General features: G+C 70.7%; 39 protein-coding genes and 1 pseudogene (1 of these 40 running past the window's edge). 13 read left to right on the top strand and 27 right to left on the bottom strand.

Annotated elements, in window-relative coordinates:
* Positions 1-1,440: alpha/beta fold hydrolase (locus ACIP8W_RS26365; protein ID WP_401956642.1), on the top strand; the 1,440-nt coding region annotated here is incomplete at its 5' end.
* A 70-nt stretch (positions 1,441-1,510) separates the two neighbouring features.
* On the opposite strand, the gene ACIP8W_RS26360 is transcribed toward ACIP8W_RS26365, so the two are convergent.
* Together ACIP8W_RS26360 and ACIP8W_RS26355 are read right to left on the bottom strand one after the other, a co-directional pair.
* The gene (locus ACIP8W_RS26360; protein WP_402204889.1) at positions 1,511-4,720 is read right to left on the bottom strand and encodes a glycosyl hydrolase family 95 catalytic domain-containing protein; all 3,210 of its coding nucleotides are present in this window, start codon (positions 4,718-4,720) and stop codon (positions 1,511-1,513) included.
* A 445-nt stretch (positions 4,721-5,165) separates the two neighbouring features.
* A complete protein-coding gene (locus ACIP8W_RS26355) occupies positions 5,166-6,197 on the bottom strand; it encodes a PucR family transcriptional regulator (protein ID WP_401956637.1) in 1,032 nt (343 codons plus the stop codon).
* Positions 6,198-6,251: 54 nt separating this feature from the next.
* Between ACIP8W_RS26355 and ACIP8W_RS26350 the strand changes: the two genes are divergently transcribed.
* The 3 genes from ACIP8W_RS26350 (at position 6,252) to ACIP8W_RS26340 (ending at position 11,012) form a co-directional block, all read left to right on the top strand.
* Positions 6,252-6,992, top strand: a complete 741-nt coding sequence (locus ACIP8W_RS26350; protein ID WP_401956634.1) for a FadR/GntR family transcriptional regulator — start codon at positions 6,252-6,254, stop codon at positions 6,990-6,992.
* Positions 6,993-7,105: 113 nt separating this feature from the next.
* A complete protein-coding gene (pruA, locus tag ACIP8W_RS26345; RefSeq protein WP_401956631.1) occupies positions 7,106-8,737 on the top strand; it encodes an L-glutamate gamma-semialdehyde dehydrogenase in 1,632 nt (543 codons plus the stop codon).
* A 385-nt stretch (positions 8,738-9,122) separates the two neighbouring features.
* Complete coding sequence (locus ACIP8W_RS26340; RefSeq protein WP_401956628.1) at positions 9,123-11,012, top strand: APC family permease; 1,890 nt, start codon at positions 9,123-9,125, stop codon at positions 11,010-11,012.
* 84 nt (positions 11,013-11,096) lie between these two features.
* On the opposite strand, the gene ACIP8W_RS26335 is transcribed toward ACIP8W_RS26340, so the two are convergent.
* The gene (locus ACIP8W_RS26335; RefSeq protein WP_401956625.1) at positions 11,097-12,026 is read right to left on the bottom strand and encodes an EamA family transporter; all 930 of its coding nucleotides are present in this window, start codon (positions 12,024-12,026) and stop codon (positions 11,097-11,099) included.
* A 70-nt stretch (positions 12,027-12,096) separates the two neighbouring features.
* Between ACIP8W_RS26335 and ACIP8W_RS26330 the strand changes: the two genes are divergently transcribed.
* Positions 12,097-12,954: a LysR family transcriptional regulator gene (locus ACIP8W_RS26330; protein ID WP_401956623.1), complete on the top strand. Its 858-nt coding sequence runs from the start codon at positions 12,097-12,099 to the stop codon at positions 12,952-12,954.
* Between the two features lie 16 nt (positions 12,955-12,970).
* Here ACIP8W_RS26330 and ACIP8W_RS26325 read toward each other — a convergent pair whose 3' ends face one another.
* The 9 genes from ACIP8W_RS26325 to ACIP8W_RS26285 form a co-directional block, all read right to left on the bottom strand.
* Entirely contained in the window at positions 12,971-14,128 is a 1,158-nt protein-coding gene (locus tag ACIP8W_RS26325; RefSeq protein ID WP_401956621.1) for a pyridoxal phosphate-dependent aminotransferase, read from the bottom strand.
* Positions 14,125-15,165 carry an isocitrate/isopropylmalate family dehydrogenase gene (locus tag ACIP8W_RS26320; protein WP_401956618.1) on the bottom strand — a complete coding sequence of 347 codons (1,041 nt, stop codon included), beginning with the start codon at positions 15,163-15,165 and terminating at the stop codon, positions 14,125-14,127. Before ACIP8W_RS26320 ends, ACIP8W_RS26325 begins: the two co-directional genes overlap by 4 nt.
* Complete coding sequence (locus ACIP8W_RS26315) at positions 15,162-16,001, bottom strand: DUF6282 family protein (protein ID WP_401956615.1); 840 nt, start codon at positions 15,999-16,001, stop codon at positions 15,162-15,164. Before ACIP8W_RS26315 ends, ACIP8W_RS26320 begins: the two co-directional genes overlap by 4 nt.
* Positions 15,998-17,461: a class I adenylate-forming enzyme family protein gene (locus tag ACIP8W_RS26310; RefSeq protein WP_401956612.1), complete on the bottom strand. Its 1,464-nt coding sequence runs from the start codon at positions 17,459-17,461 to the stop codon at positions 15,998-16,000. The genes ACIP8W_RS26315 and ACIP8W_RS26310 overlap by 4 nt, the downstream gene beginning before the upstream one ends.
* Positions 17,458-18,606 carry an acyl-CoA dehydrogenase family protein gene (locus tag ACIP8W_RS26305; protein ID WP_402154473.1) on the bottom strand — a complete coding sequence of 383 codons (1,149 nt, stop codon included), beginning with the start codon at positions 18,604-18,606 and terminating at the stop codon, positions 17,458-17,460. Before ACIP8W_RS26305 ends, ACIP8W_RS26310 begins: the two co-directional genes overlap by 4 nt.
* A gap of 9 nt (positions 18,607-18,615) precedes the next feature.
* Positions 18,616-19,401, bottom strand: a complete 786-nt coding sequence (locus tag ACIP8W_RS26300) for an enoyl-CoA hydratase-related protein (protein ID WP_402204885.1) — start codon at positions 19,399-19,401, stop codon at positions 18,616-18,618.
* Positions 19,401-20,549 carry an NAD(P)/FAD-dependent oxidoreductase gene (locus ACIP8W_RS26295; protein WP_401956604.1) on the bottom strand — a complete coding sequence of 383 codons (1,149 nt, stop codon included), beginning with the start codon at positions 20,547-20,549 and terminating at the stop codon, positions 19,401-19,403. The genes ACIP8W_RS26300 and ACIP8W_RS26295 overlap by 1 nt, the downstream gene beginning before the upstream one ends.
* A 241-nt stretch (positions 20,550-20,790) precedes the next feature.
* On the bottom strand, positions 20,791-21,252 hold the full coding sequence (locus tag ACIP8W_RS26290; protein WP_401956602.1) for a VOC family protein: 462 nt from the start codon (positions 21,250-21,252) through the stop codon (positions 20,791-20,793).
* Positions 21,249-22,013 carry an NAD(P)H-dependent oxidoreductase gene (locus tag ACIP8W_RS26285; protein ID WP_401956600.1) on the bottom strand — a complete coding sequence of 255 codons (765 nt, stop codon included), beginning with the start codon at positions 22,011-22,013 and terminating at the stop codon, positions 21,249-21,251. Before ACIP8W_RS26285 ends, ACIP8W_RS26290 begins: the two co-directional genes overlap by 4 nt.
* A gap of 592 nt (positions 22,014-22,605) precedes the next feature.
* On the opposite strand from ACIP8W_RS26285, the gene ACIP8W_RS26280 reads away from it, so the two are divergent.
* Together ACIP8W_RS26280 and ACIP8W_RS26275 are read left to right on the top strand one after the other, a co-directional pair.
* Positions 22,606-24,363, top strand: coding sequence for an ABC transporter permease (locus tag ACIP8W_RS26280; RefSeq protein ID WP_402204883.1), 1,758 nt, complete (start codon positions 22,606-22,608; stop codon positions 24,361-24,363).
* Positions 24,364-24,396: 33 nt separating this feature from the next.
* Positions 24,397-25,785, top strand: coding sequence for a nitrate/sulfonate/bicarbonate ABC transporter ATP-binding protein (locus ACIP8W_RS26275; protein WP_402204881.1), 1,389 nt, complete (start codon positions 24,397-24,399; stop codon positions 25,783-25,785).
* Positions 25,786-25,831: 46 nt separating this feature from the next.
* Here the strand turns inward: ACIP8W_RS26275 and ACIP8W_RS26270 are convergent, their stop codons facing one another.
* The 3 genes from ACIP8W_RS26270 to ACIP8W_RS26260 form a co-directional block, all read right to left on the bottom strand.
* Entirely contained in the window at positions 25,832-26,248 is a 417-nt protein-coding gene (locus tag ACIP8W_RS26270) for an ArsR/SmtB family transcription factor (protein WP_402204879.1), read from the bottom strand.
* Between the two features lie 173 nt (positions 26,249-26,421).
* Entirely contained in the window at positions 26,422-26,871 is a 450-nt protein-coding gene (locus ACIP8W_RS26265; RefSeq protein ID WP_401956591.1) for a spore-associated protein, read from the bottom strand.
* 194 nt (positions 26,872-27,065) lie between these two features.
* Entirely contained in the window at positions 27,066-28,403 is a 1,338-nt protein-coding gene (locus ACIP8W_RS26260) for a PHB depolymerase family esterase (protein ID WP_402204877.1), read from the bottom strand.
* 288 nt (positions 28,404-28,691) lie between these two features.
* On the opposite strand from ACIP8W_RS26260, the gene ACIP8W_RS26255 reads away from it, so the two are divergent.
* The 5 genes from ACIP8W_RS26255 to rbsD all read left to right on the top strand — a co-directional run bounded on the left by ACIP8W_RS26255 (position 28,692) and on the right by rbsD (position 34,764).
* Entirely contained in the window at positions 28,692-29,765 is a 1,074-nt protein-coding gene (locus tag ACIP8W_RS26255) for a LacI family DNA-binding transcriptional regulator (RefSeq protein WP_402204875.1), read from the top strand.
* Positions 29,762-31,348, top strand: a complete 1,587-nt coding sequence (locus tag ACIP8W_RS26250; RefSeq protein WP_402204873.1) for a sugar ABC transporter ATP-binding protein — start codon at positions 29,762-29,764, stop codon at positions 31,346-31,348. Before ACIP8W_RS26255 ends, ACIP8W_RS26250 begins: the two co-directional genes overlap by 4 nt.
* Positions 31,338-33,302: a substrate-binding domain-containing protein gene (locus ACIP8W_RS26245; RefSeq protein ID WP_401956582.1), complete on the top strand. Its 1,965-nt coding sequence runs from the start codon at positions 31,338-31,340 to the stop codon at positions 33,300-33,302. Before ACIP8W_RS26250 ends, ACIP8W_RS26245 begins: the two co-directional genes overlap by 11 nt.
* 95 nt (positions 33,303-33,397) lie before the next feature.
* On the top strand, positions 33,398-34,381 hold the full coding sequence (locus ACIP8W_RS26240; protein ID WP_401956579.1) for a ribokinase: 984 nt from the start codon (positions 33,398-33,400) through the stop codon (positions 34,379-34,381).
* A complete protein-coding gene (rbsD, locus tag ACIP8W_RS26235; protein WP_402151920.1) occupies positions 34,378-34,764 on the top strand; it encodes a D-ribose pyranase in 387 nt (128 codons plus the stop codon). The genes ACIP8W_RS26240 and rbsD overlap by 4 nt, the downstream gene beginning before the upstream one ends.
* A gap of 178 nt (positions 34,765-34,942) precedes the next feature.
* Here rbsD and ACIP8W_RS26230 read toward each other — a convergent pair whose 3' ends face one another.
* The 10 genes from ACIP8W_RS26230 to ACIP8W_RS26185 form a co-directional block, all read right to left on the bottom strand.
* The gene (locus ACIP8W_RS26230) at positions 34,943-35,386 is read right to left on the bottom strand and encodes a hypothetical protein (protein WP_402204871.1); all 444 of its coding nucleotides are present in this window, start codon (positions 35,384-35,386) and stop codon (positions 34,943-34,945) included.
* A 137-nt stretch (positions 35,387-35,523) separates the two neighbouring features.
* Complete coding sequence (locus tag ACIP8W_RS26225) at positions 35,524-36,180, bottom strand: DUF5701 family protein (protein WP_402151917.1); 657 nt, start codon at positions 36,178-36,180, stop codon at positions 35,524-35,526.
* 340 nt (positions 36,181-36,520) lie between these two features.
* Entirely contained in the window at positions 36,521-37,300 is a 780-nt protein-coding gene (locus ACIP8W_RS26220) for an enoyl-CoA hydratase-related protein (RefSeq protein WP_401956570.1), read from the bottom strand.
* 115 nt (positions 37,301-37,415) lie between these two features.
* Positions 37,416-38,756: a hypothetical protein gene (locus ACIP8W_RS26215; protein ID WP_401956567.1), complete on the bottom strand. Its 1,341-nt coding sequence runs from the start codon at positions 38,754-38,756 to the stop codon at positions 37,416-37,418.
* The gene (locus tag ACIP8W_RS26210; RefSeq protein WP_401956564.1) at positions 38,753-40,315 is read right to left on the bottom strand and encodes an amino acid adenylation domain-containing protein; all 1,563 of its coding nucleotides are present in this window, start codon (positions 40,313-40,315) and stop codon (positions 38,753-38,755) included. The genes ACIP8W_RS26215 and ACIP8W_RS26210 overlap by 4 nt, the downstream gene beginning before the upstream one ends.
* Before the next feature lie 289 nt (positions 40,316-40,604).
* The gene (locus tag ACIP8W_RS26205; protein ID WP_401956562.1) at positions 40,605-41,315 is read right to left on the bottom strand and encodes a ribonuclease H; all 711 of its coding nucleotides are present in this window, start codon (positions 41,313-41,315) and stop codon (positions 40,605-40,607) included.
* 7 nt (positions 41,316-41,322) lie between these two features.
* Positions 41,323-42,132, bottom strand: coding sequence for a hypothetical protein (locus ACIP8W_RS26200; protein ID WP_402204868.1), 810 nt, complete (start codon positions 42,130-42,132; stop codon positions 41,323-41,325).
* A complete protein-coding gene (locus ACIP8W_RS26195; RefSeq protein WP_402204866.1) occupies positions 42,129-46,448 on the bottom strand; it encodes a DEAD/DEAH box helicase in 4,320 nt (1,439 codons plus the stop codon). Before ACIP8W_RS26195 ends, ACIP8W_RS26200 begins: the two co-directional genes overlap by 4 nt.
* A gap of 606 nt (positions 46,449-47,054) precedes the next feature.
* On the bottom strand, positions 47,055-47,267 hold the full coding sequence (locus tag ACIP8W_RS26190) for a hypothetical protein (RefSeq protein ID WP_401956553.1): 213 nt from the start codon (positions 47,265-47,267) through the stop codon (positions 47,055-47,057).
* A gap of 71 nt (positions 47,268-47,338) precedes the next feature.
* Positions 47,339-47,566: a hypothetical protein gene (locus ACIP8W_RS26185; RefSeq protein WP_401956552.1), complete on the bottom strand. Its 228-nt coding sequence runs from the start codon at positions 47,564-47,566 to the stop codon at positions 47,339-47,341.
* Between the two features lie 148 nt (positions 47,567-47,714).
* On the opposite strand from ACIP8W_RS26185, the gene ACIP8W_RS26180 reads away from it, so the two are divergent.
* The gene (locus ACIP8W_RS26180; RefSeq protein WP_401956550.1) at positions 47,715-48,683 is read left to right on the top strand and encodes a polysaccharide lyase family 1 protein; all 969 of its coding nucleotides are present in this window, start codon (positions 47,715-47,717) and stop codon (positions 48,681-48,683) included.
* Positions 48,684-48,732: 49 nt separating this feature from the next.
* Here ACIP8W_RS26180 and ACIP8W_RS26175 read toward each other — a convergent pair whose 3' ends face one another.
* Entirely contained in the window at positions 48,733-50,181 is a 1,449-nt protein-coding gene (locus tag ACIP8W_RS26175; protein WP_401956548.1) for a serine hydrolase domain-containing protein, read from the bottom strand.
* Positions 50,182-50,389: 208 nt separating this feature from the next.
* Positions 50,390-50,422, bottom strand: a pseudogene (locus ACIP8W_RS26170) (alpha-L-fucosidase) (its annotated part continues 240 nt past the right edge of the window); the annotation flags it as partial.

Here is a 50,422-nt window from a genome sequence, read left to right as displayed (position 1 = left end):
GGCGACCTCGTACGCTGGAACCACAACGGAAACCTCGAATACCTCGGCCGCACCGACGACCAAATCAAAATCCGCGGCTACCGCATCGAACCCGGCGAAATCGAATCAGCACTGTCCCAGTCACCCGGAATCGCACAAACAGCGGTCATCGTCCGTGAGGACACGCCCGGCGACAAACGCCTCGTTGCCTATGTCGTCGCCGAGACCGAGACAGTCCGGCTCGACACCGAACAGATCCGGCAGAGCCTCGCGGCCCGGCTGCCCGAGTACATGGTCCCCTCGGCGGTGGTCGGCCTGGACGCGATGCCGCTGACCATCAACGGCAAGCTGGATCACCGGGCCCTGCCCGCGCCCGACTACGCCCGGTACGGCCGGGTCCCGCGCAGCCCCCGCGAAGGCGAGTTGTGCAGGCTGTTCGCCGAGGTGCTCGGCATACAGGGGGTCGGCATCGACGACAGCTTCTTCGCTCTGGGCGGTCACTCGCTCCTCGCGATGCGGCTGGTGGCCCGGATCGAGGCAGTGTTCGGTGTGACGCTCAGGGTGAGCACACTGTTCGACGCACCCACGGTGGCCCAGCTGGTTCTCCAGCTGGACAGTGGGGCCGAGGAGGGCAACGCCCTGGAGGTGCTGTTGCCCCTGCGGGCCCAGGGTGACCTGCCGCCGTTGTTCTGCTTCCACCCGGCCGCCGGGTTCGGCTGGGCGTACACCAACCTGTTGCAGTACATCGAGCCCGAACGCCCGCTGTACGCGCTCCAGTCGCGAAGCCTGGCCCGCCCCGAGCCGCGCCCGGCCTCGATGGAGGAGATGGCGGCGGACTACCTCGCGCACATCCGTACCGTCCAGCCCACCGGCCCGTACCACCTCCTGGGCTGGTCGTACGGCGGGCAGCTCGCGTTCGAGGCCGCGTGCCAGCTCCAGGCGGCGGGCGAGGAAGTCGCGTTCCTCAGCATCCTCGACACCTACCCGGTCAAGGTGGCACCGGAGAAGTACGACGAGATCAGCACCGAGGACATAGAGAACGCGCTCATCGGCTTCCTCGACCGGGAGCGCGACGAGTTCGAGGAAGGGCCACTGGAGTTCTCCCGGATCGTCGAGATCTACCGGCAGTCCGGCCACCCGCTGGGCACCCTCTCGGAGTACAGCATCTCCGCGCTGGAAGAGGTGCTGCGGAACAACGTGTCCCTGATGAAGGACTACGATTTCCACCAGTACGAAGGTGACCTGCTCCTCTTCTACGCGACCCTGGGCCGCCGGGAGGACGACCCGGAGCCGGACTCGTGGGAGCCGCATGTCTCCGGTGTCATCGAGATCCAGGAGATCGAGGCCACCCACAGGAATCTGATGCAGCCCGAGGGGGTCCGCCAGATCGGTCCGATCGTCGCGGAGCGGCTGGCGCGGAAGGTTCCGTCGGAGTGGGAGAGCGAGGCTGACGGGTCCTGAAAAACGAGGGTGCCTGTACCCGGCCGGGTACAGGCACCCTCGATGCCCCGAGGGGCTCACTCTGTCGCCGTCAGGGCTTGGCCGGCTTCGCCTTCTTGTCGACGCCGTTCACCCGCACGGTGACGTTCCCCCGGTTCCGCGCCCGGTCGGCCACGATCCTGTAGGACGTGACCTTCCCGTCCCGCCACTCGCAGCTGACCTCGTAGCCGCCACGGGCGCGGAGCCCGGTGAAGGATCCCCTGGCCCTCCAGCCGTCCGGCAGGGCGGGCAGCAGGTGGATGACACCGTCGTGGCTCTGCAGAAGCATCTCCGCCACGGCGCCCGAGATGCCGAAGTTGCCGTCCATCTGGAAGGGCGGATGGTTGCCGAACATGTTGGGCAGTGTGTTGTACGTCAGCAGCCCGCGCAGCATGATCTGGGCGCGATGCCCGTCGCCGAGGCGGGCGAAGAGCGCCGCCCGCCAGGGCCAGGTCCACGAACGGCGGCTGTCGCCCGACACCGTCCCCGCCGTGAACGGGACGCCTTCCTTCTCGCCGCACCGCGCCTTGAGCGAGACGAGGGCGGCGTCCGCGAAGTCGGCTGTCCTCGGGGTGATCTGACGGCCCGGATAGACCGCGAAGAGGTGCGAGGTGTGGCGATGGAAGTCGGTGGGGCTGTCCATGTCCTCCTGCCACTCCTGGAGTTGACCCCACCGGCCGATCTTGTTCGGCGCGAGGCGTGCCTGCATGTCCGCGACCTTGGCCCGGTGGACGGGATCCGTCTTGAGCGCCGCCTCGCAGTCGAGGTAGTTCTGGAACAGGTCCCAGATGATCTGCTGGTCGTACATGACGCCGTCCTCGCGCGGCCCGTGTTCGGGGGACCAGCCGTTCGGCGCGACGAGCAGTCCGTCCTCGCGTTCCTTGAGATGGTCCTCCCAGAACTCGCAGATCTCCTTGATCATCGGGTAGGCGACGGTACGGAGGTAGACCAGGTCCTGGGTGAACGCCCAGTGCTCGTAAAGGTGTTGGGCGTACCAGGCACTCGCGACGGTGTTCCACTCCCACGAGTTTCCGCCGAAGATGCTCTGGCTGGTACGGGCGGTCCAGCCGCGGGTGGCCTCGCCGAAGGCATTGCGGGTCGCCACCCGGCTGGGTACCGCGACCTGTTCGATGAATCCGACGAGCGCCTCATGGCACTCCGACAGATTCGTCGTCTCGGCTCCCCAGTAGTTCATCTGGACATTGATGTTGGTGTGGTAGTCGGAGGCCCACGCCGGCTCATTGCTGTCGTTCCAGAGACCCTGGAGGTTGGCGGGCAGACCATTCGGGCGAGAGGAGCTGATCAGCAGGTACCGGCCGTAGTCGAACATCGTCTGCTCAAGTGTCGGGTCCTCCCCGCCTGCCGCGTAACGCGCCAGCCGGGCGTTGGTCGGCAGAGCGACAACGGCGGCGTCGGAGGTGCCCCAGGCGACCGAGACACGGTTCATGAGGGCGCGCGTCTCGGCGGTGTGTTCGGCGCGCAGTGTGCCGTAGGGCCGGGCAGCCGCCCTGGCGAGCGCCCTGGCGACGATCGGCTCCGGATCGGCTCCGCGCCACCCTGCGGCGGCGTCGAGCTTGTAGTCGGTGCGGGCGTCGAGGAACAGTGTCAGGGTCGTACAGCCGCTGAACCGAAGCACCGCCCCGTCGGCGCGGACGTCGCCGTCGGTGTGTACGGCCTGGACGGTGCACGCGTGCTTGAGTCCGTTGCCCATGACACCGCTGAAGGCGATCCGCCGGGCGTCGGCGTCGACGGTCGTCGGCGCCTCGTCCTGTCCGGATGTCAGTGATATCGCGCCGGAGAGCCCGTGTGCCCGGTCCGACCTGTACCGGAAGACCATGATGTCCGCGGACCGGCTGGCGAAGGCCTCGCGCAGAACGCGCTGTCCCTGCGCGCCGAAGCGCGTGACGTGGACGCCCTCCCCGAAGTCGAGGGTGCGTTGGTAGTCGACGACCGTCCTCTGCGTGCGGGTGTCGAAGCCCTTGCCCTCCAGTGCGATCTCCGCGATCTGGAAGCCGGTGGAGGACGCGCCGGAGGTCAGGGTGAGCCGGTAGACGCGGTAGGCCGTGTCGTTGACGATACGGAAGGTCCGGGTCTCGCCTCGGCCGGCGAAGGGCTTTCCGGGGTTCTGCGTGTCGAGGATCGTCCAGGCGAGCCCGTCCTGCGACGCCTCGAGCACCCATCGCCGGGGGTCGTCCCTCGGCCGGTCCGGGGCCGCCGTCAGCGCGTACGAGGTGACAACGACCGCGCGGGGCAGGTCGGCCTGCCAGACGACCTCCGGCGCGGCGGTGCCGACCCGCCAGACCGTGGCCGGATCACGGTCCACCGAGTTGGAGATGTCCGTGGTCCGGGACGTGGCGCCTGCGACGGATGCCGTGGAGTGCCCGCTCGGCGACGACAGGTACATCGAACCGCCCCCGCCGAGGTCGACGCCGGACAGACCGACCTCGCTCACCTGGAAGTGGCTGACGCCCGCTCTGGGGACGAAGTCGAACCGGTAGAAGCGGTAGGCCGCGGTGTCGGCGCAGGTGAATTCCTTTGTCTGGAGACGGCTTTCGAAGGGCGCCTCCAGCGTGCGGCTGTCCAGTGCGGTCCAGGTGGCGCCATCGGCGGAACCGGAGAACGTCCACTCCTGCGGATCGCGCTGCGGCACATCATCGGCGCTGGTCAGACGGTACGACGCGACCACCACGGGGGCGGGGAGTTCGACCTGCCACTGCACCTTCGAGCCGGGCCTCTCGATGCACCACTTGCTGCTCGCATCACCGTCGTACGTACTGCCGACGCCCTCCGTCGAGGAGGTGCTGTACGGTCCCCCCGGGGCCGTGACCTTCGGACTCGCGCGGGGCGCGAAGGTGACGACGACGTCACCGAAGTTCCGGTACGAGCCGAAGCCGGTCATGCCGGTGTCGAAAGCGCTGTCCGGCTTGCCGGCGAGAGCGTTGTCGTAGTTGTTGACACCGCCCCACAGACTCTGTTCGTTGAACTGGATGCGCTCCTCGTGGGGATCGGCGAAGAGCATGGCGCCGAGTCGGCCGTTGCCGATCGGCAGGGCCTGCGACTGCCAGTCCACGGCGGGTACGGAATACTTCAGCGCCTTGCGCGACAGGGTCGGCCACTGGACGGCCCCCGACACGTCGGTCCCTGCGGCAACGGCCTGGCCCACAGCGGCTCCGCCCGTCAGCTGAGTGATCAGCGGTGCGAAGGCGAGAGCGCCGCCGAGCTTGAGGATGCTCCGTCGCTGCGGTGGGGAATCATTGTTCACGGTGAAATCTCCCGACCCATTCATCGGCTCTTTCGCGGAGGAGAGCAGCCACATCGACATCTGTCGAGGGCGCGATCATCGTCGCCGGAAGATAGATCGGATGTCTAGTGCCGTGACCGGCAATGTTTGCCCCGCGAGGAGCGTCGTCCGGTGCGTGCGATCGCAAGACGGCCGGGAGCCCTCGGTGGGGCACCTCCCATGCCCTCAAGGCTATGGGGCACGAGCCACCAGCGCTTTTGGCCAACGCCGCGCAGGGGCACATCTGGAGCCCCGGACGGAGTCCCGGGGAGGGCGTGATGGACGGCGCGATGGGGCAAAGCTTGCCGGGAGGGGCACTGGAGGTGGGCGCCACCGTCTCGCTACCCCCGGCGCCCTGGGCCCCGCCCACCATGCCGCCGAGGTCCCCCACGCACCCGTCGATGAGTACGGCAGGGGGACGTTCCTCTTACCTCGCGGCCGCCTCGCGGAACGCGGTGAGGCGCAGGGCGAGATCGAGGTCGTGCCGGTCGGGGCCGGTACGCAGGTCGACGGAGGTCAGGGCCTTGATCCGGTCCAGGCGGTAGTAGAGCGTGGTGCGGTGCAGGTGGAGTGCGTGTGCCGTCGCCTGGACGTCCCCTCCGAGGTCGAGGAAGGTCCGGGCGGTGATCAGCAGGTCAGGGCTCTTCTGACGGTGCAGGTCGGCCACGCCGGGGTGGATCTCCCTCGGGTCCAGGCCCGGCGGCGCTTCGACGACCATCCGCCACGCACGCAGGCAGTCCCAGCTCGGCCGGGCGAGCAGGGCGCCCGCGCGCAGCGCCTGGAGCGTGAGCCGGGCGCGCCGCACCGCCTCATGCAGTTCCACCAGAGGAAGGGGCAGCCCGCTCGTCGCCCCTGGATGGCCCGGCCCCGGCCCGACCGAGTAGGCGGTGAGCCCTCCGGGCAGGCGCCAGCCGTCGTGCCGGGGACGTTCCTCGACGACGATCAGGGCACGGTCGGGCAGCCTGGCGAGGACCGTGAGCCGGCGTGCGGCCTCCTCGTCGGGGCCTCGTTCGAGGCGCCCGAGGAGATCGCGGAGTTGTCTGTCGTCGTCCTCGGGCGCCGCCCCCGAGGCGATCACACCGACGGCGCGCCCGGCCGCCGCAATCAGGGCGGGCAGCGTGTCCGGTCCGGCGCGGTCCTGGGGATCCAGCACCCACAGGTACCCCACCAGGTGCTCGGCGACGCGCAGGGGAACGCACCAGCGCCCTTCCATACCGGCCTCGGGGACCGCGGGCGTACGGACGGGGGCGGTGGCACGAGCCAGTCCGAGGCGGTCGACCGCGTCGAGTGTCGCCGCGGTGACACCGCGCCGCAGAATGCTGTGCAGGCGCACGTCATCGACATCGGTCTGGACGCTCCAGCTCAGCGCGTGGAAGCTCGCGTCCTCGATCAGCACAGAGAGCTCAAGGCGCTCGGCCAACGCGTCCACTACCGCTTGCAGTGTGTCTCCCGATCCCACAGAGCAATGGTAAGGCCAATGCTCGGGCGAAGGGAAGGGTGCTAGAAAGGCTGTGTGACTACACCAAGAACGCCCGCCCGGGAACTGTTCAAGGAACTCGCCCGCACCCGCTCGGTGGACGATGTCGCGGACCAGTTGCGACAGGCGGTCCTGAGCGGGCGCGTCCCGGACGGCGGGCGGCTGCCCAGCGAGCGGGAGCTGGCCGAGGCGTTCGGCGTCAGCCGGGCGACCGTACGGGAGGCGATCCGCGTCCTGGAGGCATCCGGCATCGTACAAGTACGGCTGGGAGCGCACGGCGGCGCCTTCGCCGCCAAGCCCGGACCGGGTGTGATGGGCCTCGCCCTCTCGTCGCTGCTGACCCTACAGGCCACGACGGAGGCCGAGCTCGTCGAGTTCCGGTTCACTTTCGAGCAGGACAACGCGGAACTCGCGGCACGTCACATCACCCCCGCCCAGCGGGAGGAACTCGCCGAACTGCTGGCGGCCGCACGGGCCGCGAAGCGCTGGAAGGAAGTCGAGCAGATCGACTTCGCCGTCCACGAACTGCTCGCCGCGGCGTCCGCGAACTCCGTCCGCGTCGCCATTTCCCAAGGCATCCATGACGCGGTCCTGCGCGTCTTCGAGCGCACCGAACCGCAGCCGTCGTCCATCCAGATCCTGCGCGACGACACGATCGCCGTCGCCTCCGCCGTCCTGGACGGCGACCCCGCCGCGGCCCAGCAGGCCATGAGGGAGCACATGAGCCGCTGGGTCGACGACCCGTCGGCGCTGCCGCGCCGCCTTCCCCGACCATGAGGGACCTAATGGCCTAGCCATTGACAGGCAGGAGATCCCGCTGCGATTCTGCGGACGTTGGGGCGTGTCCGCGAACAGGACATGCCCATATCCGGAACCGCTCGGAGGTAGTGATGACCGCGACACCGGCCGGCCGCACGGCCCTGTTTCCCATCGGCCCGACCGATCCGCTGGCTTTCGGCGCCGGCTCGCCGGAGCGTGAGCGCGTCGCCGCCGCCCTGAAGGAGATCCGTTCCGCGGACTTCGATATCGCGAACGTGATCGACGGCCGCGAGGTCCGCACCGGCCGGACGGCGCCGATCGTGACCCCGCACGAACACACGTACTCCTTCGGACAGGTGCACCACGCCGGTCCCGCGGAGATGGCGAGCGCGATCGAGGCCGCCACCCGCACCTCGGCCTGGTGGGGCAGCCTGCCCTGGGAGGAGCGCGCCGCCCCGTTCCTGCGGGCCGCGGACATGCTCGAGTACGGCCCGTGGCGGGACCGGCTCAACGCCGCCACCATGCTGGAGCTGTCCAAGACGACGTACCAGGCCGATATCGACGCCGCCTGCGAGACGGTCGACTTCATCCGCGCCAACGTCAAGAACATGCTCGACATGTACGACGTCCAGCCCGGCTCCCACCCCGGTGCCTGGAACCGCGTCGAGTACCGCCCGCTCGAAGGCTTCGTGTTCGCGGTGACCCCGTTCAACTTCACCTGCATGAACAACCTGGCCTTCGGCCCGGCCCTGCTCGGCAACACGGTGGTGTGGAAGCCCGCCGAGAGCGCCTCCCTGGTCGCCCACCTCTCCCTGCAACTGCTGCGTGAAGCGGGCCTGCCCGACGGCGTCATCAACCTCGTGTACGGCACCGGCCCCGACCTCGGCCCGACCGCGCTGGCCCACCGCGACCTGGCCGCCGTCCACTTCACCGGCTCCACGACCACGTTCCAGAACATCTGGCGCACGGTCGGCGAGAACGTCTCCGGCTACCGCAACTACCCGCGCGTGGTGGGCGAGACCGGCGGCAAGGACTTCATCCTGGCCCACCCCAGCGCCGATGTGGAGGCGCTGGCCGTCGCGTGTGTGCGTGGCGCGTACGAGTTCCAGGGCCAGAAGTGCTCGGCCGCCTCCCGTCTGTACGTCCCGCGCAGCCTGTGGCCGGCGCTGAAGGAACGGCTCGTCGCGCTCACCGAATCGGTGGTCGTCGGCGACCCGACCCGGCCCGAGACCTACGTCGGCGCCGTTATCAACGCCCGCCAGCACGCCAAGCACGCCGAGGCGCTGGCGAAGGCGCGGGCCGAGGGGCTGGTGGTCGTCGGCGGCAACACGGACGACTCCGTCGGCTGGTTCGTCGATCCCACGATCCTCGAAGTCGACGACCCCCACTCGCCGTTGCTCACCCAGGAACTCTTCGCCCCCGTCCTCACGACGTTCGTGTACGACGACGCCAAGTGGCCCGAGATCCTGGACCTCGTCGACAGTTCCACCCCCTACGGCCTGACCGGCGCGGTGTTCGCCCAGGACCGTGCCGCCGTCGAACAGGCCGACGCGGCGCTGCGCTACACCGCCGGCAACTTCTACGTCAACGACAAGCCCACCGGCTCGGTCGTCGGCCACCAGCCCTTCGGCGGTGCCCGCGCCTCCGGCACCAACGACAAGGCCGGCACGGTCTGGAACCTCATCCGGTTCGCCAGCCCCCGTACGACGAAGGAGAACCACCTCCCGGCCACGGACTACCGCTACCCGCACCTGGACGCCTGAGAGGTCTGCCACAGCGGTCGCACGCCTGCTCGGCGCGCCTCCTCACACCACGTCTGCGTCATCGTCCGCGACATCGGTGAAGTCTGTCGCCTGCCATGAACGCGGACCTGGGGGCGTCGGCGTCGTTCCGGAACCCCGCTCGGTCACTTGTTTTCAGCCCCACCCACCAGACCTCCGCCCCCGATGCTTTGCGCACCGGGGGCGGATTCCTATGCCGGGATCCGCAGACAGCTTGCTACAGAAGTAGGAACAGAAGTATGGGATCTCCTACTCCAGAAGATATCGCGATCACCCTGTCTGCTCCACGATGGACCCCAACTCGCGGCCGTGAATCGTGGATTCCCTTCCCGGTTCGGTCTGCCGTTGCGCGAAGGAGTACGTCATCATGTCGCATTCCCCTGGAAAAGCCGTTCTTGACGAAGGAGCGGACGGCCGGCTCCGCCGCACCATGACGTTGCAGCAGGTGTTGTTCCTGGGCGTCGGCGCGCAGATCGGCTCCGGCTGGCTGTTCGCGATGCTGTACGCCGCCGGTGCCGCCGGCCCGGCCGCGATCATCTCGTGGCTCATCGGCGGCGCGCTGATCCTGCTCGTGGCGCTGGCCTGGATGGAGGTCGGCGCGGCGCTGCCGCGCAGTGGGGCCATCGTCCGCTATCCGTATCTCACCCACGGCGGCCTGACCGGCTGGATCATGGGACTCTCGTACTGGCTCGCGAACGTCTCGCTGCCCGCGATCGAGGCCCTCGCCGTGATCACCTATCTGAGCAGTGTGTTCCCCGGCCTGGAGCTGATGGAGGTCAAGGACGGAGTGTCGGTGCTCACCTGGCCGCTCGGTGTCTTCGCCGGCATCGGCCTGATGGTGCTCTTCTACGCGATCAATATTTTCGGCGTACGGCTGCTGAGCGAGACCAACCGCTGGGTGACCTGGTGGAAGATCGCTGTTCCGTCGATGACCTTCGTCCTACTGCTCTTCGTCTTCAACTCATCCAACTACACCGCCCATGGCTTCTTCCCTCAGGGCGGCGGCTCGGTCTTCGAGGCGGTAGCCGTCTCCGGCATCGCCTTCGCGCTGATCGGCTTCCGCAGCGTACTCGACTTCAGCGGCGAGGTCGTCAACCCGCGACGGACCATCCCCCTCGGCACAGTGGGCTGCGTGCTCATCCCGCTGGCCGTCTACCTCGCCCTCCAGGTCGCCTTCATCGGCGCGGTGAACTGGCACGACGCGGGCGTCTCGGTCGGCGACTGGAGTGCGCTGGGCGGCAGCTCCTGGGCCGACGGCCCGCTCCTGCACGCGCTGCGCGCCTCCTCGCTCGCCGCGCTGGGCGCCTTCGCCACGGTGCTGCTGATCGACGCGGTCATCTCCCCGGCCGGCGCGGGCTACATCTTCCTCGGCTCGGCCTCCCGGGTCGGCTTCGGGCTGAGCATGCACGGGTACTTCCCCCGCGCCTTCCAGAAGACCAACAAGCACGGCATCCCGTGGGTGTCGACCGCGGTCGCCTTCGCGGCGGGCTGTCTGTTCTTCGCGCCGGCGCCGAGCTGGTACCGGCTGGCGGGGTTCATCAGCGCGGCGATGGTGCTCAGCGCGCTGATGGCCGCCGTCTGTCTCCCGGTCCTGCGCCGTCACGCGCCCACGCTGCCCCGCCCGTTCAAGCTGCGCGCGCCCGGTTTCTGGGCGCCGGCAGGCTTCCTCGGGGCTGCGGCGATGATCTACTGGGCCGGCTTCGTGACCCTGATCAACCTCACCGTCATACTCTTCGCGGGCCTCGCCGTCTACGGCGCGCACTACCTGCCCCACCGCGGCTGGCTCGACCGCGGGTCCGGTGCCGTGGTGAGCGCCGTCTACCTGGTGGCCTGGATCTACGTCAGCGACAAGGGCGGCTGGTTCCTCGCGACCGGGGACAGCGCCGCGGCCGGCAGCTGGCCGTTCGCGGTGTACTTCGCGGCGAGCACGGCGCTGGTGGTCGGTTACTGCGCGCTGCTGTGGGCGATGAGCGACAGCCGGGGCCGGCTGCACACCAGTCGCGGCTACTGGCTGGTGTTCCTGCTCCTGGCCACCCTCCCCCTGTCGTACGTCGGCGAGTTCGGCCCCCTTGAGCGGTTCGCCTTCCCGGTGGGCACACTGCTGGAGCTGGCGGTGGCCCTGATCGCGTACTACTGGGGCGTCGCCTCCGGGTTCGCCACCGAGGAACTCGAAGAGGCCGTCGCCCTGGAGAGGGAGAAGGAAACCCACGACCCACACGGTGAGGACGCCGGACAGACCGTACGCCCCGCCCTGTAACCACCCTGCGGACCTGGGCCGATACACGCCCGGCCGTGGGACGAGCACTCACCGGACTCGTCCCGCACGGCCGGTACCACTCGTTCAGCCCCGCCGTGTGACGATGCTGAGCGAGTTCGCGGCGACGATGGCCCCGATACTCGCCCACTCCGTCCAGCCCAGGTTCTGGCCGAGGCCGATCCAGCCGACCACGGCGGCCAGGACCGGGTTGACACTCATGAACAGCCCGAAGGCCTGGGCCGGTACCCGGCGCAGGGTGAACATGTCCGCGAGGTACGGCACCGCCGAGGCGAGCACCCCGGCCGCGACGGCGTACCCGACGGCCTCGACGGTCGGCGGGTGCCGCAGCACCAGGACAACACCGACCGGCAGGAACATCAGGGCGGAGAGCCCCGACGCGGCGGCCGAACCCTGCATGCCCGGGACGCGGCGGCCGACGGTGCGGTTGAGGAGGATGTACGACGCCCAGCACACGGCGGCGAGCAGCCCCAGGGCCATGCCGACGTAGTCGGTCGAGGGCTGGGGCCGCATCAGTGTCACCACACCCGCGGCGGCGATGACCGCGGCGCAGATGTCCACGCGGCGGCGCGCGCCGGTCAGGGCTATGACCAGCGGCCCCAGGAACTCCAGGGTCACCGCCAGTCCCAGGCCGATGCGGTCGATGGCGCTGTACAGGGACAGGTTCATCGTCCCGAACACCAGGGCCAGCAGCAGTACCGGCTGCCACTGCCGCCAGGTGAAGGACCGCAGCTGTGGTCGGCCGACGGCCAGCAGGACGATGGCGGCGACGTACTGGCGGACCGCGACGACCCCGACCGGTCCGAGGACGGGGAAGGCGAGGGAACCGAGCGCGGCGCCGGTCTGGGTGGACAGACCACTGCCGATCATCACGGCCACCCCGGCGAGGCGCCGTGACCGTCCGGCCGGCTGTGGACTCGGGAGACCCGGGGACGCCCGGTGCGGGGATGTGGTGGGACGTACAGGGGCGGAGGCAGGTGCGGGTGCGGCTCGCATGGGTCCGATCGTGCGACACAACAGCCCTTGCGCAAAATGCGTGGAGGCCAAACATCTATACGCTTGAGTCATGAATGTGGAGCTACGGCAGTTGCGCTGTCTCGTCGCGATTGTCGACGAGGGCAGCTTCACCGACGCGGCCATCGCGCTGGGTGTTTCCCAGGCGGCCGTGTCCCGGACCCTGGCCTCGCTCGAACGAGCCCTGGGCGTAAGGTTGTTGCGCCGCACCTCGCGCGAGATGGCGCCGACCGCGGCAGGACTGCGCGTGGTGGCACACGCCCGGCGGGTGCTCGGCGAGGTGGCCGATCTGGTCCAGGAGGCCACCTCGGGCCACACCCGCCTGCGGATCGGGTACGCCTGGTCGGCGCTCGGCCGTCACACTCCGGTCTTCCAACGCCGCTGGGCCAAGACGCAACCCGAGACAGACCTGCGCCTGGTCCGGGTCAACTCCGCCACAGCCGGACTGGCGGAAGGCACGTGCGATCTCGCAGTAGTGCGCAGACCGCTGGAGGAGGACCGGCGGTTCGACTCCGCCGTCGTCGGACTGGAGCGCCGCCTCTGCGCCCTGGCCGCCGACGACCCCCTGGCCGGGCGTCGTTCGATCAGGCTCGCGGAACTCAGCAGGCGCACCCTGCTGATCGACCGGCGGACCGGCACCACGACCACGGAGCTGTGGCCGCCGGACACCTGCCCGGCGACCGAGGAGATATCCGACGTCGACGACTGGCTCACCGTGATCTCCAGCGGCCGCTGCATCGGTATGACGGCGGAGTCCACCGCCCACCAGTACCCCCGGCCCGGCATCGTCTACCGGCCGGTCCGCGACGCCGAACCCATAGCCGTACGCCTCGCCTGGTGGCACGACGACCCGCACCCCGCCGCCCAGGCGGCGATCGAACTGCTCACCGCCCTCTACCGCAACGGCTGACCGGCTCCGGGCGGCACTACGTCAACGCCGCCAGCCCCCGCCCGAGCCGGCGTACCCCCTCCACGATGTCCTTCGGAGCGGCCGCGTACGACAGCCGGAGGTGCCCCTCGCCCGCCGCCCCGAACTCGCTGCCGGGCCGGACCGCGACGCCGTGCTCGCGCAGGTGCCGCACCAGGTCGGCGGAGCGGATGGAGGCGTCGTAGGAGGGGAAGGCGTAGAACGCGCCCTGCGGGGTGTGCGTGTGCACTCCCTTGACCCGGGAGAGCTCGTCGAGCATCAGCGTACGCCGCGCCCCGTACGCCTGCCGCATGCGGCTGATGTCCGCGTCCGCGGTGTTCAGCGCCGTCAACGCGGCGCGCTGTACTGCTGAGTTGGCCGAACCGTTGATGGTCACGTGGACGCGAGCGGCGGCGGCGATGACCTCCTGCGGGCCGGCCAGGTAGCCGAGCCGCCAGCCGGTCATGGCGTAGCTCTTGGAGAACGTCTGGCAGTACAGCGTGCGCTCCGCCAGGCCCGGCACCTGAAGGGCCGAGACGAACGGGGCGTCGGTGTGGACGAGTTCGCTGTATGCCTCGTCGGCCAGGACCAGGGTGCCGGAGTCCGCGGTGAAGTCCGCGAGGGCGGCGAGCTCCTCGGCGGTGTGCACCGCGCCGGTGGGGTTGGAGGGGTTGCAGAAGACGAACAGGGCCGCGCCGTGCAGGGCCTCCGCCAGGGCCTCCAGGTCCCAGTGCAGGTCCGGGCGCAGCGGTACGGGTACGCAGATACCGCCGGCCAGGTTGACCAGGTCGGCGTAGAGCGAGTAGGTCGGGTCGGGGAAGACCACGCGGTCGCCCGGGTTGACCACGGCCAGGATCGCGGCGGCCAGCGCGGCGCTGCCGCCGTGGGTGACGAGGATCTGTCCCGGGGTGACGGCGGAGCCCTTGAGGCCGCCTACGCGCTCGGCGAGCGCGGCGCGCAGTTCGGGGTCGCCCTGCGGGTCGGTGTAGTGGGTGTGGCCGTCCTCCAGCGCCTGTGCCGCCGCCATCCGGATGCGGGGCGGGGTGGCGAAGTCCGGTTCGCCCATGGCGAGGGAGATCAGGCCCCCGCGTGACTGCGGCTGGGCGGTGCGCAGCGAGGTGCGTTCCACACGCTGAACCGCTTCGGAGGGCTGGAAGGCGAGGGAGCTGCTGGTCATTCCAGGCCCCCCAGGACGCGCTTGTTGAACTGGTCCATGTCCGACAGATCGGTGGCACGGGCCGGGGCGAGGTCGTAGGTGGGCGGTCCGTCGGCGACCGCGGCTTCCAGGGCGGCCCGTATCCTGCGGGAGAGGCCGAGTGGCTGGAGGTCGGGGCACCAGTCGAGCAGGTCGGCGAGGGCCAGCCAGGCACCGGTGGGGTTGGAGCGGCGGCTGCCGGTACGGTGCGGAGCCGTGCCGTGGGCCGGCTCGAAGAGCGCCGTGACGCCGTTGCCGAAGGCGCGGTCCGGGTTGACGGTCGCCGAGCCGCACAGGGCGGGCGAGCCGGCACGGGCGCACACGATGTCGGAGAGGATGTCGCCGAAGATGCCCTCGGTGACGATCACGCCCGGCAGTTCGGAGTACTTGACCAGCTCGTAGGCGGCTCGGTCGACGTTGACGTCGGCGAAGGCGGTAGCGCTCTCGTGGGCGATCCGGCGCCACAGTCGGGAGGTGGCGAAGACGCTCGCCTTGTCCACGCTGATCGCGCGCCGGCCCGGCTGCCGAGCCGCGTAGTCGGCGGCGATGGCGAACACCTCGCGGACGCGGTCCGGCCGGAGCGCGATGAGGTCCTTGGCCGGGCTGTCACCGTCGCTCTCCTGCCGCTGGTCGGGGCCGGCGTAGGCGCCGCCGGTGATGTTGCGGACGATGACGACGTCGTCGCCGCCAGGCACCCACACCGTGCGGATGCTGACACGCAGGTCGAAGATGTGCCGCAGTTCGATCAGCGCGGCCTCGGGGTTGGGACACTGTGCGGAGGTGACGCCGGGGTGGGCGCCGACGGCTCCGGAGAGCACGACGTCGGCTTCACGGCAGGCGTCGACGGTCTCCGGGGGGAGGATCGAGCCGGTCCTCATCCATCCGGTGGTGCCGTACGGGTAGGGGCCGGTGAAGGTGAGGGGCGCGCCGTCGGACTGAAGGCGGCGCAGGTAGGTGAGGGGCCCGTCGAGGATTTCCGAGCCGATTCCGTCTCCGGGGAGAAGAGCGATGGTGGTCATGGCAGCAACAGGCTCCGCGTCGTGGTGGTCATGATGGCTGCGGCGTCACGGGCGCCGACGCGCTGTTCGAGGCGGTGCAGCCAGGGGGCTACGGCATCGGCGGGCGCGGCGTGATGAGCGTGGCCGAGGTCTCCGCCGAACACCAGCAGGGACGAGGGATAGGCTCCGGCCAGGGTGAGACTGGAGTGCTCCGGGGTACCCAACAGGTCTGGCAGGATGCCGAGTTCGAGGTGTGCTTCCAGTGCCTGGAGTTCCTTGGCGGCGGTGTCGTTCCAGTGCAGGAAGGCCATCTTGGGATGGTTGACCATCAGTCGCCGTACGCCTCGGCGGCGGGCCTCGGTGAAGAGCACCACCGTCTCCTGCGCCGACAGGTGTCCGCTGGCCAGCAGCAGGTCGTGGGCGGCGACGGCGTCGAGGACGTCGTACCACTCCGGGCGCAGTCGGCCGTCCTCGACGACATCGACCGGGCGGAGTTCGAAGCCCCGGTGCACGGAGAGTTCGGGAGAGGCTGCTCCGGCCTTGTGCGTACGCGAGGACACCGTCGGCATCCACACGACCCGCCCGCCGAGCCGTGCCGCGACCTCCACTGCGTCCGGATTGGCCCCGCCGACCGGGCTGTTGAGGACGATGCCGCCGTGGACGTTCTCGCCCGCGAGCGCGGCGCGCTCCACGGTGCTGCCCTCGTGCGCCTTCAACACGACTGTACGAAAGCCCTGTTGGCGCTCGGCGGCGACGGTGTCCGCGTCGTTGCCGTGGCGGGGCAGCAGGCTGGGCGAGGCGTGGACATGGAGGTCCGTCATATCGACGGCCCAGTCCGGACATTGGTCATACGTCATGGCAACTCCACCCATCGGATGACCTTCTGTTCGGCGAGCAGTCGGCGCTGCACCTTGCCCGCCGCCGCGTCACGTGGAATCCGTTCGACGCAGGCGATGGTCACGGGTCGCATGAACAGCGGCAGCTGGGCGACGACCTCGGTGATCTCCTCGTACGGCAGCGGGTCGGCCGCCGCGTAGAGCACCACCTCGTCGTCGACCAGCTCGCCCGGACGCTTCCACAGGGCGAAGTCGGCCAGGCCCGGCACGTTCGCGAGATGGTTCTCGACGAATGGGATGGGGACGAACTCGCCCTTGACCCGGATCGATTCCGATCCCCGTTCCACGAACACCAGGTTTCCGTCGGCGTCGACGCGCCCGAAGTCGCCGGTGTCGAACCAGCCGTCGGTGTCCCGGTGCGGGTCGATGCCGTCCTCGGCGAGGTAGCCGCCGAACAGGGCGCCGGCCTCCCGCTCGCGCACCTGGATCAACCCGGCTTCGTCCAGACGCCATTCGATGTCCGCGCGGGCCGGGCCGCCGTGGCGGCTGGCGTCGGGCGGAAGGTCGTCCTGTGCCGTCCACTGCTTGAGGTGGGTGACTCCGGCCGCCTCGGTCGAGCCGTACCCGGACACCGCGGCGGGGATCGAGAACCGCTCCAGGAACTCGCCGTCGGCATAGAACATGGTGCGCACCCGGTGCCCGGCCGCGTCCTCGCCGGTGGTTGCCCGTTTGAGGATCTCCACCGGCGGGGCGTGCAGCACGAGCGCGGTGACACCCTGCTCCACGACGTCCGGCCAGAAGCGGCTCGCGGAGAACTTCCCCACCGTGAGCGCGTCGGCCCCCGCGTACAGGGCGCCGAGGATGCCGTAGCCCATCGGGTTGATGTGGAACAGCGGCAGGGGAGCCAACACCCGGTCGGTGGAGCCCAGTTCGAGCGCTCCGCTCATGGCGCGGGCGAGACGCAGGAAGTACTCGTTGGTCTGCACGCAGAACTTGGGCAGGCCCGTGGTGCCGGAGGTGTGCATGTACGACACGGTGTCGAAGGGGCCGGTGGCGGTCCCCGGCAGGTCGGCCGGGTCGGCGGTGCCCGAGGTACGGGCGGCCGCGAGCCCGTCGGGCCCGATCACCAGGGTCGGGTCGAGCCGGTCGAGCATCTGCTCCAGCAGGTCGGCGGGGTAGGTCGGGTTGACGAGCGCGACCGGGATGCCGGCGAGCACGCACGCCATCCAGGTCAGCAGGTAGTCGGTGGAGGTCGGCGCGACGAGCGCGACCCTCCCCCGGACTCCATTCGGGGGGACCCCCGTCTCGCTTCGCCCGCCGGGCCGGACGCCCGAGTCGAGGAGGCGCTTCGCCCGGCCGGCGGCGAACGCGAGGGCCTCGTCGAGGCGGAGCTGGTCGTCCACCGTGCCCAGCCGCAGCCCGGGACGGCTCGCCGCCCGGCGGGTCAGCATCCCCGCGATGCTCGTGCCGGTGGTGGTCATGCGAGCCCCTCGTGGCCGGGATCCTTGAGGATGCGGCGCGCAATGTAGTTGCGCAGGATCTCCGCCGAACCCCCGGCGACCTTCAGGACCTTGATGTCGTTGACGATGTCCGTGTACGGCTCGTCGAAGTACAGGCCGTGCCCGCCCACCAGGCTGTAGGAGGCGTCACTCGCCCGCTCGGCGGCCCGGATCGCGAGCCGCTTCGCGGTGGAGGTGTGCAGGGCTATGTCCTCGCCTCGCGCGTGGGCGAGGGCGGCGTCGTCCCTGGCCAGGGAGGCCGCCTGAAGGTCGCACCAGGCGTCGGCGACCATCCACTGGATGCCCTGGAAGTCGGTGACCATGTTGTCCCCGACCTGGCGCCCGCCCGCGTACCGCAGCCCCAGCTCCAGGGCCCGCCGCCCGAGGCCGATCAGCTCCGACGCGTTGCCCAGCCGGCTGATGTTGAAGGTCGACAGGAAAGTCTTCAGGCCCCCGCCCACCGGCCCCAGCAGCGCGCTGTCGGGCACGCGTACGCGGTCGAAGTGGACGTCGGCCGTGCGGATCAGCCGCAGGCCGACCGGGTCGGTGACCTCGGTGCTGATGCCCGGCAGGCTCATGTCGACCAGGAAGCTGGTCAGGCCCTCCGGCGCCATCGCGTAGACGAGTGTGACATCGCAGTCGGCACCGAGGTTCACATGGGTCTTCGAGCCGGTCAGGATCCAGTCCGAGCCGTCCCGCTCCGCCGTCGACTTCATCGCCTTGAACGATGAACCGGCGTTCTTCTCACTGATCGACTCGGAGAAGACGATCTCCCCGGTGGCGATGCCGCCCAGCCACCGCTCCTTCTGCTCCTCGGTGCCCCAGTCGAGCAGCCAGCGCTGCCCCTGGGCGGCGATCTGCCCCGACACCAGCCCGTGCCGGCCGACTTCCTCGCTGATCACCACATACTCGGCCACACCGCCGCCGATTCCTCCCAGTTCGGTGGGGACCAGCGGTCCGAGGAAGCCGAGCTTGCCGAACTCGGCGTACAGGTCGCGCGGGAACTCCCCCGCGCGGTTGGCCGCGTCCAGCCGTACGCGGTGCTCTTCACCGAAGGCGGCGAGGGTGGCGACAGTGGTGTCGATCCAGGTCCTGCTGCGAGCGTCGGTACGCAACGTCGGATACATCTGCTCTCCTCAACTTTCCCTGCTTTGAAGGGGGTTGTCGCCGTTCTGGAGGGACTTGTCGCCGTTCCGGCGGGTCAGCGACCACATCTGACGGGCCCGCTCGATCTCGACGGACCGCTCCCAGGCCGTGCCGTCCAGGACGGTCAGGCGCAGATCGGCCTTGAGGGCGCGGGCCAGCTCCGGGTCCGCCGCCAGATGCGCGATCAGCTCGCGGACGGTCGGGTGGAGGTCGACGGCGGGTACGGCGGCCCAGGCGAGCCCCAGACCGACCGCCTCTGCGCCCCGCACCCGCCGGGCGAACACGCCCATCGCGGCGGCGGCCGTCGAACCGGCCGCACGACCGAGCAGATGGAGGTGACCGCCGCCCGGGTGGATGCCGACGGCGGCGAAACCGGACACCAGCAGGGCGTCCTGCGCCATCACCCTCAGATCGGCGGCGAGCGCCAGGTTCAGGCCCGCGCCGACCGCCGCGCCGTTGACGGCCGCGACCGTCGGCACGCGCAGGCCGGCGAACCGCCGGAACCCCGCGTACAGCACGTCCAGGCCGTCATAGCCCTCGTCCGCGCGCGCCGAGCGCAGTGAGGCCAGTACGTCGGTGTCCGCGCCCGAGCAGAACGCGCGCCCGGTGCCGGTGATCACCGCCGCCCCCACCTCCGGATCGGCGTCGATCCGGTCGCAGGCGGCGATCAGCGCCTCGGAGGCCCGCGCGTCGAGCGCGTTGCGGGTCTCGGGCCCGTCCAGTGTGATCCAGGCGACGCCGTCCTTCGTCTCCATCTCGATCCGAGTGGCCGCCATCAGAACACCAGCCCTGCGGTGTCGACGCGCGCCCCGGCGAAGCGCTCCAGACGCAGCGCGCCGATGTCGACGCTGCGCACACCGCCGCCGACGATCTCCTCGGTCACCAACTGCCCCGCCACCGGGGCCTGGATGACCCCGTGCCCGGAGAATCCGCAGGCGTTGACCCAGCCCGGCGCGCCGGGGGCCTCGCCCAGTACGGGATGGTGGTCGGGGGTGTTCTCGTACGTCCCCGCCCAGCATCCGGCGCGGTCCAGCGGCAGATCGGCCAGCCACGGGAAGCGGGCGGCGCCCAGTTCCAGCACCTTCTCCATCCACGGCCAGTCGACGCTGTCGTTGTGGCCGTCGACCTCGTCCGGCTTGGCTCCGGCGAACAGCAGCCGGTCGCCCTCACTGCGCAGGTAGATCCCGGAGCCCACATCGATGGTCATGGGCAGCGGGTCGGCCAGCGCGCCGGGCGCGGTGGCGTAGATGTTGCGCCGTGAGTGCACCACCGGGACCTCCAGGCCCGCCAGCGTGGCCACCTCGCCGCCCCAGCCGCCGGCCGCGTTGACGACGTACCGGCAGTCGACGCTCTCGCCACCGGCGGTGACCCGCCAGCCGTCACCGGCCCGCTCGACCGAGGTGACGCGCCGGCGGAAGCGGACCCGGGCGCCCAGGGCGCGGGCCATCGTCAGCCAGGCGCCCGTGGCCAAGTGCGGGTCGATGACCCCGTCGGCCGGGCCCCAGGTCGCCCCGGCGATGCCGTCGGCCGAGAACGGGGTGATGGCCTGGGCGGCGGCGACATCGAGTACGTCGACGGGCACGCCGTGCGCCCGCTGGAGCTCCACGGCCTTCAGATGGTCCGCCCAGGCGTGCTCGGGGACCAGCAGGAGGTAGCCGGACGCCCGGTAGCCGATGTCGAATCCATGGGTCTGCTCGAAGTCGCGGTAGGTCTGGATGCTCCGCCACGACAGGTCGATGTTGAGGGTGTCCGCCCACTGGGCGCGGACCGACGCGAAGGACCGGCCGCTGCTGCCCTCCGCCGGGCCGTCGAACGCCTCCAGGACAGTGACGTTCAGCCCACTGCGGGCGAGATGAAATGCACAACTGGCGCCAACGATCCCGGCGCCCACGACAACGACGTCAGTGCGGTTCCGCTCGGTCATCTGACCTCCGTCCATCGGGATGCCAGGACGCTACGGCCAGGTGGCGCCACGGCGCTTCGGAGCGGAGACGGGAACCCGGCCCCCGGGTTCCTACAGGTGTCGAAACTCCCCGGTTCGGCCGCGCGACGGCACGGAACGCCACTGTCCCGCTCCGGCACACCGGAGCGGGACAGCCGCGACTGAAACCCTTATTCGGAAACCTTGTACGGAGATCTTGTACGGAGATCTTTGCCGGGACGTGCTACCCGGACGGGTTGGTGGACCGGATCTGCAGGACCACTCCCGCGCCCTCGCCCGCGGTGTCGAAGTAGGTGAACCCGCTGCCGTCCGGCCGGCGCCCGCGCAACAGGACGTCCAGGCCGAGATCGACCGCCCGGTCCTCGGCCGCGTCGCAGGTGGGCACGGTGAAACCGAGGTGGAAGACCCCCTCGCCGCGTGTCTCCAGAAAGTCCCGCTGGGGGCTCCGCCCCTTCCCCGGCCGGCACAGCTGGAGCTGTACGTTGCCGAGGTCGGCGTACTTGTACGTGAGGTCGAGGAACGCGTCCTGGTCAGGCACCCGCAGGTCGTCCTTGAATGCCTCCAGGGACGGGAAGTCGTTCCAGGGACCGATCCCCTTGGATTCGTAGTACGCGACGGACTTCTCGATGTCGCGCACGACGACGCAGATGTGGTGCAACGTCCGGAACACCGGTGTGTCGCTCACGAGGTGTGCTCCTTTCCGCCCGCCGGGTTCCACTGGAAGCCGGTACGGGCCACGACTCCGGGCCTGAGCCGCTCGTCGGGGCCGTAGTCCTCGGCGGGGTGGAAGAACAGGGGCATGGTGTCCTCCAGGGTCAGCAGGCGCTTGCCGTAATCCTCCAGGTACGTCTCCCGCTCCTCGGGCGATACCCGGCCCGGCATCCAGGCGACGTACGGCGGCAGGACGTCGAATCCGAGGTAGCGGAAGATCCCGTTGTGGACGGGCCACAGGATGTGGTTGATGTCACCGTCGATACCGTCCGGCTCGTACAGGCTCGACGCCGTGCCGGTGGTCACGCACACCATGGCGCGTCGGCCCCTGAGCATTCCGGTGTCGTACTTCCGCCCGGCCCCGTAGGCGAAACCGCGGGCCATCGTGCGGTCGACCCACCCCTTGAGGATGGCGGGCATGCCGAACCACCACAGCGGGAACTGGAAGATGACCAGGTCGCTCCAGGTGACCTTGTCCTGCTCTCCCCGGACGTCGGCCGGGGTGAGCCCGGACTCCGACACACGTGTCTGTTCCTTGGAGACATCGAGGAAACCGGGGTCGAGCCGCGTTCCGGGAAAGTCGTCGGCGTCCAGGGCGGCCTTCCAGCCGAGCCGGTACAGATCGCTCACCACCACCTCGTGCCCGGCCTGTTCGAGCACCCGCACGGCTTCGTCCCTCAGGGCGCCGTTGAACGAGTGGGGTTCCGGGTGGGCGAATACGATCAGCACGTTCACGAGGGGATTCTCCGTGGTTGGGCCGTGCGCCGGCGTCGAGCGGGAAGAGCGGGAGCGGAAGGCCGGGCGAGCGTTCCGGCCCACACCGTCCCGGGCCGACACTCCCGATCCGCGAAGTATGCCGTTCCCGCTCCTCTGCGAAGTGTGCCGTTCCGCACCCTCGGCCGTCAATGGTCAGGCCATTGACCGCCGACCGTCACGGCGTACGGCCCCGGAGAAAACCCCGGCCGGATATTTGCGTATGAGCGCAAGTAGCTGGCACACTGCTCGCGGCATGCTGTCCGACATTCCGTACGGATGGGCACATGCCACGCCGAACGGCCCCTGTCGCACCGGACGCGTACCAACGCCCCGTATCACCGAATGGAGGCAGCCATGGGCGAAGACCCTCCGAGTCCGCGCTGCCTCACCGGCAGTCTCTGACCTTTCCCGCCCCCCGCCTCACGGCTCCGCCCGCCCGCCGTCCCTCCGCGGGTCGGGAGAGCCGCGTCGGGGCGCTTCCTGTCTTTTTCTCTCCATGCCGGGCCGGTCACATCGGGTGCGCGTTCGCGCCCCGGCGCGTGCTGTGCACACAGTGTGGTCGGAGGTTTGTATGACGTCGTTCCGGACGAACACCGATGCCCCACGGGCGCCGCTCTTCTCCCGGTTCGCGGGCCGTCTCTCCCGTATGACCTGGGTGGATGTGGTGGTCGCCGCGGCCGTCCTCGTCCTGCTCTATCTCGTGCTGCGGGTCGGGCAGGGGACCACGGTCCGCTTCTCCACCGAGCGGTCGGTCAGAGTCGACACCGACCCGTCCCAGCTGCCCTACGACGCGGCGCGCTCGCTGCTGCGCATGTTCGTCGCGCTGGCCGCGTCGACCGTCTTCACCTTCGTGTACGCCTATGCCGCGGCCAAGAGCCGCCGCCTGGAACGGATCCTGATCCCGGCCCTGGACATCCTCCAGTCCGTGCCGGTGCTCGGCTTCCTGACCGTGGCCGTGACCGGGTTCATCGCCCTGTTCCCCGGCTCGGTGCTGGGCCTCGAATGTGCGTCGATCTTCGCGATCTTCACCTCGCAGGCGTGGAACATGACGTTCGGTTTCTACCACTCCCTCACCTCGCTGCCGCGTGAACTCGACGAGCTGTCACGGTCGTTCCGCTTCACCAAGTGGATGCGGTTCTGGAAGGTCGAAGTGCCGTCCGGGATGATCGGGCTGGTCTGGAACGGCATGATGAGCTTCGGTGGCGGCTGGTTCTTCCTCGTCGCGTCCGAGGCGATCAGTGTCAACAACAAGGACTACGCGCTGCCCGGCATCGGGTCGTACGCCGGAGCCGCCATCACCGACGGTGACCTCGGCAAGGTCGGCTGGGCCATCCTCACCATGGCCGTCATGGTCATCGGTGTGAACTTCCTGTTCTGGCGTCCGCTGACCGCCTGGGCGGAGAAGTTCAAGAACGAGCAGTCCGAGGCCACCGAGGTCCAGCGTTCGGTCGTGCTCGATTTCCTGCGCCGCTCCCACTGGCCCCATCTGCTCGGCAAGACGCTGCGCCCCGTAGGACGGGGGCTGAGCCGGGCGGCCCGCGCCTTCGGCACCGACGACCGGCCGCTGACCGTCGACCCCGCCCGGCAGCGCACCGGCGACATCACCTTCGCGCTCGTCGCGGGAGCACTGATCCTGTGGGGCCTGATCGACCTCGGCCGCTACCTCGACGACCACACCGGTCTCGGTGTCTTCGGCGAACCACTGCTGCTGGGCCTGGTCACCCTCGCCCGTGTGATCGTGCTGGTCGCCGTCGCGACCGTCGTCTGGGTCCCGATCGGTGTGAAGATCGGCTTCTCGCCGCGGCTGACCCGCATCGCCCAGCCCGTCGTCCAGGTCCTGGCGTCCTTCCCCGCCAACTTCCTCTTCCCGCTGGCCGTCTGGTTCTTCCTGAGGACCGGGCTGTCCATCAACGTCGGCGGCATCCTGCTGATGGCGCTCGGCGCCCAGTGGTACATCCTCTTCAACACCATCGCCGGCGCCATGTCGATCCCGTCCGACCTGCGCGAGGCAATGGACGACCTGGGGGTACGCGGCCTCCAGCGCTGGAAGCGGCTGATCCTGCCCGGGATCTTCCCCTCGTACGTCACCGGTGGCATCACCGCGTCCGGCGGCGCCTGGAACGCCTCGATCGTCGCCGAGGTCGTCACCTTCGGCGGCACCACGCTGACCGCCACCGGCCTGGGCGCGTACATCGCGAAGGCCACCGCGAGCGGCGACTACCCGCACCTCATCGCGGGTGTGGCGGTGATGAGCCTGTACGTCGTCGGCCTCAACCGTCTGTTGTGGCGCCGCCTGTACCGGCTCGCCGACAGCCGTTACGCCCTCTGAGACCCCCCACAGACTTCCCTTCTGGAGACCGTCATGGCACTGAAGATCCTCCGCAGGCTCCGCGCCACCACCGCCCCCGCCGCCAAGCCGCCGCGCGCCGCCGACGGCGACATCCTGCTCGAAACCACCGGCCTCACCAAGACCTACGCGGGCGCCGACGGCGAGCTGCCCGTCCTCGCCGGTATCGACCTCCAGGTGCGCGCCGGTGAAGTGGTCGCGCTGCTCGGCAAGTCCGGTTCCGGCAAGTCCACACTGCTGCGCTGCCTGGCCGGGCTCATCCCGGCCAGCTCCGGCACCGTCTCCTACCGGGGCGAACCGCTGACCGGGGCGAACCCCGGCACCGCCATGGTCTTCCAGACCTTCGCGCTGCTGCCCTGGCTCACCGTCCAGCAGAACGTCGAACTCGGCCTGGAGGCCCGCGGCGTACCCGCCGACGAGCGCGGTGAGGCCGCCGTCCAGGCCATCGACCTGATCGGCCTGGACGGCTTCGAATCCGCCTACCCCAAGGAGCTGTCCGGCGGGATGCGCCAGCGGGTCGGCTTCGCGCGGGCGCTGGTCGTCGAGCCGGACGTCCTGATGATGGACGAGCCCTTCTCCGCCCTCGACGTGCTGACCGCGGAGAACCTGCGCGGTGAGCTGATGGAGCTGTGGGAGTCCGGCCAGTTCCCCACCCGCGCCATCGTGCTGGTCACCCACAACATCGAGGAAGCCGTCCTGATGGCGGACCGGATCGTCGTCCTCGGCTCGCGCCCCGGCACCATTCGCGAGACCTTCCGGGTCGGCCTCGACCGGCCGCGCGACCGCGACTCGCCCTCCTTCGAGGACCTCATCGACCGCGTCTACCGTGTGATGACCGGCCGCGCCAAGGAGACCCGTATCCCCGGTCGGGCCGACGGCGTCGGGCTCGACAAACGCACCACCGCCAACACCCCGCTGCCCCTGGCCGGTGTCGACGGGCTCTCCGGGCTCGCCGAGATGGTCGCCCACCGGGACGGACGCTGCGACCTGGCCGACCTCGCCGACGAGCTCGGCCTGGAGATCGACGACGTACTCCCGCTGGTGGACGCCCTCGAACTGCTCGGCTTCGCCACGATCAGCGACGACGACCTGCTGCTCACCGAACGCGGCACCGCCTACGCCGGAGCCGATGTCCAGCGGTCCAAGACGATCTTCGCCGAGGCAGCCCTGGGCGCGCCACTGGTCAAGCTGATCACCACCAGTCTGCGGCAGAACCCCGACGGCACCCTGCGCGCCGGGTTCTTCCGCGACGTGCTCGCCCACCACTACACCAGCGAACAGGTCACCCAGCAGCTGGAGACCGCCACCGACTGGGGACGTTATGCCGAGCTGTACGCGTACGACGCCGACCCGCAGGAGTACCGCCTCGACAACGGCGCGGCGGGCACCGCGCCGCAACCCTGAGCCCTGAGCCCTGAGCCCTGAGCCCTGAGTACGGTGCTTCTCGGTCTCAGTGCTCGGTGGCCGGTCGCGGGGCCCGCGCAGCCCGTCGCGTACGCGCGGGCCGTTCCTGCGCGACGGCCGCCGGCGCGGGGGCCGCGCCTGCCTCCTCGGCGCCCCGTTCCTCGGCGGCGTTCGCCACCAGCGACGCCTCCTCCAGCAGGCCGCGCACCCGCGCGGCCGCCCGGTAGTGGATACGTGTGCCCTCGCGCCGGGAGTCGACCAGCCCGGCCGCCCGCAGTTTCGCCAGATGCTGGGAGGTCGCGGCGACATGCGCGCCGAGCAGCTCCGCGAGCGCGCTCACCGGCAGCTCCTGCCCGCTCAGCGCCCACAACAGCCGGTAGCGCGACGGATCCGCCACCGCCTTGAGCACGGCGACCGCCCGGTCGGCACCGGCCGCGTCCCACGACGTAACTTGCGTCCCCATGCAAATATGGTAAACCGGCGGTCGGCACACACCGACCGGACTTGTCGGTAGCCTGCGGCGATGACAACACGGCACCCCGGGTATTGCTCCTGGGCCACGGGGCCCGATGGCGCGCCGCGTCCCACCGGCCCGCCGACGGCACGTCTGCCGCAGCGGGCCGGTGGCGAGCCGGATCAGCGGGTTCCGGAGACCCGGTGCTCCTTCAGAGCGGCGCAGTTGGAGTTCTCCACCGACACGTACGCGTTGTCGATGCTGCCGCCCCAGCTCACGCAGTAGCCCTTGCCGTAGGCCGAGGCCGGGCCCGCGTACGACGCGTACGTCCCGGAGTCGCCGGCCGAGTCACCGGTGGCGGGAACGTAGATGTACGTGGACATGTACGTGGCCGTGCCCGGGTTGGTGCGGATGGTCGCGACGCAGTTCCTGCCGTTCGAGGAGTTGTACGTCAGGTAGACCGTGCCCACCACACCGATCGGGGCCGAGTTCACCGTCCGGTAGGCGCTACCGCAGACATCCTGCGGTGTGACGTTGGGTGCCGCGAAGGCGGCCGGACCGAACGCGGAGGCGGCGCCCAACACCAGTGCGGTTATCGCCCCGGCTGTCGCGACCCTGCGTGTGATTCCCATGTTTCCCCCTTGCATCGTCGAGAGCGGCTGCTCCCACCTGATGTGACCCGCGAACCACACATATGGTTGTGCCGGATTCGCATCAAATCCCTTAGCAGGGAGGAAAGTTCATCGCGCAGCGGGTCGAACGCCAGGTCGGGATCCGACGATGCCGCCGCAGACCTTTCACCGCCCCGGATCATTCACCGCCCCGATCAACCGGACGCGCAGACCGTACCGTTGAGCGTGAAGCCACCGGGAGCGGCGGTGTTGCCGCCGTGGCTCGCCTGGTAGCCGATGCTCACACTCGCGTTCGGAGCGATCAGGCCGTTGTACGAGGCACTGGTGGCCGTCACCGCACCGGAAGCCGGTGCGTACGTGGCGCCCCAACCATTGGTGATCGTCTGTCCGGACGGCAGGGGGAAGCCCAGCGTCCAGCCGTTCACCGCGGTGGTGCCGGTATTGGTGATCGTCACGGAAGCGGTCAGGCCGGTGCTCCAGGCGCTGGTGGTGGCCGTGACCCGACAGGTCCCGGGCTGCGGTTCGGGACCGGGGCCAGGGCCGGGATTTCCGCTGTCCAGGCCGAAGAAGGTGAGCACACGGGCCGCCATACCGCCGGTGACCAGGTTGTGCCCCACGCCCTGGAGGCTGATGGCCTCGACAGGGGCCTGGTCACCGGTGGAGCCGTAGCGCGTCCGGGTCCAGCCCGACTGGGGCGTATCGGTCCGGGCGGGCGACTGGCCGACACCGAGCACATTCGTCCACTGCTTGATCTCCTCCCCGAAATTGGGGTAGCGCAGCACGTCGTCCGTGGTGCCGTGCCAGACCTGCATACGCGGCCGGGGCCCGGTGTAGCCGGGATGGGCGGCGCGGGCCAGGTCGCCCCACTCCTGCGGCGTACGGGACACAACGCCGTTCGCGCAGTCGCTGTTCCACTCGGAGCCGTTGGTGGTGGCGAAACACCCGAACGGCACCCCCGCGAACGCCGCGCCCGCCGCGAACACATCGGGATAGTCGCCCAGCAGCACGTTGGTCATCATCGCGCCGGACGAGATGCCGGTGGCGAAGACCCTGTCGGGGTCGGTGTCGTACGTACGGGCCACCCAGTCGACCATGGACTTGATGCCGACGGGGTCGCTGCCGCCGCCCCGGCGCAGCGCCTGGGGCGAGGAGACGTCGAAGCACTTGCTGCTGCGTGTGACCGACGGATAGACCACGATGAACCCGTAGCGGTCCGCCAGAGAGGCGTATTCGGTGCCGGAATACATCGCGGGACCGGACCCCGTGCAGTAGTGCACGGCCACCAGGACCGCCGGACGCGTGGCAACGTTGTCCGGCACGTAGAGATACATCTGAAGGTTGCTGGGGTTGGCGCCGAAGCCCGTCACCTCGGTGAGCGACGCGGCGGCGCCCCTCTCGCTCCCCCGGGGCGCGGCAGCGGTCGCGGGAGCGGCGAGGAGCAGCGCCGCGAGTAACGGCAGCAGCCCTCCGAACAGCACGAGGAACACCGAACGACGCGGTCTCCCCACGGTTTTGCCGGCAGTGCTGGACATGTCTGGTCCTTCCTGGTCGCGGCTCGTACGGAGTCGCCCCCGCCCGAGCGCACAGGGGCCCCGGACAGCATCGTGGCATGACCATGACTGTCATGGAAGCGCTCCCACACCCTTGGATGATCCCCCGCCCCCATGCCCCCGCCGACCCCGCCTCCTTCACGATCGGCATCGCGTTCTTCGCGATCCGCATCACGATCCGGTCTCGGGATCCCCCCAGGCACTTGCTTTTCCTGCGTGAAATCGATTCCAATCCTCGTGTAATCGATTCCACGAGGAGGTGGACCGACGATGGCGGCCATCAAGGACGTCGCGGCCGAGGCCGGTGTCTCCGCCGCCACGGTGTCCCGCGTACTCAACGGCCATCCGTCGGTCAGCCCGGAATCCCGCGCCCGGGTGCTCGCCGCCGTCGACGCGCTGGGGTACCGGCCCAACGCGGTGGCCCGCTCCCTGCGGACCGACGAGACCCGCACCCTCGGCCTGGTCATCAGCGATGTGCTCAACCCGTACTTCACCGCCCTGGCCCGAGCCGTCGAGGAGGAGGCGCGGGCCCTCGGCTACAGCGTGATCATCGGAAACGCCGACGAGCGCCCCGATCTCCAGGACCACCACATCCGTACGCTGCTGGACCGCCGGATCGACGGGCTGCTCCTGTCCCCCGCGGGCCCCGGAGCCGAGCTGATACTCGACGCGGTGCGTGGTGGCACCCCGGTCGTCTTCGTGGACCGGTGGATCCACGGGGTGGACGTGCCGGTCGTCCGGGCGGACGGGCGCGCCGCCGTCCGGGAGCTGGTCGGCCATCTGCTGGCGCTCGGCCACCGCAGGCCGGCGATCATCGCGGGCCCCGCGTCCACCACCACCGGCAAGGAGCGCGTCGACGCGTTCCGCGCGGCGCTCGCCGACCACGGGGTGGCGCTGCCGGACGCTTACATCGGCCAGGGCGACTTCCAGGCCGAGAGCGGACGGCTGGCCGCCGAGCGCTTCCTCGATCTGCCGCGGCCGCCGGACGCGGTGTTCGCCGCCGACAATCTGATGGCGCTCGGCGCGCTCGACGCGTTCCGCGCCCGGGGGCTGCGCGTCCCCGAGGACATCGCGCTCGCGGCCTTCGACGACATCCCCTGGTTCGTCCACACGGACCCGCCGGTCACCGCCATCGCACAGCCGACGGACGAGCTGGGCCGGGCCGCCGTACGGGCACTGGCCGAAAACATCGCCGGCCGCGAACCGCCGTCCGTGACCCTGCCCGCCCGGCTGGTCGTGCGCCGCTCGTGCGGCGCGAATCCCCCACCGGGACCACCCGGTCCCGTACCGCCGGAACACATCGAACACACCCCCTCAGCACGATCGCAAAGGAGCGACCCGTGAGTCACCCGGACGAGTTGCTGCGTGTCGAAGGGATACGCAAGACCTTCCCCGGCGTGGTGGCGCTCGACAGCGTCGACTTCGATCTGCGCCGCGGCGAGGTGCACGTCCTCCTCGGCGAGAACGGCGCCGGCAAGAGCACACTGATCAAGATGCTCTCCGGTGCCTACCGGCCCGACAGCGGCCGGGTACTCGTCGGTGGGGAGGAAGTACGTATCCACGGCGCGCAGGACGCGGAACGGCTCGGCATCGCCACCATCTACCAGGAGTTCAACCTCGTCCCCGATCTGACGGTGGCCGAGAACATCTTCCTGGGGCGCCAGCCGCGCCGCTTCGGCCTCATCGACCGCAAGAAGATGGAGGCCGACGCCGCCGCGCTGCTGAAACGCGTCGGCGTCACCACACCGCCCCACACCAAGGTCCGCGAGCTGGGCATCGCCCGGCTCCAGATGGTCGAGATCGCCAAGGCCCTCAGCCTGGACGCGCGCGTGCTGGTGATGGACGAGCCGACCGCCGTGCTGACCTCCGAGGAGGTGGAGAAGCTCTTCCGCATCGTGCGCGCCCTGCGCGAGGAGGGGGTGGGCATCGTCTTCATCACCCACCACCTGGAGGAGATCGCGGCGCTCGGCGACCGGGTCACCGTGCTGCGCGACGGCCGCAGTGTCGGTCAGGTGCCCGCGTCGACACCCGAGGACGAACTCGTCCGCCTCATGGTGGGCCGCAGCATCGACCAGCAGTACCCGCGCCTGCGCGGGGAGACCGGCGACGCCCTGCTCAGTGTGGACGGGCTGACCCGGCAGGGCGTCTTCCACGACGTGGGGTTCGAGGTGCGGGCCGGTGAGGTCGTCGGCATCGCCGGGCTGGTGGGCGCGGGCCGCACCGAGGTCGTACGGGCGGTGTTCGGCGCCGACGACTACGACACCGGCACCGTGCGGGTCGGGGGGACCCCCCTGCCCCGGTACGACGTCGGCGCGGCGACCGCCGCGGGGATCGGCCTCGTACCCGAGGACCGCAAGGGCCAGGGCCTGCTGCTCGACGCCTCCGTGGCGGAGAACCTCGGCCTGGTCACCCTGCGCTCCGCGACCCGGGGCGGGCTGGTGGACCGCAAGTCCCAGCACACCGCCGCCGCCCGGATGGCCGGACAGCTCGGCGTACGGATGGCGGGGCTCGACCAGCGGGTGGGCACCCTGTCCGGCGGCAACCAGCAGAAGGTCGTCATCGGCAAGTGGCTGCTGGCCGATATCCGGGTGCTGATCCTGGACGAGCCGACGCGCGGTATCGACGTCGGCGCGAAGGTCGAGATCTACCAGCTCATCAACGAACTCACCGCCGCGGGCCACGCCGTACTGATGATCTCCAGCGATCTGCCCGAAGTGCTCGGTATGAGCGACCGGGTGCTGGTGATGGCCCAGGGCCGGATCGCCGGTGAACTCACCGCCGGCGAGGCCACCCAGGACGCGGTGATGGCGCTCGCCGTGAGCACCGGCCCGCCCCCGGCCGGCCCGACGACCCGCACCATCACCGGTAAAAACGGCAAAGCCGACGAAGAAAACGAAGAAGGAGTGGAGGGCTCCCGTGGCCACTGACACGCTCAAGAGCGACAAGAACACACCGGGCGGCGGTGGCGCCCCGGGGCTCCGCCGTCTCCTCCTCGACAACGGCGCCCTGAGCGCCCTGGTGGTCCTGGTGGTGGCGATGTCGCTGCTGTCGGGCGACTTCCTGACCACCCAGAACCTGCTGAACGTCGGTGTGCAGGCCGCCGTGACCGCGATCCTCGCGTTCGGTGTCACCTTCGTCATCGTCACAGCGGGCATCGACCTGTCGGTCGGTTCGGTGGCGGCGCTCTCCGCGACCGTACTGGCCTGGTCGGCGACGTCCGAGGGCGTGCCGGTGTGGCTCGCCGTCATCCTCGCCGTCGCCACCGGCATAGCGTGCGGGTTCGTCAACGGCGCGCTCGTCTCGTACGGCAAACTCCCGCCGTTCATCGCCACACTGGCCATGCTCTCGGTGGGCCGCGGGCTCTCCCTGGTGATCTCGCAGGGCAGCCCGATCGCCTTCCCCTCCTCGGTCTCGCGGCTGGGTGACACGCTCGGCGGCTGGCTGCCCGTGCCGGTCCTCGTGATGATCGTGATGGGGCTGATCACCGCGGTGATCCTGGGCCGTACCTACCTCGGCCGTTCCATGTACGCGATCGGCGGCAACGAGGAGGCGGCGCGCCTCTCCGGGCTGCGGGTGAAGCGCCAGAAGATCGCCGTCTACGCCCTGTCCGGGCTGTTCGCCGCCGTCGCGGGCATCGTGCTCGCGTCCCGGCTCTCCTCCGCGCAGCCGCAGGCCGCGCAGGGATACGAACTCGACGCGATCGCCGCGGTCGTCATCGGCGGCGCCAGCCTGTCGGGCGGGGTCGGCAAGGCGTCCGGCACCCTGATCGGCGCGCTGATCCTCGCGGTGCTGCGCAACGGCCTCAACCTGCTGTCGGTGTCGGCGTTCTGGCAGCAGGTCGTCATCGGTGTCGTCATCGCCCTCGCGGTGCTGCTCGACACGGTCCGCCGACGCGCCGGGTCGACTCCCGGCGCGGGCGCCGCCGCCGGTACGGGCGGGCCCGGGGCCAAGAAGGCACAGGCGGTGAAGTACACGGTTGCCGCGGTGCTGGTGGCTGCCGTCATCGGCGGTGTCTCCTTCTGGAACAACGGCTCCTCCGGTTCCACGACCAAACTGGGCATGTCGGTCTCCACCCTCAACAACCCGTTCTTCGTACAGCTGAAGGAAGGCGCCCAGGCCGAGGCGAAGGCGCGCGGTGTGGACCTCACCGTCACCGACGCGCAGAACGACGCCTCCCAACAGGCCAACCAGATCCAGAACTTCACCAGCGAGGGCATGTCGTCGGTCATCGTCAACCCGGTCGACTCGGACGCGGCGGGCCCCTCGGTCCGCGCCGCCAACAAGGCGGACATCCCGGTGATCGCCGCCGACCGCGGTGTCAACAAGGCGGATATCGCGGCGCTGGTCGCCTCCGACAACGTCGCGGGCGGCGAACAGGCGGCGAGGACACTGGCCGAGAAGCTCGGTGGAAAGGGCCGGATCGTGGTCCTCCAGGGCACGGCCGGCACCTCCGCCAGCAGGGAGCGCGGCGCGGGCTTCGCCCAGGGCATCAAGGCGTACCCGGGTATCGAGGTCGTCGCGAAGCAGCCCGCGGACTTCGACCGCACCAAGGGCCTCGATGTGATGACGAACATGCTCCAGGCGCACAGCGATGTGAACGGTGTGTTCGCCGAGAACGACGAGATGGCACTCGGCGCGATCAAGGCGCTGGGCTCCAGGGCCGGTACGTCGATCCCGGTCGTGGGCTTCGACGGCACACCCGACGGGCTGAAGGCGGTCGAGGCGGGCACCCTGTACGCGTCGGTGGCCCAGCAACCCCGTGAGCTGGGCAAACTGGCCGTACGCAACGCCATCGAGGCCGCCGAGGGCAAGAAGACCGACGCGACGGTGAAGGTGCCGGTGAAGGTGGTCACGGCGAAGAACGTGGCCGACTTCTCCTGACGGCCGCCCGCCGTCGGCTTCCACCGCCCGCCGTCGGCTTCCGCCGCTGACAGCACCACAGGCCCGTACCACCAAGGAAACGGAGAGAGACAGCGATGTACGACTACGACCTGCTGGTCGTGGGGTCGGCCAACGCCGATCTGGTGATCGGCGTCGAGCGGCGCCCCCGCCCCGGCGAGACCGTCCTCGGTTCCGACCTGTCGGTCCACCCGGGCGGCAAGGGCGCCAACCAGGCCGCCGCCGCCGCGCGTCTCGGCGCCCGTACGGCGCTGCTGGCGCGAGTCGGCGACGACGACCACGGCCGGCTGCTGCTCGACGCGCAGCGCGCGGCCGGTGTCGACACGGCGGGGGTACGGTCCGGCGGGGCGCCCACCGGGGTCGCGCTGATCACCGTCGACCCGTCCGGGGACAACAGCATCGTGGTGTCCCCGGGCGCCAACGCCCGGCTCTCCCCCCAGGACGTACGGGACGCGGCGGAGCTGCTGGCGGCCTCGCGCGTGGTCTCCGCCCAGCTGGAGATCCCGCTGGAGACGGTCACCGAGGTGGTACGGGGGCTGGCGCCCGGCACGCGCTTCGTCCTCAACCCCTCGCCCCCGGTGGCGCTGCCCGCCGAGATCCTCGCGGCCTGCGATCCGCTGATCGTCAACGAGCACGAGGCGCGGGTCGTGCTCGGCGCGACGGCGGACGCCGAGGGCGCCGGGGGCGCCCCGGTGGGGAACGAACCCACCGACTGGGCGCGGGCACTGCTCGCGCTGGGCCCGCGCTCGGTGGTCATCACCCTGGGCTCGCGCGGAGCGCTGGTGGCGGACGCCCGTACCACCGCGCTCGTACCGTCCATGCCGGTGCGGGCCGTGGACACGACGGGTGCCGGTGACGCGTTCACCGCCGCGCTGGCCTGGCGGCTCGGCGCCGGTGAGGAGCTGATCACGGCGGCCGCCTACGCCGCGCGGGTCGGCGCCGTGACGGTCACCCGCGCGGGTGCCCAGGCGTCGTTCCCGACGGCGGCGGAGGTCGCGGCGCTCACGGACATGACCCCGCGGGAACCGTCCGGCGCGTCGGCGTGGGAGGTGTCCCGGTGAAGAAAACGGGAATCCTCAACCGCCATCTCTCGGGAGCCCTCGCCGAACTCGGCCATGGTGACGGGGTGTTGGTCTGCGACGCGGGCATGCCCATCCCCACCGGACCGCGCGTGGTGGATCTGGCCTTCCTGCCCGGGATACCGTCCTTCGCCCAAGTGCTGGACGGGCTGCTGGCGGAGCTGGTCGTGGAAGGCGCGACGGCCGCCCACGAGATACGGCGGGCGAACCCGGAGGCGGCGCGGCTGCTGGCACCGCTCCCGGACCTCGGCTTCGTCTCGCACGAGGAGCTGAAGAGGCTGTCGGCGGACGCGCGGCTGATCGTCCGTACCGGAGAGGCCCGGCCGTACGCGAACGTACTGCTGCGGTGCGGAGTCTTCTTCTGACCCCGGGCCACCGTCCCGGCCGGGAGGGCTGACAGCGCCTGGGCGGCCGTCGATGCCGGCGCCCTGCTGCGTCGACAGCCGCAGCACACGTGGGTGACACTCCTCCGACGGAACCGGCCGTCGCCGAGAGACCCGGGGCAACCCGTGGTTTCTCGGCGACGGCCGGGCGTGTGGGCGTTTACGCCAGAACGGATTCCAGCGAAATCGAGGGGGCTCCCGATTCCGCGCCCTCGGTGGACTCGGTGGATCCGGTGGTTTCCTCGGCGAACGTGGATTCCTCCGGCTTCGCCTTCGCCTTGGCCGCCTTCGGTCGGCTCATCGCCGGGGCGGTCTCCGCGCTCTCCGCCGCCTCGTCGGACTCCTCGGCAGCGCTCGTACCCCCCTCGACGAGGTTGAGGTAGCCGCGGATCGTCTCGACGGACAGCCCCAGCTCGTCGGAGGCGCCCTCTTCGCTCCCGAAGACCTCGACCGCTTCCGCCACGGCCTCGGCCAGCTCCGCCTCAGCCTTGCGCAGCTTGGTCTCGGCCTTGTCGATGGTGTCGACGACAGCCAGTTGGCGCCGTTGCTTCTCCTGGAGTTTCTGCTTGCGGGACGGGCTCTTCTCGGGGGTTTGCGCAGTCATGCGCAAGATCATAAACCGAGCGTCCGTGATGCCGAAATCACCAACGGACGTTCGAGGAACGGACGTTCTCCAGTGGACGCCCACGGTGTTCCGCGCCGGTCGGGCGCACGAATCACAGCCCGCATCGCCGAAACCGCTCAGTGCCTTCGGCCCGTCGCGGAGGCGAAGCCCAGCCAGGTGTGGCGGTTGCCCCACCAACACCAGCCGACCTTGGGGGCGTTGCGTCGATCGTGGCCGTCCCGCCCCGTGCCGTTGCTGATCCAGATCGCCGGGGTGCGGGTGTCCAGGGCACCGTTTGCCTTGCGCAGCCTGGAGCCGATGGTCATGAAGCAGCGGTTGCGCTCAAGGACCGCCGGCTGCTGGAGCACCCAGTGGACGCCTTCGGTGAGCAGTAGCGGGGTGCGGCTCTCCTTGGTGAGGGCGGGCAGTGCCTCGTCGGGGCTCCAGTTGGCCAGGTGGTCGCCGCGGTCGAGGCCGGTGACGAGGTAGAGAGGGGCGTCGGGCAGCTCGACGGCGTACGGGGCGAAGCCGTCGACATCGGTCATGTCGGTGACGACGAAGCCGGGCTTGCCGTCGTGGCGGAGCAGCGGTGCGAGGGCGGAGACGGGGGCGCGGTCCGGGTGGATGGCGAGCAGGGCGTCGCTGTCTCCGCAGCCGGCGTTCTCGGCGAAGGTGCGCAGTTCGTCCGCGGGTATCCCCGCGAGCTCGTGCGCTCCAAGCCGGACCAGGCGATCTGCCTGGGCAGCGAGCGACGGGAGAGGAAACACTGCGGCGGTGGACGACGTATCGGGCAAGGCACTCCTCGGTCTGCGGGTGTGGAGCCGTTGACGTGGATCGGGCAAGGCACTCCTCGGTCTGCGGGTGTGGAGCCGTTGACGTGGTTCGAGCGCGGCGACCCGCCGGAATATTCCCGGCACGGCCGCACCACGACACGTGCGGGCCCACACGAGAGGAAGCGGCCATTGAAGCTCGAACAGCTCGCGGGCCGACGCCGGCCCGCGAGCTGCCCCGCCGCTACGAGAGACAGCCCCGCCGCTACCAGGGTGCGTGGGACATGCCTCTCGTACCGAGGAGCAGAGCCGAAACGCGCCGATCACAACCCCGGCCCGCCGGGTGGGCGGGCCGGGTTCACGTTCAGCGTCCGGTGAACCGGGGTTGCCGCTTCTCCAGGAACGCGCGCATGCCCTCACTCTGGTCCTCGGTCGCGAACAGCGCGTGGAAGACCCGTCGTTCGAAGAGGAGCCCGTCGCGCAAGCCGGTTTCCAGGGCCCGGTCGACCGCCTCCCTGGCCGCCGTCACCGCGGGCCTTCCGTAGGAGGCGATGGCGGTGGCGGCCCGTACCGCCTCCTCCAGCACCTGACCGTCGGGCACCACCCTGGCAACGAGCCCGGCCCGTTCGGCCTCCGCCGCGTCCATGGTGCGGCCGGTGAGCACGAGGTCCATGGCCTTGGCGCGGCCCACCAGCCGGGTGAGGCGCTGGGTGCCGCCGATGCCGGGGATCACTCCGAGCTTGATCTCCGGCTGTCCGAAGAGGGCGGACTGCCCCGCGATGACGAAGTCGCACATCATCGCCAGCTCGCAACCGCCGCCCAGAGCATAGCCGTTGACGGCGGCGATCTTCGGCGTACGGAAGCCGGTGAACTCCTCCCATCCCGAGAAATAGTCCTCGTCCGCCATCTCGACGGCCGTTCTCGTGGCCATCTCCCTGATGTCGGCACCCGCCGCGAAGACCTTCCTCGATCCCGTCACAACGAAGCAGGCGGTGTCCGGGTCCCGGTCCAACGGCCGCAGGATGCGGAGGAGTTCGTCCAGGAGAGCGCTGCTGAGCGCGTTGAGCACCTCGGGCCGGTGGAGTCGTACGATCACGACCCGGCCGTCCGGGCCATGCCGTTCGATCTTGAGGTTCAGGGCCATGCCGGTTCCTCCCTCGGGGAGTTCAGGAGTCTGGAGGCTCAGGAGTCTGGAGGCTCAGGAGTCTGGGAGTTCAGGAGTTGGGGGGCAGGAGTTGGGGGTGGGAGTTCCGCGGGGATCAGGAATCCCAGATCGCGCCGTACGCCGGGATGCCACGGCGTTCGAGACCGTGTACGACCTGCCAGGTGAGCTTCTTGTTGGAGATGCAGATGACGGCTTCGGCGCCGAAGTCCCGGTAGGCGGCGTAGGCGAGCCGCACCATGTCGGGCTTGCCGTGCCGTGAGGTGTCCCAGATGAGCGCGTCCGGCTGGACCGCGAGGATCTCGTCGACCAGTCCGTCCCCGTAGGTGGTCCGTGGATCGCGGGTCGCCCACACCAGGCGCGCGGGCACCTCGGCGGCGAGCAGATGCGGCAGACAGGGGCCGATGCCACTGCCGGTGGCGACGTAGACCACCTTGCTGAACAGCGTCTCGATGTTGGCGACACCCGCCGTCGTGATGCCCTTGACCCAGACCCGCGAGGGCGCGTCGTCGATGAACGCGCCGGTCCAGTCGCCCGCGCGGGAGATGGTGAGCCTAAAGCCGGTCCGGCCCGGGGCGGGCACGTTGGCGAAGGAGTGCCACTCCTTGAGCGGGCTGCGGCTGATCGCCGTGGACGAACCGGCGAAGGGGGTCACCCCGTGGTCGAAGTGGGCCAGCGCCACATGCGACGAGGGCCGTTCCACACGTACATCGACCTTGCGCAGCCGCAGCCAGGGCAGCGCGACGGAGAAGGTGACCAGGGCGAGCACCCAGACACCGGGTTCGGCGGCCACCGGGGCCCGGGCCGAGAGCAGTGTGTGCGCCCAGAAGAGCGCCAGCGCCGTCCAGCCGCCGTAGCGGTGGATCTTCTCGAACCGGTCGTGGAAGCGCGAGCGGAAGGGCGGCAGGGCGGTGGCGACCAGCCCGGCGAGCAGGGCCACCAGTCCGTAGGCGACGGCGAGTGTGGCGGTGTCCCCGCCCTCGGCGGTGAGCACGGCGGTCTGCGCGAGGAACCACACCGTCCCGGCGAGCGCGCCGCCCAGGTGCAGCCCGCCGAAGTGGTACACCTTCGCCAGCGTCCACCGCAGCTTGAGCGGTCTGCGGGGAGAGGCCCGGGTGGCCAGCCGGAACAGCAGGTTGATGACGTACTGCTGGCGTACGAGGACGGCGAGCGCGAGGTTGGCGAGCGCGGCGTGGCCGAGGGTACGGGTGCTGTGCGGGCCTCCGGCGAGAAAGGCCAGATTGGCGAGGACCACCAGTGCGGCGAGCCGGTTGTAGTGCATCAGCCGGGGGTGTTTGAACAGCCGCCGTAGCCGTGGGAGGAGTGGAGGCAGAACGATGTCCTCGACCCGGATGGGCCGCCCGGCTTCGTGTGGGCGCTCCGGTCCGGTGGCCCAGCGGGCCCGCTCCGCGTTCTCCTCGTCGACGGAGGACGTCATGAGACCGCCTCCCCCGCGCCCGGGTGGACCGCCGCCAGCCGCAGCAGCGCGCTCTTGTCTATCTTGCCCCGGTCGGTCTCGGGCAGAGCGGCGAGAGGCACGACGGCGGACGGCACGCAGTAGTACGGGAGGGACTCGGCCACCGCCCGGCGGGCCGCTTCGGGGTCGACGTCCCGGGGGGAGACGAAGGAGACGAGGCTGCGCGCGTCGCGTGGCAGTGTGACCGCCCGGGTACAGCCCGGGACGGATTCCAGGACGGCCGAGACGGAGTCCGGTTCCACCCGGAAGCCCCGGATCTTGACCTGGTCGTCCGTCCGGCCCAGATGCTCCAGTTCGCCGTCCGGTGTCCAGCGGCCGAGGTCCCGCGTACGGAACATCCGGCGCCCGCCGCCGAGGAACGGATCGAGGGCGTACCGCTCGGCCGTCAGCTCCGCGTTGCCGAGGTAGCCGGCCGATACGCAGTCGCCGCCCGCCCACATCTCGCCGACCTCGCCGATGGGAACGGGCAGCCGGTGCTCGTCGAGGACGTACACCGTGTTGTTGGGCGTTGGGCGGCCGATGGTCAGTGGCCCGGCGCCCGGAGTGTGCCGGTGCATTGTATTGACGATGGTGGTTTCGGTCGGGCCGCAGGCGTTGTGGAAAACACAGTGCCGCGCCCACAGGTCGGCGAGGGGCCGTGGGCACGGCTCCCCGGCGACGGCCACCACTTTGATCCCTGTGCAGGTGGCCGGGTCGATTCCGGCGAGCACGGTGGGGGTGGCGATCACTACGTCTGCGGTGCGCGCCGTCTCCGCGATGTCCTTGCCGCGAATGACGAGGGTGCCGCCGTTGCCGAGGCAGCCGAGGATCTCCCAGGCAGCCATGTCAAAGGCTATATTAAGGAGTTGGGCCACCCGGTGGCCGGGGCCGATCCCGAGGCTGCCCGGCGCGGTGAGCAGGATATTGGCCACATTGCGGTGGGTGACGGTGACACCGTTGGGCGCGCCGGTGGTACCCGAGGTGAACAGGACGTAGCAGCCGTCGTCCGGCCGGACCGCGGTGCGGGGCGACCGGTGGCCGGTGTCGTCGGAGCTGTCGGTGTCACCGGGTGTGCCGGATTCGTCGAGGGTGATCAGTCGGTGTGTTCCGGACGGCAGTGGCACCCGGTGGGCGTAGCGCGTCTGGGTGAGGACGATCCGGGTACCGGCCGTGCGGATGACATGGCGCAGTTGGGCGGCGGGGGTGAGGACGATGTCCTGCGGGACGTACGCCGCACCGGCCTTGAGGGTGCCGAGCAGGCCCACCAGCATCGGGATCGAGCGGCGGACGAAGAGTGCGACGCGGTCGCCCGGTCTGACACCGTTGTCGATGAGCCGGGCGGCGAGCAGGTTGGCGCGGCGGTTCAGCTCCGCGTACGTGAGGGTGGCGCCCTGGTGTTCGGCGGCCACGGCGTCGGGGGCGGCGGCTGCCCGCTCCTCGAAGGCCAGATGGACGAGCGGGTGGGGGACGGGCACGGTGGGCCCCTGGCCGAACCGCTGGAAGAGCTCGCGGTCACGGGGGGTGAGGTGATCCAGGCGCATGGGACGGGAGACCTCCTGGCAGTATTCGAGCGTCGGATGGGTAGTCCGGTATTTCGAATGCCTTGTGGTCCTTCGGCCGTCGGTATGTCGCCCTCGGCCTCGATTCCGACTGTAGTGCGCGCCCTTCTACTCTCAAGTAGGCTTGTTCGGCCAAGAATTGACGTCAAATCAGCCACATGTGCCGTGTTGTGCCGCACCGGCAACCTTCACCGCACACTGCGGCGACACGACCTCAGGGAGAGCCATGTCCCGCGCCGGAGACACCGGACATGGCCCCACCGTGCGGCGGCTACGCGGCCGGGCCGTCCGGGGTGGTACGGCACTCCGGATGGCCCCAGCGTGTGTCGAGTTTGGCGATCATGTCGCCTGCCGCGTACGGCTTGCCGCACGGGCAGCTGCCGGGAAACTTCGCCTTGATGGACCTTGTTGTGCGGCGGGCGGCCGTCGCGGTGGCGGAGCCCTTGCCCGCCCGTCCCGAGGCGGTGCGCGACGGTGTGGCGCGCACGGGCGCCGGTACGGGCATGGCCTCGGTGCCCAGCGCCGTACCGGCGGGCCGCTGGGTGAGGGCCGCGTCGCTGGCCGCCTGGTCGGCGATGGCGTTCAAGTGGTCCCCGTCCTCGCGGTGTGCCGGAACGTAGCGGAACGTCACCTCTCGGTCGGTCAGGAGCCGGTCGATCCGTTCGACGAGTTCACGGTTGGCGACGGGCTTGCCCGCCGCGGTCTTCCAGCCGTTGCGCTTCCAGGCGGGCAGCCACTGGGTCACCGCCTTCATGGCGTACTGGGAGTCCATCCGTACCTGCATGACGGTTCCGGGGGTGACCGCCTCCAAAAGGCGCTGGAGCGCGGTGAGTTCGCCGACGTTGTTGGTGGCGGTGCCCAGCGGGCCCGCCTCCCAGCGTTCGGGGCGTTCCTGTGCGTCGGCGATGACCCAGGCCCAGCCGGCGGGTCCGGGGTTTCCCTTCGCCGCTCCGTCACAGGCGGCGATGATGCGATCTGTCATCCCCCGATCATCCCGCACCGCCCCGGTCCAAACGGCCGCCCCGGTCCACTCGGCGGTCGCCCTGCCGCAGGGCGCGGCGGGCGGCCCGGTAGGCGGTGGCGGGGTCGTCGGAGTGTCCGGCGACCGGGCGCCAGGTGCCGTGCCAGTCGATGTACGGGTACCAGCGGCCCGCGCCGAGCCGCAGCTGGACGCGGGCGGCGGCATCGGTGAGCCGGTTGTCCTCGCCGGTGAGTGTGGCCAGCGGGGCGGGGCGCAGCGGCTGGATGGCGCTCTCGGCGTGGGCGAGGTCCCGGGGGTCGGCGGGCAGTGTCCTGGCGGTGACGGTGACCTGGGCGGGACCTCCGTACGCGTGGGCCAGGGTGAGGTGGCGCAGCTCCATCACGGAGAGTCCCAACCGGGTCGCGGCGGCCTCCAGCTGGGGCAGGAAGGCGGGGTCGGACAGCAGACGGGCGGCGTCGTGCAGGGCGGCGAGGTCGCGCGAGGCGGTGAGGTCGTACGGGACGTCGTACGGGGAGTCGCCGTCCTGCTCCGCGCCGGCCAGGAGTGCGGTGGCCCTGCGGGCTGCGTCCTCGGCGAGCAGCCGCAGTGCCTGGAGCGCGGGACCCGGCGCGGGCGGCTCGTCCCGGAGTGTGTCCAGTGGCGGTGTGCCCGGCAGCGGCGTGCCCGGTAACGCTGTGTTCGGCGATGGTGTGTCCCGTACCGGTGTGTCGATCGGTCCGGTTTCCACCGGCACGGGCGGAGCCGGGCGGTCGGGCCGCCAGTGGGCGAATGCCTCATGTGCGCGGATGCCCGTGCCGGGCGGGGTGGGGGTGGTCATGTGCTGCTTCCGAGGGTGACGAGCCGGCGCAGCTCCTCGTCGTCGAGGTCGGCGAGGGCGTTCTCGCCGCTGGTGAGGACCGCTTCGGTGAGGGCGCGTTTATGGGCGAGGAGGGCGGCGATACGGTCTTCGAGGGTGGCCTCGCTGATGAGCCGGTGGACCGTGACCGTCCGGCGCTGGCCGATGCGGTGGGCGCGGTCGGTGGCCTGGTCCTCGACGGCCGGGTTCCACTGCTGGTCGTAGTGGATCACATGGCCGGCGGCGGTGAGGTTGAGGCCGACACCGGCCGCCTTGACGGACAGGATCAGCACCCGGGTGCGGCCCGCCTGGAAGTCGTCGACCATCGTCTGTCGCGCTCCGATCGGGGTCTGGCCGTGCAGGAAGTCCGGTGCCGGCCCCCGGGCGGTGAGATGGGCGCGCAGCAGGTGCCCCATCTCGACGTAACTGGTGAAGACCAGCACGGATTCGCCGCACGCGGCGATCTGGTCGAGCAGCTCGTCCAGCGCGGTGAGTTTGGCGGAGCGGGCGGCGAACTTCGGTGCTTCCGCGGGGAGTTCGGGAGCGGACTGCTTCAGGTAGTGGGCGGGGTGGTTGCAGATCTGCCGCAGGGTGGTGAGCAGCCGTACGACCAGGCCGTGCCGTGCGATGCCCGTGGTGTGCTGGATGGTGTGCAGGGTCTCACGGACCGCGGCCTCGTAGAGGGCGGCCTGCTCCCGGGTGAGCTGGACGATCCGCTGGGAGTGGACCTTGTCGGGCAGCTCGGGTGCGATGCCCGGGTCGCTCTTGAGCCGGCGCAGCAGGAACGGGCTGACCAGGCGGCCCAGTTGGCGGGCGGCCGCGCCGCCGGTGTCGCGCTCGGCGGCGCGGCCGTAGCGGTCCCGGAAGGCACTCCGGGTGCCGAGAAGGCCCGGGTTGACCCAGTCCATGATCGCCCACAGTTCGTCGAGGCGGTTCTCGACCGGTGTGCCGGTCATCGCCAGCCGGGCGTCGCAGGTCAGTTCGCGCAGCCGACGGGCGGCGGCGGTCGCCGGGTTCTTCACACTCTGCGCCTCGTCGGCCACGACCAGGTCCCAGGCGGTCGCGGCGAGCACGTCGGCGTCGCGCTGGAGGATGCCGTACGTCGTGACGACGATCGTCGTGGGGGTGAGCGCGGCCAGGTCGCGGCCCGGCCCGTGGAAGGCCAGGACCGGGGTACCCGGGGCGAAGCGCCCGATCTCACGGGTCCAGTTGGTGACGAGGGAGGCGCGGGCGATGACCAGGGTGGGGCGGGTCGCGCCGGTCTCCCGGCGGTGCAGGATCAGGGAGATCGCGGTGAGGGTCTTGCCAAGGCCCATGTCGTCGGCCAGGCAGCCGCCGTAGCCGAGCGCGAGGAGGCGTGCCAGCCAGGTCAGCCCCCGGTGCTGGTAGCTCCGCAGCCGTGCGGACAGGCCGTCCGGGACGGGCAGGAGGCCGTCGTCGGCGGTGTCGGTGCGCAGGGTGGTGACCAGTTCGGCGAACGCGCCGGCCGGTGTGCACACGTAGGTGGTGCCCCGGACGCTGACGCTGCCCGACAGGGCGGCGCCGAGGGCCTCGATACCGTTCAGCGGGTCCAGGTCGCGGTGGGCGGCGCGGCGGGCGGTCGCGGGGTCGACCAGGACCCAGGTCCCCCGCAGCCTGACCAGCGGGCGGGCCGCCTCGGCCAGGGCATCCATCTCCGCGTCGGTCAACACCTGTCCGTTCAGGGCAAGTTGCCAGCGGAAGTCGAGGAGCTGCGCCAGGCCGAGGCGGGCCCCCGCGGGCGCGGACCGGGCGCCGACGACGGTGCCGGTGGTGAGTGCGTCGGTCATCCCGGGGGGCCAGCGGACCTCCACACCGGCGAGTCCGTCGCGCCCTGCGGTGTGGAGCTGGACCGCTTCGGTGACGGTCAGCGGTGTTTCCACGGGGTAGGGCCGGGCGGCGAGGCGCTCGGCGGGCGCCCAGACGACGGCGGCACGGCGCAGCAGCCGCCGGGCTCGGCGGCAGGTCGCGGGTGTGTCCGCGCCGGGGTGGCCCCCGGACCACAGGTCGCGCGCGGGGACCGGCTCGGTCTCACCGTGGTCGGGGCTCATCAGCAGCGTGACGCGCAGCCGTCCGGCGGTCGCGTCCGCGTCGGTGGGCGGCTCGACGTTCAGTACGAGGCGTGGGGGTGGCCCCGGGTCGAGGTGGTCCTCAAGGGCGTCCGCCCACTGCCGCAGCCCCGGATGCGGTGTGTGGCCCGGCGCGGTGAACGGGTGGCCGCCGAAGAGCGCGGGCGCGCCCGGAGTGTGGAGCAGGTCCTCGGTCAAGGCGTTCAGAAAGGCGTCGAGCGCGTGTTCTACGGTGGGGATGCGCGGTTCGTCCGTACCGGAGTACGACACGGAGCCCGGCCCGGAGCCCGGCGTGGCGTCCCGGCCCGCGGGCAGCAGCTGGCAGTGGGCATGCGGTGGCATCGCCCCGGCGAGGTGGTCCCTGATCTCCCGGTCCCGGCCGGTGAAGGGCCCCGGGCGCCAGGTGCCCCGGCCGTCGTCGCCGAGGGCGGGGTGGACGAGCCGGGCGGAGACCATGCGCAGGCCGAGCCGGGCGGCGGCGGCCCAGGCGGTCGCGGACGGGTGGGGCGCCGTCCGCTGCCGGGTGAGGGCGAGCAGCGTACCGAGCGCGGCCGGCAGGGGCAGGGACCATCCCGTCACGGACGCGCGGCGTACGCCCGTACCGCCGCCGTCCCCGGCCAGGGCCAACTCGCGGACGGACCGCGCCATGGGCGGGGGCAGGGCTGCGGCGGGCATCGCGCCGCCGTCCGGCCGGTAGAGCAGGAGCTCCACCCGCCCGCCCGCCGGATCTGTCGTCAGGGTCAGCGCGCAGCCGTCCCGCAGCGCCCCGGCCGCCGCCGCCCGTACCCCCGGAGCCGGTGCGGGCGAGGGGTCCTCGGCGGCGGGGGTGTCCGCCGGATCCATGCGGGCGCGCACCAGCTCCAGCAGGGCGGCGCCCGCGGCCATGCGGGCGTCGGCCTTCGAGCGGCCCCGTCCGGTGGACCGTACGGCGCCGCCCCGGAGGTGGCAGTGGCCGACGCAGAGGAATGCGGGGGCCTTCGGGGTCCCCGTGGGCTCGAACTCCCACTCGGGCTTGGTGATGATCCGGTCCAGCTTCAGCTGGTTGAGATGCATCAGCGCGTTGGTCCGCTCGCCCTTCGGCCGGAGCGCGATCGGGAGCTGTTTGGCCGTCACCTGGGGCTTCTTCACCGGATCGGGTGTGTCGGGCAGACGTACCTCGGGTTCGGGCAGCCCCGCCAGCGCGGCGAGCAGGCTGACGACCGCGCGGTGCTCGGCCGACTTGCGACCGCGCGCCCTGCGCGGCGCCCCGCGCACCGGGCCGTCGCCCGGGTCGAACCAGGCGCTGATCTCGTGGACGGGTTCCGGCCCCTGGTGGACGGTCTCCTCCAGGGACGGTCCCGGCCGGTCGAGTTCCTTGGCGTACATGGCGAGCACGGATCCGGCGTAGCCCGAGCGCTGCGCGACGACGTCGAGCATCGCGACGCGGGCCCGCTGCCAGCCGCCGCCACGGGTGGTGAACAGCAGCGCGTACATATGGCGGTGCTGGAACTGGCCGTGTTCCGCGCGGGTGAGCAACTCCCGCAGCAGGGTGGGGCCCGGGGCGTCGGCGGTGATCCGTTCGTCGAGGAGGAACTCGAACGCCTCCACGCCCAGTCCCGGCCGCCCGGGGGCGCGCGGACCGGGCACGGCGGGCCGGCCTGCGGAGCCGTCGAGCGGGTCGGGGACGCCCGCCATCCTGGCCAGCAGGCTGGTCATCGCCCGGTCGCGGGCGCTCTGCCGGTCCGTGCCCCGGCGGGCCGGGCCGGTGATCCCGTACCCCGGCAGCCCGACGCCCACCCGCGCCTCGCACGTGTCCTCGGCGCCGTCGTGGGCGTCGGTGGCGGCGATGTCGGTGAAGGCCGGGGACGGCCACATCTCCAGCTGGCAGTGCAGGAGCAGCACGCCCCGTACCGACTCCGCGCCGCGGGACAGCTCTCGCATCACCGCGTCCCGGACCGGTGACCACACGCCGTGGTCGCCCGCGACCAGCAGCGCCATCCGCAGATCCCGCAGCGACATGAGCCCGGCCCGCGTCCGCCGGACCGTCTCGTCGCCCAGCGCGCGGGAGAGCCGGCCGTGGACGCACGCGGACTTCAGGTGCTCGCTCCACGCGTGGCCTTCGAGGCCGGCCAGGGTCCGCCGCTCCGCGGTCAGTACGCCGGTGTCGCCCCGGCCGGGGTGTGCCGCCGTCCGATCCGTGGTGGCGTCCCGCCCGTATTGCTGTGCCGTCAACACCCCTCCCGAAAAGACATTGCGACGCCATTCTTCCTCGCTCCGGGAGTGAAAGGAGACAGAAAACGATACTTCGACCGAACGTTCGAACATCATCGGACCGGACGTAGGGGTTCCGGCCGCCGGTCAACAGCTCCCGACTGCCGGAATATGGCCGATTCACACGCGGCGGGAATGATGTCTCACGAGGCCGACGCGGGCATATCCGAACAACTCGCGATCGAGCGGATTCGGTCCGGTCCATGTAGCGGACGGACCCCTCGGCAAATTCACGCGATGTCCGTCCGCCGCCTCCACCGACGCATTCCCGGCCCACGCCGAGGCGCCCCATTTCCCGATGCGTCACGCGTACGGAAAACATTCCGCGAAATATCCAGGGTGTACGAAGGATCTCGTCCCCAGGCCGGCATCCCACTGATCGGCAGCGCTCCCGGAATCCCGGAAAGGAAGCGGTGAGCACGCTCCGCCCTGCCGTCGCCCCTCTCCCGGGCGAACCCAACGGTCACCAACCGTGATGGCCGATTTCCGTACGCGGGACACGCACGGGCCGCAGAGAGAAACGCCCGGAACGGCCTCGTGTCCCGGGGTGTCAGCCGAGCCGCAGCATCACCTTGCGGCTGGCGCTCGCGGGGTCGGCCGCGTCGGCCAGCGCCTCGGCCGCCCGGTCGAGAGCGAAGGGGGCTGATGACCGGGGGTGGCGTCGAGGCCGTAGCGCATCGTCAGGAGCGCGTCGTCGATCTCCTCGACGACGCGGTACGAGCCCATCCAGGTGGTCTCCCGGGTGACCAGGTCCCCGAGGGCCGTGGGAGCGAGGATCACGGAGATCAAGGTGATGCACGAGTAGACGACGAGCATCGCCGCGATGGGCCGCCGGCTGCCGGTGACGGCGGTCAGGGGCGCCGCGAGGACGGGCCCCTGGCGGTGGCGAAGATCCCGCCGATCTCCTTGGCCGGGGCGAGCTGGGTGAAGCGGGTACGGGCGCCGGACATCTCCGCCAGGGTGACGCTGCAACGAGAACAGGCCGAGCACCCGACATGGAGCCCGAGGACCATGCCGAGCGTCAGGGCGAAGGTGTTGCCGGAGGTCGCGAGCAGCATCATCGGGACCGCGAAGGCCATGGCGAGCAAGGTGCGGCGGGAGCCTTCCACGACTTCGAGGCGGGTGGCGGCAACCTTATCGGCGCCGCCGGCGACAGGCAGGTGAACCCGGTGGGACGCGGGAGCGCGCACCGGGACCCCCCGCTTCCCCTCGAAGGGACACACCCGCATGCGTACGCTCATCAGCCGGCGCCGTACGGCGGCCCTGCTCACCGCGACCGCCGCCATGGTCGCCCTCGGGGCGATACCCCAGCAGACCGCCGTCGCCGCCGAGACCTCCCCCATCGGCTTCGGCGCGGGCACGACCGGCGGGGGCGGCGCGGCGCCGGTCACGGTCTCCACCCTCGCCGCGTTCACCTCCGCGGTGAGCGGTGGCACCGCGAAGGTGGTCCGGGTCTCCGGGCTGATCACACTCAGCGGCCAGGTCGACATCGGCTCCAACACCACGGTGCTGGGCGTGGGTTCGGGGTCGGGCTTCACCGGCGGCGGGCTGCGGATCAAGGAGGCGACCAATGTCGTCGTACGCAATCTCAACATCAGCAAGCCCGTCGCGCCCTCCGACGGGATCACCGTGCAGAAGTCCACGCGGATATGGATCGACCACAACTCCTTCTCGGCCGACCGCGATCATGACAAGGACTACTACGACGGGCTGCTGGACATCAATCACGCGTCCGACTCCGTCACGGTGTCCTGGAACACCTTCAAGGACCACTTCAAGGGCTCGCTCGTCGGCCACAGCGACAACAACGCCTCCGAGGACACCGGGCGCCTGCGGGTGACGTACCACCACAACTCGTTCAGCAACGTCTACTCGCGCCTCCCCAGTCTGCGCTTCGGCACCGGCCACTTCTACGACAACTACGTCCAGGGGGCCGAGACCGCCTGCCACTCCCGGATGGGCGCGCAGATGCTGGTCGAGAACAATGTCTTCCGTGACACGAAGGTCGCGGTGACCACCAACCGCAGCAGCAAGACGGACGGTTACGCGGTGCTGCGCGGGAACGACCTCGGGGGCGCCGCCACCGAGATCTCACAGCCGGGCACCTTCACCTCACCGCCCTACAGCTACACGGCCGAGCCCGCGTCGTCCGTGATCGCGTCGGTGACCTCGGGAGCGGGTGCCGGGAAGATCTGAGCCGCGCCGGGGCCGCCGCCGCCGGTCCGAAGGCGGCGGCGGAACCGGGTCAGCGGGGCGCGCGGTAGGAGCGCAGCACCGACTGGTGCAGTGGGAACGTGTGCCAGCGCGCCGTGAACGTACGGTCGTCGAGCGAGCAGACCACCACCAGCCGGTGGGGTGTCTCCAGGAACGCCACCTCGACGTGCAGTGTGTTCTGGTCGGTCCATCCGCCGCTCACCGCCACGGGGACCTCCGTGTCCGGCTCCGCGTCGACCGTCCACCCCGGCGCCGTCCCGTCGAACCGCAGCCCGAGCCGGGTCCCGTCCTCGGCCAGGGACAGAGTCCAGCCGCCGCCGTCCGGGGCCACCGTGACCCCGGTCAGCGTCGGCTGGTCCGTACCGGAACCGCTCCGCCGGGTGAACTCCACGTCCGTCCAGGCGGCGGGGTCCGCGAGCGGTACGGGCTTCTCGGGCACCGGCGCCAGCGCCACCGCGGAGAGCCGCCGCCGCAGCGCCTCGTCCTCGGCCTCCGCGCCCTCGACCGGCGCGGCGCCGAACGCGGGCAGCAGATGCTCCCACACCGCCTCCAGCACGGCCTGCATGTCCTCGGCCGCCCCGGTCGTCGCGATCACCGCGTCGTACTCGGGCAGCACCAGACAGAACTGTCCGTACACCCCGTCGCCCCGGTAGCCGTGCCGGGAGCGCCAGAACTGGAACCCGTACCCCTGCCGCCAGTCGGGCCCGCCACCGAGCGTGCTGTCCGAGGTCGTGATGTGCGAGCGGGTCGCCTCGGCCACCCAGCTCTCCGGGAGCAGCCGCTCCCCCTCCCACACTCCGTTGTCCAGATAGAGCTGACCGAGCCGGGCGATGGCGTCGGTGGTGGCGTGCAGTCCGCTGAAACCCAGCTCGCGGCCGGCCCGGTCCCGCAGCCAGACGGTCTCCCCGATGCCCAGCGGCTCGAACAGCCGGGGCCGCAGATACTCCGTCAGCGACTGTCCGGTCAGCCGCTGGACGATCGCGGCGAGCGCGTAGGTGGCGGGCTGGTTGTACGCGAAGACGGTGCCGGGCTCCCGGTCCGGCGGGAGCAGCAGAAAGCCCCGGACCAGCTCCGTCCGGTCGAGGGCGCGCGCCTGGTCATGGGTCTCGGCGAGATGGCCGCTGGCCATGGCCGCGACATGGCGCACCCGCATGGCGCGGCTGCCGGGGTCGGTGATGTCGGCGTCGAACTCCGGGAAGTACGAGACGACGGGGGCGTCCAGGTCCAACAGACCCTCGGCGACGGCGAATCCGGCGGCCGTGGAGGTGAAGCTCTTGCTCAGCGAGTAGAGGAGATGGACCCGGTCCTCGGTGTAGGGCGCCCACCAGCCGGAGGCCACGAGGTGGCCGTGGCGCAGGATCATCAGGCTGTGCGGCTCGATGCCGGGCCGTCCCTCGATCGCGTCGAGGAATGCCTGGACACCGCGCGCGTCGACGCCCTGGGCGGCGGGGGTGGAAACGGGCAGCGGACGCGTACTCACTGGCGGAACCTCCTGAAGCGACGGTGGCCCGGGAAAGGGGCCACCGCCTACCTTTCCCGGACCACGCGCGGCTGTCCAGAACCCACCCCGGACGGCGGGGAGTTCAGAAGCGTCCGGCCCTCCGGTACAGGTCGAGTCCGCCGTCGGGTTCCACGGCGAGGACGCTCGCGTGCTCGCCGAGTACGTCGACCCCGGGCGGGTCGATCCACAGCACACCGGCGTACGGGCCGACCAGATCGCG

Source organism: Streptomyces sp. NPDC088554 (assembly GCF_044752945.1).
Classification (GTDB): Bacteria; Actinomycetota; Actinomycetes; order Streptomycetales; family Streptomycetaceae; genus Streptomyces.
This window is presented reverse-complemented; position numbering and strand designations above follow the sequence as displayed.

Coding starts and splice junctions, on each gene's coding strand:
- pruA (WP_401956631.1), top strand. CDS start 7,106: ATGACCGCGACACCGGCCGGCCGCACGGCCCTGTTTCCCATCGGCCCG.
- ACIP8W_RS26340 (WP_401956628.1), top strand. CDS start 9,123: ATGTCGCATTCCCCTGGAAAAGCCGTTCTTGACGAAGGAGCGGACGGC.
- ACIP8W_RS26335 (WP_401956625.1), bottom strand. CDS start 12,026: ATGCGAGCCGCACCCGCACCTGCCTCCGCCCCTGTACGTCCCACCACA.
- ACIP8W_RS26330 (WP_401956623.1), top strand. CDS start 12,097: ATGAATGTGGAGCTACGGCAGTTGCGCTGTCTCGTCGCGATTGTCGAC.
- ACIP8W_RS26325 (WP_401956621.1), bottom strand. CDS start 14,128: ATGACCAGCAGCTCCCTCGCCTTCCAGCCCTCCGAAGCGGTTCAGCGT.
- ACIP8W_RS26320 (WP_401956618.1), bottom strand. CDS start 15,165: ATGACCACCATCGCTCTTCTCCCCGGAGACGGAATCGGCTCGGAAATC.
- ACIP8W_RS26315 (WP_401956615.1), bottom strand. CDS start 16,001: ATGACGTATGACCAATGTCCGGACTGGGCCGTCGATATGACGGACCTC.
- ACIP8W_RS26310 (WP_401956612.1), bottom strand. CDS start 17,461: ATGACCACCACCGGCACGAGCATCGCGGGGATGCTGACCCGCCGGGCG.
- ACIP8W_RS26305 (WP_402154473.1), bottom strand. CDS start 18,606: ATGTATCCGACGTTGCGTACCGACGCTCGCAGCAGGACCTGGATCGAC.
- ACIP8W_RS26300 (WP_402204885.1), bottom strand. CDS start 19,401: ATGGCGGCCACTCGGATCGAGATGGAGACGAAGGACGGCGTCGCCTGG.
- ACIP8W_RS26295 (WP_401956604.1), bottom strand. CDS start 20,549: ATGACCGAGCGGAACCGCACTGACGTCGTTGTCGTGGGCGCCGGGATC.
- ACIP8W_RS26280 (WP_402204883.1), top strand. CDS start 22,606: ATGACGTCGTTCCGGACGAACACCGATGCCCCACGGGCGCCGCTCTTC.
- ACIP8W_RS26275 (WP_402204881.1), top strand. CDS start 24,397: ATGGCACTGAAGATCCTCCGCAGGCTCCGCGCCACCACCGCCCCCGCC.
- ACIP8W_RS26270 (WP_402204879.1), bottom strand. CDS start 26,248: ATGGGGACGCAAGTTACGTCGTGGGACGCGGCCGGTGCCGACCGGGCG.
- ACIP8W_RS26265 (WP_401956591.1), bottom strand. CDS start 26,871: ATGGGAATCACACGCAGGGTCGCGACAGCCGGGGCGATAACCGCACTG.
- ACIP8W_RS26260 (WP_402204877.1), bottom strand. CDS start 28,403: ATGTCCAGCACTGCCGGCAAAACCGTGGGGAGACCGCGTCGTTCGGTG.
- ACIP8W_RS26255 (WP_402204875.1), top strand. CDS start 28,692: ATGGCGGCCATCAAGGACGTCGCGGCCGAGGCCGGTGTCTCCGCCGCC.
- ACIP8W_RS26240 (WP_401956579.1), top strand. CDS start 33,398: ATGTACGACTACGACCTGCTGGTCGTGGGGTCGGCCAACGCCGATCTG.
- ACIP8W_RS26230 (WP_402204871.1), bottom strand. CDS start 35,386: ATGACTGCGCAAACCCCCGAGAAGAGCCCGTCCCGCAAGCAGAAACTC.
- ACIP8W_RS26220 (WP_401956570.1), bottom strand. CDS start 37,300: ATGGCCCTGAACCTCAAGATCGAACGGCATGGCCCGGACGGCCGGGTC.
- ACIP8W_RS26215 (WP_401956567.1), bottom strand. CDS start 38,756: ATGACGTCCTCCGTCGACGAGGAGAACGCGGAGCGGGCCCGCTGGGCC.
- ACIP8W_RS26210 (WP_401956564.1), bottom strand. CDS start 40,315: ATGCGCCTGGATCACCTCACCCCCCGTGACCGCGAGCTCTTCCAGCGG.
- ACIP8W_RS26205 (WP_401956562.1), bottom strand. CDS start 41,315: ATGACAGATCGCATCATCGCCGCCTGTGACGGAGCGGCGAAGGGAAAC.
- ACIP8W_RS26200 (WP_402204868.1), bottom strand. CDS start 42,132: ATGACCACCCCCACCCCGCCCGGCACGGGCATCCGCGCACATGAGGCA.
- ACIP8W_RS26185 (WP_401956552.1), bottom strand. CDS start 47,566: ATGGCCTTCGCGGTCCCGATGATGCTGCTCGCGACCTCCGGCAACACC.
- ACIP8W_RS26180 (WP_401956550.1), top strand. CDS start 47,715: ATGCGTACGCTCATCAGCCGGCGCCGTACGGCGGCCCTGCTCACCGCG.